General features: G+C 36.9%; 67 protein-coding genes (2 of these 67 running past the window's edge). 15 read left to right on the top strand and 52 right to left on the bottom strand.

Annotation, left to right across the window (positions count from 1 at the left end):
* The 10 genes from M3610_RS01870 to M3610_RS01915 form a co-directional block, all read right to left on the bottom strand.
* On the bottom strand, positions 1-319 hold the beginning of the coding sequence (locus tag M3610_RS01870) for a penicillin-binding protein (protein WP_098572671.1). Its footprint begins 1,928 nt before the window's first position; the window shows 319 of its 2,247 coding nt (coding positions 1-319); the start codon lies at positions 317-319; the stop codon falls past the left edge of the window.
* A gap of 2 nt (positions 320-321) precedes the next feature.
* On the bottom strand, positions 322-675 hold the full coding sequence (ftsL, locus tag M3610_RS01875) for a cell division protein FtsL (protein WP_098572670.1): 354 nt from the start codon (positions 673-675) through the stop codon (positions 322-324).
* A 61-nt stretch (positions 676-736) separates the two neighbouring features.
* Complete coding sequence (gene rsmH, locus M3610_RS01880; protein ID WP_098572669.1) at positions 737-1,669, bottom strand: 16S rRNA (cytosine(1402)-N(4))-methyltransferase RsmH; 933 nt, start codon at positions 1,667-1,669, stop codon at positions 737-739.
* 63 nt (positions 1,670-1,732) lie between these two features.
* A complete protein-coding gene (gene mraZ, locus M3610_RS01885; protein ID WP_098572668.1) occupies positions 1,733-2,164 on the bottom strand; it encodes a division/cell wall cluster transcriptional repressor MraZ in 432 nt (143 codons plus the stop codon).
* Between the two features lie 145 nt (positions 2,165-2,309).
* Positions 2,310-3,944 carry a bacillithiol biosynthesis cysteine-adding enzyme BshC gene (bshC, locus tag M3610_RS01890; RefSeq protein WP_251456181.1) on the bottom strand — a complete coding sequence of 545 codons (1,635 nt, stop codon included), beginning with the start codon at positions 3,942-3,944 and terminating at the stop codon, positions 2,310-2,312.
* A gap of 87 nt (positions 3,945-4,031) precedes the next feature.
* A complete protein-coding gene (locus M3610_RS01895; protein WP_098572666.1) occupies positions 4,032-4,427 on the bottom strand; it encodes a DUF3397 domain-containing protein in 396 nt (131 codons plus the stop codon).
* The gene (locus M3610_RS01900; protein WP_251456183.1) at positions 4,424-5,326 is read right to left on the bottom strand and encodes a 2-dehydropantoate 2-reductase; all 903 of its coding nucleotides are present in this window, start codon (positions 5,324-5,326) and stop codon (positions 4,424-4,426) included. The genes M3610_RS01895 and M3610_RS01900 overlap by 4 nt, the downstream gene beginning before the upstream one ends.
* 121 nt (positions 5,327-5,447) lie before the next feature.
* Positions 5,448-6,989 carry an acyl-CoA carboxylase subunit beta gene (locus tag M3610_RS01905; RefSeq protein WP_251456185.1) on the bottom strand — a complete coding sequence of 514 codons (1,542 nt, stop codon included), beginning with the start codon at positions 6,987-6,989 and terminating at the stop codon, positions 5,448-5,450.
* 19 nt (positions 6,990-7,008) lie between these two features.
* The gene (locus M3610_RS01910) at positions 7,009-7,221 is read right to left on the bottom strand and encodes a biotin/lipoyl-containing protein (RefSeq protein ID WP_251456187.1); all 213 of its coding nucleotides are present in this window, start codon (positions 7,219-7,221) and stop codon (positions 7,009-7,011) included.
* A 13-nt stretch (positions 7,222-7,234) separates the two neighbouring features.
* A complete protein-coding gene (locus M3610_RS01915; protein WP_251456188.1) occupies positions 7,235-8,572 on the bottom strand; it encodes an acetyl-CoA carboxylase biotin carboxylase subunit in 1,338 nt (445 codons plus the stop codon).
* Positions 8,573-8,808: 236 nt separating this feature from the next.
* Here M3610_RS01915 and M3610_RS01920 point away from each other — a divergent pair, with 236 nt between their 5' ends.
* A complete protein-coding gene (locus M3610_RS01920) occupies positions 8,809-9,288 on the top strand; it encodes an N-acetyltransferase (protein WP_098572661.1) in 480 nt (159 codons plus the stop codon).
* Between the two features lie 35 nt (positions 9,289-9,323).
* On the opposite strand, the gene M3610_RS01925 is transcribed toward M3610_RS01920, so the two are convergent.
* The 4 genes from M3610_RS01925 to M3610_RS01940 form a co-directional block, all read right to left on the bottom strand.
* Positions 9,324-9,953 carry an RsfA family transcriptional regulator gene (locus M3610_RS01925; RefSeq protein ID WP_251456189.1) on the bottom strand — a complete coding sequence of 210 codons (630 nt, stop codon included), beginning with the start codon at positions 9,951-9,953 and terminating at the stop codon, positions 9,324-9,326.
* 83 nt (positions 9,954-10,036) lie between these two features.
* Positions 10,037-10,798 carry an enoyl-CoA hydratase/isomerase family protein gene (locus M3610_RS01930; protein ID WP_251456190.1) on the bottom strand — a complete coding sequence of 254 codons (762 nt, stop codon included), beginning with the start codon at positions 10,796-10,798 and terminating at the stop codon, positions 10,037-10,039.
* 112 nt (positions 10,799-10,910) lie between these two features.
* Positions 10,911-11,084, bottom strand: coding sequence for a 50S ribosomal protein L32 (rpmF, locus tag M3610_RS01935; protein ID WP_026566356.1), 174 nt, complete (start codon positions 11,082-11,084; stop codon positions 10,911-10,913).
* An 89-nt stretch (positions 11,085-11,173) separates the two neighbouring features.
* Positions 11,174-11,695, bottom strand: a complete 522-nt coding sequence (locus M3610_RS01940) for a YceD family protein (protein ID WP_098572659.1) — start codon at positions 11,693-11,695, stop codon at positions 11,174-11,176.
* Between the two features lie 254 nt (positions 11,696-11,949).
* Here M3610_RS01940 and M3610_RS01945 point away from each other — a divergent pair, with 254 nt between their 5' ends.
* Positions 11,950-13,164 (top strand): nucleotidyltransferase, encoded by a 1,215-nt coding sequence (locus tag M3610_RS01945; RefSeq protein WP_251456191.1) that lies wholly within the window; start codon positions 11,950-11,952, stop codon positions 13,162-13,164.
* A 116-nt stretch (positions 13,165-13,280) separates the two neighbouring features.
* On the opposite strand, the gene M3610_RS01950 is transcribed toward M3610_RS01945, so the two are convergent.
* Positions 13,281-14,300 (bottom strand): SepM family pheromone-processing serine protease, encoded by a 1,020-nt coding sequence (locus M3610_RS01950; RefSeq protein WP_251456192.1) that lies wholly within the window; start codon positions 14,298-14,300, stop codon positions 13,281-13,283.
* A gap of 8 nt (positions 14,301-14,308) precedes the next feature.
* A complete protein-coding gene (locus tag M3610_RS01955; protein WP_251456193.1) occupies positions 14,309-15,088 on the bottom strand; it encodes a patatin-like phospholipase family protein in 780 nt (259 codons plus the stop codon).
* Between the two features lie 233 nt (positions 15,089-15,321).
* Here M3610_RS01955 and ylbJ point away from each other — a divergent pair, with 233 nt between their 5' ends.
* Entirely contained in the window at positions 15,322-16,536 is a 1,215-nt protein-coding gene (ylbJ, locus tag M3610_RS01960) for a sporulation integral membrane protein YlbJ (RefSeq protein ID WP_251456195.1), read from the top strand.
* 38 nt (positions 16,537-16,574) lie between these two features.
* Here ylbJ and coaD read toward each other — a convergent pair whose 3' ends face one another.
* Entirely contained in the window at positions 16,575-17,057 is a 483-nt protein-coding gene (gene coaD, locus M3610_RS01965; protein ID WP_098572654.1) for a pantetheine-phosphate adenylyltransferase, read from the bottom strand.
* A 12-nt stretch (positions 17,058-17,069) separates the two neighbouring features.
* A complete protein-coding gene (rsmD, locus tag M3610_RS01970; protein WP_098572653.1) occupies positions 17,070-17,630 on the bottom strand; it encodes a 16S rRNA (guanine(966)-N(2))-methyltransferase RsmD in 561 nt (186 codons plus the stop codon).
* A gap of 415 nt (positions 17,631-18,045) precedes the next feature.
* On the opposite strand from rsmD, the gene M3610_RS01975 reads away from it, so the two are divergent.
* Positions 18,046-18,435 carry a DUF7147 family protein gene (locus M3610_RS01975; RefSeq protein WP_251456197.1) on the top strand — a complete coding sequence of 130 codons (390 nt, stop codon included), beginning with the start codon at positions 18,046-18,048 and terminating at the stop codon, positions 18,433-18,435.
* Positions 18,436-18,471: 36 nt separating this feature from the next.
* Here M3610_RS01975 and M3610_RS01980 read toward each other — a convergent pair whose 3' ends face one another.
* From M3610_RS01980 to M3610_RS02000, 5 genes are all read right to left on the bottom strand, one after another.
* Positions 18,472-18,747 (bottom strand): YlbG family protein, encoded by a 276-nt coding sequence (locus tag M3610_RS01980; RefSeq protein ID WP_251456199.1) that lies wholly within the window; start codon positions 18,745-18,747, stop codon positions 18,472-18,474.
* A 159-nt stretch (positions 18,748-18,906) separates the two neighbouring features.
* A complete protein-coding gene (locus tag M3610_RS01985; protein WP_098572650.1) occupies positions 18,907-19,350 on the bottom strand; it encodes a YlbF/YmcA family competence regulator in 444 nt (147 codons plus the stop codon).
* A gap of 61 nt (positions 19,351-19,411) precedes the next feature.
* Positions 19,412-19,777: a hypothetical protein gene (locus M3610_RS01990; RefSeq protein WP_251456201.1), complete on the bottom strand. Its 366-nt coding sequence runs from the start codon at positions 19,775-19,777 to the stop codon at positions 19,412-19,414.
* Between the two features lie 108 nt (positions 19,778-19,885).
* Positions 19,886-20,125, bottom strand: coding sequence for a YlbE-like family protein (locus tag M3610_RS01995; RefSeq protein WP_098572648.1), 240 nt, complete (start codon positions 20,123-20,125; stop codon positions 19,886-19,888).
* A 19-nt stretch (positions 20,126-20,144) separates the two neighbouring features.
* Complete coding sequence (locus M3610_RS02000; RefSeq protein ID WP_098572647.1) at positions 20,145-20,552, bottom strand: YlbD family protein; 408 nt, start codon at positions 20,550-20,552, stop codon at positions 20,145-20,147.
* Between the two features lie 148 nt (positions 20,553-20,700).
* On the opposite strand from M3610_RS02000, the gene M3610_RS02005 reads away from it, so the two are divergent.
* Together M3610_RS02005 and M3610_RS02010 are read left to right on the top strand one after the other, a co-directional pair.
* Positions 20,701-21,186 (top strand): PaaI family thioesterase, encoded by a 486-nt coding sequence (locus tag M3610_RS02005; RefSeq protein ID WP_251456203.1) that lies wholly within the window; start codon positions 20,701-20,703, stop codon positions 21,184-21,186.
* Between the two features lie 20 nt (positions 21,187-21,206).
* Positions 21,207-21,566 carry a hypothetical protein gene (locus M3610_RS02010; protein ID WP_251456205.1) on the top strand — a complete coding sequence of 120 codons (360 nt, stop codon included), beginning with the start codon at positions 21,207-21,209 and terminating at the stop codon, positions 21,564-21,566.
* 16 nt (positions 21,567-21,582) lie between these two features.
* Here the strand turns inward: M3610_RS02010 and M3610_RS02015 are convergent, their stop codons facing one another.
* On the bottom strand, positions 21,583-22,665 hold the full coding sequence (locus M3610_RS02015; protein WP_251456207.1) for a CAP domain-containing protein: 1,083 nt from the start codon (positions 22,663-22,665) through the stop codon (positions 21,583-21,585).
* Positions 22,666-22,843: 178 nt separating this feature from the next.
* Positions 22,844-23,278, bottom strand: coding sequence for a CBS domain-containing protein (locus M3610_RS02020; protein ID WP_098572643.1), 435 nt, complete (start codon positions 23,276-23,278; stop codon positions 22,844-22,846).
* Positions 23,279-23,469: 191 nt separating this feature from the next.
* Here M3610_RS02020 and M3610_RS02025 point away from each other — a divergent pair, with 191 nt between their 5' ends.
* Entirely contained in the window at positions 23,470-23,829 is a 360-nt protein-coding gene (locus M3610_RS02025; protein ID WP_251456209.1) for a YugN family protein, read from the top strand.
* 70 nt (positions 23,830-23,899) lie between these two features.
* On the opposite strand, the gene M3610_RS02030 is transcribed toward M3610_RS02025, so the two are convergent.
* The 7 genes from M3610_RS02030 to cyoE form a co-directional block, all read right to left on the bottom strand.
* On the bottom strand, positions 23,900-24,364 hold the full coding sequence (locus M3610_RS02030; protein ID WP_098572641.1) for a DUF420 domain-containing protein: 465 nt from the start codon (positions 24,362-24,364) through the stop codon (positions 23,900-23,902).
* Positions 24,365-24,483: 119 nt separating this feature from the next.
* The gene (gene ctaG, locus M3610_RS02035; protein WP_251456211.1) at positions 24,484-25,389 is read right to left on the bottom strand and encodes a cytochrome c oxidase assembly factor CtaG; all 906 of its coding nucleotides are present in this window, start codon (positions 25,387-25,389) and stop codon (positions 24,484-24,486) included.
* A gap of 143 nt (positions 25,390-25,532) precedes the next feature.
* Complete coding sequence (gene ctaF / locus M3610_RS02040) at positions 25,533-25,868, bottom strand: cytochrome c oxidase subunit IVB (RefSeq protein ID WP_098572639.1); 336 nt, start codon at positions 25,866-25,868, stop codon at positions 25,533-25,535.
* 4 nt (positions 25,869-25,872) lie between these two features.
* Positions 25,873-26,499, bottom strand: a complete 627-nt coding sequence (locus M3610_RS02045) for a cytochrome (ubi)quinol oxidase subunit III (protein ID WP_026566335.1) — start codon at positions 26,497-26,499, stop codon at positions 25,873-25,875.
* Positions 26,499-28,370: a cytochrome c oxidase subunit I gene (gene ctaD, locus M3610_RS02050; RefSeq protein WP_251456213.1), complete on the bottom strand. Its 1,872-nt coding sequence runs from the start codon at positions 28,368-28,370 to the stop codon at positions 26,499-26,501. The genes M3610_RS02045 and ctaD overlap by 1 nt, the downstream gene beginning before the upstream one ends.
* A gap of 31 nt (positions 28,371-28,401) precedes the next feature.
* Positions 28,402-29,460, bottom strand: coding sequence for a cytochrome c oxidase subunit II (gene coxB / locus M3610_RS02055; RefSeq protein WP_251456215.1), 1,059 nt, complete (start codon positions 29,458-29,460; stop codon positions 28,402-28,404).
* Between the two features lie 112 nt (positions 29,461-29,572).
* A complete protein-coding gene (cyoE, locus tag M3610_RS02060) occupies positions 29,573-30,508 on the bottom strand; it encodes a heme o synthase (RefSeq protein ID WP_251456218.1) in 936 nt (311 codons plus the stop codon).
* 584 nt (positions 30,509-31,092) lie between these two features.
* Between cyoE and M3610_RS02065 the strand changes: the two genes are divergently transcribed.
* Positions 31,093-32,001, top strand: a complete 909-nt coding sequence (locus tag M3610_RS02065) for a COX15/CtaA family protein (protein ID WP_251456220.1) — start codon at positions 31,093-31,095, stop codon at positions 31,999-32,001.
* Positions 32,002-32,168: 167 nt separating this feature from the next.
* Here M3610_RS02065 and M3610_RS02070 read toward each other — a convergent pair whose 3' ends face one another.
* The 4 genes from M3610_RS02070 to M3610_RS02085 all read right to left on the bottom strand — a co-directional run bounded on the left by M3610_RS02070 (position 32,169) and on the right by M3610_RS02085 (position 37,547).
* Complete coding sequence (locus tag M3610_RS02070; RefSeq protein ID WP_251456222.1) at positions 32,169-32,345, bottom strand: hypothetical protein; 177 nt, start codon at positions 32,343-32,345, stop codon at positions 32,169-32,171.
* A gap of 10 nt (positions 32,346-32,355) precedes the next feature.
* Complete coding sequence (gene pyc, locus M3610_RS02075; RefSeq protein WP_251456224.1) at positions 32,356-35,799, bottom strand: pyruvate carboxylase; 3,444 nt, start codon at positions 35,797-35,799, stop codon at positions 32,356-32,358.
* Between the two features lie 67 nt (positions 35,800-35,866).
* Positions 35,867-37,072 (bottom strand): FtsW/RodA/SpoVE family cell cycle protein, encoded by a 1,206-nt coding sequence (locus M3610_RS02080; RefSeq protein WP_098572633.1) that lies wholly within the window; start codon positions 37,070-37,072, stop codon positions 35,867-35,869.
* 193 nt (positions 37,073-37,265) lie between these two features.
* A complete protein-coding gene (locus M3610_RS02085) occupies positions 37,266-37,547 on the bottom strand; it encodes an Fpa/YlaN family protein (protein ID WP_251456731.1) in 282 nt (93 codons plus the stop codon).
* A 217-nt stretch (positions 37,548-37,764) separates the two neighbouring features.
* Between M3610_RS02085 and M3610_RS02090 the strand changes: the two genes are divergently transcribed.
* The gene (locus M3610_RS02090) at positions 37,765-38,262 is read left to right on the top strand and encodes a peptidyl-prolyl cis-trans isomerase (RefSeq protein WP_251456225.1); all 498 of its coding nucleotides are present in this window, start codon (positions 37,765-37,767) and stop codon (positions 38,260-38,262) included.
* 40 nt (positions 38,263-38,302) lie between these two features.
* Here the strand turns inward: M3610_RS02090 and M3610_RS02095 are convergent, their stop codons facing one another.
* The gene (locus tag M3610_RS02095) at positions 38,303-39,631 is read right to left on the bottom strand and encodes a PhoH family protein (protein WP_098572738.1); all 1,329 of its coding nucleotides are present in this window, start codon (positions 39,629-39,631) and stop codon (positions 38,303-38,305) included.
* A gap of 203 nt (positions 39,632-39,834) precedes the next feature.
* Here M3610_RS02095 and M3610_RS02100 point away from each other — a divergent pair, with 203 nt between their 5' ends.
* On the top strand, positions 39,835-40,419 hold the full coding sequence (locus M3610_RS02100) for a YhcN/YlaJ family sporulation lipoprotein (RefSeq protein WP_251456226.1): 585 nt from the start codon (positions 39,835-39,837) through the stop codon (positions 40,417-40,419).
* 25 nt (positions 40,420-40,444) lie between these two features.
* On the opposite strand, the gene M3610_RS02105 is transcribed toward M3610_RS02100, so the two are convergent.
* Positions 40,445-40,900, bottom strand: a complete 456-nt coding sequence (locus tag M3610_RS02105) for a pyridoxamine 5'-phosphate oxidase family protein (RefSeq protein ID WP_251456227.1) — start codon at positions 40,898-40,900, stop codon at positions 40,445-40,447.
* Between the two features lie 171 nt (positions 40,901-41,071).
* Between M3610_RS02105 and M3610_RS02110 the strand changes: the two genes are divergently transcribed.
* Positions 41,072-41,272 carry a YlaI family protein gene (locus M3610_RS02110; RefSeq protein ID WP_251456228.1) on the top strand — a complete coding sequence of 67 codons (201 nt, stop codon included), beginning with the start codon at positions 41,072-41,074 and terminating at the stop codon, positions 41,270-41,272.
* Positions 41,273-41,352: 80 nt separating this feature from the next.
* On the opposite strand, the gene M3610_RS02115 is transcribed toward M3610_RS02110, so the two are convergent.
* Genes M3610_RS02115 through typA form a run of 3 tightly spaced genes read right to left on the bottom strand, consistent with a single transcriptional unit; the run spans position 41,353 to position 43,822 of the window.
* Positions 41,353-41,643, bottom strand: coding sequence for a hypothetical protein (locus M3610_RS02115; RefSeq protein WP_251456230.1), 291 nt, complete (start codon positions 41,641-41,643; stop codon positions 41,353-41,355).
* Positions 41,644-41,658: 15 nt separating this feature from the next.
* Positions 41,659-41,964: a YlaH-like family protein gene (locus tag M3610_RS02120; RefSeq protein WP_098572627.1), complete on the bottom strand. Its 306-nt coding sequence runs from the start codon at positions 41,962-41,964 to the stop codon at positions 41,659-41,661.
* A gap of 19 nt (positions 41,965-41,983) precedes the next feature.
* Positions 41,984-43,822: a translational GTPase TypA gene (gene typA / locus M3610_RS02125; protein ID WP_098572626.1), complete on the bottom strand. Its 1,839-nt coding sequence runs from the start codon at positions 43,820-43,822 to the stop codon at positions 41,984-41,986.
* Positions 43,823-43,984: 162 nt separating this feature from the next.
* Between typA and M3610_RS02130 the strand changes: the two genes are divergently transcribed.
* On the top strand, positions 43,985-44,170 hold the full coding sequence (locus M3610_RS02130; protein WP_098572625.1) for a YlaF family protein: 186 nt from the start codon (positions 43,985-43,987) through the stop codon (positions 44,168-44,170).
* A 30-nt stretch (positions 44,171-44,200) separates the two neighbouring features.
* Here M3610_RS02130 and M3610_RS02135 read toward each other — a convergent pair whose 3' ends face one another.
* Entirely contained in the window at positions 44,201-44,998 is a 798-nt protein-coding gene (locus tag M3610_RS02135; protein ID WP_251456232.1) for an inositol monophosphatase family protein, read from the bottom strand.
* Positions 44,999-45,266: 268 nt separating this feature from the next.
* The gene (locus M3610_RS02140; RefSeq protein WP_098572623.1) at positions 45,267-45,461 is read right to left on the bottom strand and encodes a hypothetical protein; all 195 of its coding nucleotides are present in this window, start codon (positions 45,459-45,461) and stop codon (positions 45,267-45,269) included.
* A gap of 177 nt (positions 45,462-45,638) precedes the next feature.
* On the opposite strand from M3610_RS02140, the gene M3610_RS02145 reads away from it, so the two are divergent.
* Entirely contained in the window at positions 45,639-46,271 is a 633-nt protein-coding gene (locus M3610_RS02145; protein WP_251456234.1) for a YktB family protein, read from the top strand.
* A gap of 45 nt (positions 46,272-46,316) precedes the next feature.
* On the opposite strand, the gene M3610_RS02150 is transcribed toward M3610_RS02145, so the two are convergent.
* Positions 46,317-46,589 carry a UPF0223 family protein gene (locus tag M3610_RS02150; protein ID WP_098572609.1) on the bottom strand — a complete coding sequence of 91 codons (273 nt, stop codon included), beginning with the start codon at positions 46,587-46,589 and terminating at the stop codon, positions 46,317-46,319.
* Positions 46,590-46,631: 42 nt separating this feature from the next.
* Entirely contained in the window at positions 46,632-47,591 is a 960-nt protein-coding gene (locus tag M3610_RS02155) for an NAD(P)H-dependent flavin oxidoreductase (RefSeq protein ID WP_098572608.1), read from the bottom strand.
* Between the two features lie 201 nt (positions 47,592-47,792).
* On the opposite strand from M3610_RS02155, the gene M3610_RS02160 reads away from it, so the two are divergent.
* On the top strand, positions 47,793-49,265 hold the full coding sequence (locus tag M3610_RS02160; protein WP_251456237.1) for an aminotransferase class I/II-fold pyridoxal phosphate-dependent enzyme: 1,473 nt from the start codon (positions 47,793-47,795) through the stop codon (positions 49,263-49,265).
* 51 nt (positions 49,266-49,316) lie between these two features.
* On the opposite strand, the gene M3610_RS02165 is transcribed toward M3610_RS02160, so the two are convergent.
* Together M3610_RS02165 and M3610_RS02170 are read right to left on the bottom strand one after the other, a co-directional pair.
* The gene (locus M3610_RS02165; RefSeq protein WP_098572606.1) at positions 49,317-49,439 is read right to left on the bottom strand and encodes a GapA-binding peptide SR1P; all 123 of its coding nucleotides are present in this window, start codon (positions 49,437-49,439) and stop codon (positions 49,317-49,319) included.
* Between the two features lie 165 nt (positions 49,440-49,604).
* Positions 49,605-49,904 carry a DUF3055 domain-containing protein gene (locus M3610_RS02170; RefSeq protein WP_251456239.1) on the bottom strand — a complete coding sequence of 100 codons (300 nt, stop codon included), beginning with the start codon at positions 49,902-49,904 and terminating at the stop codon, positions 49,605-49,607.
* Between the two features lie 168 nt (positions 49,905-50,072).
* On the opposite strand from M3610_RS02170, the gene M3610_RS02175 reads away from it, so the two are divergent.
* Positions 50,073-50,507, top strand: a complete 435-nt coding sequence (locus M3610_RS02175; protein ID WP_180230029.1) for a DUF1885 family protein — start codon at positions 50,073-50,075, stop codon at positions 50,505-50,507.
* Between the two features lie 459 nt (positions 50,508-50,966).
* Here the strand turns inward: M3610_RS02175 and lpdA are convergent, their stop codons facing one another.
* The 5 genes from lpdA to M3610_RS02205 form a co-directional block, all read right to left on the bottom strand.
* Positions 50,967-52,382, bottom strand: a complete 1,416-nt coding sequence (gene lpdA, locus M3610_RS02185; RefSeq protein ID WP_098572602.1) for a dihydrolipoyl dehydrogenase — start codon at positions 52,380-52,382, stop codon at positions 50,967-50,969.
* 4 nt (positions 52,383-52,386) lie between these two features.
* The gene (locus tag M3610_RS02190) at positions 52,387-53,715 is read right to left on the bottom strand and encodes a dihydrolipoamide acetyltransferase family protein (RefSeq protein ID WP_251456245.1); all 1,329 of its coding nucleotides are present in this window, start codon (positions 53,713-53,715) and stop codon (positions 52,387-52,389) included.
* A 79-nt stretch (positions 53,716-53,794) separates the two neighbouring features.
* Positions 53,795-54,772, bottom strand: a complete 978-nt coding sequence (locus M3610_RS02195; protein WP_251456246.1) for an alpha-ketoacid dehydrogenase subunit beta — start codon at positions 54,770-54,772, stop codon at positions 53,795-53,797.
* Between the two features lie 3 nt (positions 54,773-54,775).
* Positions 54,776-55,891, bottom strand: coding sequence for a pyruvate dehydrogenase (acetyl-transferring) E1 component subunit alpha (gene pdhA, locus M3610_RS02200; RefSeq protein ID WP_251456248.1), 1,116 nt, complete (start codon positions 55,889-55,891; stop codon positions 54,776-54,778).
* Between the two features lie 497 nt (positions 55,892-56,388).
* Positions 56,389-56,958, bottom strand: the 3' portion of a protein-coding gene (locus M3610_RS02205; RefSeq protein ID WP_251456250.1) for a YkyA family protein. The gene runs 93 nt beyond the window's last position; only the last 570 of its 663 coding nucleotides appear in the window; its start codon lies beyond the right edge, outside the window; its stop codon occupies positions 56,389-56,391.

The following is a 56,958-nucleotide window of genomic DNA, read 5'->3' on the forward strand; positions in this document are numbered from 1 at the left end:
CCGTTTTCTCCGGGTTTTTTACGTGTTGCGGCTTTTTTGAATTTGTTGTCATCTTTTTATCTAAAATAGCAATTAACGTGTAGGCATTTGTATCTTCAGCAATCACTTTACCATTCCGGTCTAAGATATCGCCCCTTAAGGCGGTCAAATTCCCTTCTCTGCTATATTTTTCTTGAGCCTTTGCAGCAAGAGGCTGTCCATCAACTTCACCAGTGATTTGAATTGAAAAATACCTGAAAAGTAAAACAAAAAAGAGCAAACCGAAAAATCCAAATAAAAGGGTTGCTCCTGCATTCATATATGGCTGTTTCTTGTTCATTTCTAATGCACTACCTTGACGTTATTTTCGTTTTTAATTAGGCCCATTTCCTTGGCCTTTTTATAAATTCGATCGTATGCACTTAATTCGCTTACTTGAACCTGCAAATCACTATTTACTTTCTGTTGTTCCGATACCTTAGCTTCCATAATTTGTATATCTTTGTTAACATCATAAATTTTTGCTTGATTTGAAATAATATGAACGGCACCAAAACATACAAATCCAGCAAAGACTATTCCAATAATTTTTTCCCCTGGAGTGAGCCAGGATTTTTTAATAATAACTTGTCTCTTTTGTTGGACTTTCTCCTCCGTGTGTTGCTGTTCCACATTCTTCCTGGCAAGATTACTCAAACTCTTCCCCTCCAGCTTATTATTTATTTTTAAATCTAGTTTTGAATTTCTGAATTTTTCCTTACAGCTTTTCGGCAACTCTTAGCTTAGCAGATCTAGCGCGATTATTTTGCTCTAATTCTTCATCAGATGGAAGGATCGGCTTCCGCGAAATTAACTTTAATATCGGTTTATACTCATCAGGAATGATTGGTAAACCAGGAGGTAAATTAGGAGTTTCACTTGCTTTCTTAAAGGCTGCTTTGCAAATTCTGTCCTCAAGAGAGTGGAAGGTTATAACGCTTATTCTTCCCTCAGGGTTTAACATGTCAATCGCTTGATTTATTGACTGTTCGAACACCGCTAATTCATCATTCACAGCAATTCTGACTGCTTGAAAAACTCGCTTAGCTGGATGTCCACCTTTTCTTCTTGCAGGGGCCGGAATCGCGTCCTTAATCAGTTCAACTAATTCTGCCGTCGTTTCAATTGGTTTTACCATCCTTGCTGCTTCTATTTTACGAGCTATTTGTTTAGAGAACTTCTCCTCACCATAACGAAAAAAGATGCGCACCAAGTCTTCATAGGCCCAATGATTAACCACATCGTAGGCAGAAATATCGGCTTCATTATCCATTCTCATATCTAGTGGTGCATCATGATGATAGCTAAAGCCTCTTTCAGGAGTATCCAATTGCGGAGAAGAAACTCCAAGGTCGTAAAGTACTCCATCCACTTTAACAATTCCTCTATTTTCAAGTTCTTCTTTCAAATACAAGAAATTGCTTTTAATGATTTCTAAACGATCCCCATATTCAGCCAACTTCTCTTTTGCGTGTTCAATTGCAGTTTCATCTTGGTCAAATGCAAATAGTTTACCGCGGGCTCCAAGTTTTGAAAGAATAAGCGAACTATGCCCCGCTCCACCCAAAGTACAATCAACATAAATTCCATCAGGCTTAATATTTAAGCCATTAACAGCTTCCTTTAACAACACAGTTGTATGTTCAAACATGTAGTAACCACCTTTTCCAATCGAACAATATATAACAGAAAATATATTAACATAATTTATCCATTATATATCAAAGCCAATCATATTTTCAGCAATTTCTGCAAAAGATTCTTCTGACTCGGTAAAATAGTCTTCCCAAATCTGTTTGCTCCAAATTTCAATTCGATTGGAAACACCTAAAATTACACATTCTTTTTCCAACTTTGCATATTGCAAAAGTGGTGCAGGGATATTAATTCTTCCTTGTTTATCAAGTTCACTCTCGGTTGCACCTGAAAAGAAGAATCTAGTAAAAGCCCGGGCATCTTTTTTTGTCAGAGGTAAGCCTTTTAATTTCTCTTCAATCAGCCCCCACTCTGATAACGGGTAACCAAACAAACATTGATCCAATCCACGTGTAATGATAAACATTTCACCAAGTTCATCGCGGAATTTGGAGGGCACGATCAGTCGGCCTTTATTATCAATGCTGTGATGGTATTCACCCATGAACATACCCATGACCCCCACTTTCTATTAAAAATGTACCACATTCCCCCACTTTCCACCACCTATTTTTAAACTATTCTTCTTAAAACCATGAAATCCTTTTTTATCCAGAAATTTCACAAAAAAAAAAACTTCACTGCTGTGAAGTTTTCTACATTTTTATTACCTTATGCCGACCATCAAATTCAAATGTACCTGACATTAAGTCCTGAATTAGATTCAACCCATATTGATTTAGGTAATAAAATATATTCCAAACCCTCTCTTGGGGAAAACCATCCGGTCTTAATGACAGATCCACACGATCATATTTTTTAAGGATATTGTCGTGTTTCAACTTTCCGGCCTCATATAATTTAGCTTCCATAAATCCGAGTTCTTTAAGTAAGTAACTTTCATTTTTCTTTAACAATGGTAATAGTCCGCGATCCAACTCAGCTGTCTTACCTTCTATTAATCGGTACTGATTTACTAATTGTTCTTTTGCAAGGGAAAATAGCGAAGCCACTTCTTTATCTTTTATTTTTTCAAGAAATTGAGTTCTCTCTTTTTCTGTTCCATTGCTTAATATTTCATTTAAGTTTAAACGTAGATCAGAAACGTCTGTTTCAACAGATCGATCAAGGATCGTAATGTTTAAACGAGGAACAATAGGGGGCATCTTGATTTGAAAATATTCAAACACTAGTTTTAGTTCTGCCCAGTAAGAAATTTCTCCCGGCCCCGCAATAAAAGCAATAGATGGGAAAAGCCATTCCTGCATTAACGGCCGCGTCACCACATTATTGCTTAAAGAGGCTGGATTCTCCTCAGCAAGCTCCACTAATTGTTCCCTTGAAAAGGTAAGAGCCCCATTTTTCCCCACAAAACAATCATTATCACAGTCATATTCAAGTAAAATCCGATCATTCATTTTCTGATCATAGTAGAAAAGGTTCGCATTCCTTTCACTTGCATCAATCGTTACCGGAAAATCCTTTTCATCAATACGCCTTTGTTGTTCAAGTAGCTTGTGTGTAATCATTTCATGGTTAAGGATTTGCTTTTTAAAAAGTTCTTTCTGCACCTTCCGAAAGTCATTGTTACCTGAGTCAACGATTAATAACCCATAATCCTTGAACAATTCCATAATAATATTTGCAAAAAAATCGACGAAGTTGGTTGAGATGGACACTTGTTTTACAGCAAAAGCTAAAAGTGTATTAGTATGTTCTGTCTCACCAAAATTCTCTATTAAGTTTTGTACCCAAGAAATGCAGACTTCTTTGTTTAACTGAATATCAGAAACCATTTTCTTTTGCTGGACTCTTTCTGGATATGTCCATTTATCAACCTTTTGATTCACAGGTACAAACACATGATTAACCTCTTGGTAATCATGGTCTTCTCCCGCAATCCAAAATACAGGAACCACTGGTACGCCGAGCTGTGCCTCTTTTTGCTCAGCCAATTTAATAATAGAAATTACCTTATGTATTGAATATAGCGGGCCTGTTAAAATACCTGCCTGCTGTCCCCCAATAACGACGAGGCTATTACTTGTTTTAAGTTTATCGATTGACTTTATAACAGCTTCAGACGATGGAAACCGCTTCATAAAGCTCTCAATATGTTCAGCAACCTCTAAGCGAGGAAATGATCGGTTACTAAGTTCAGCAACCCGTTTGGCATCATCGGTTCCATCATTAAACCGGTAATGAAAAAAAGGCTGGATTTCTGGAGATTGTTCCAAATAATTCGAAGCAAACCGATTGGCTGCTGGTAAAGAGAGATTTAAAATCTCCATTCTTGTACTTCCTTTCTGATCACCCAAATTCATTCTGTTAAGAGTATACCACTACCAACTTAATTTGAAAAAACTTTGGCTTATAATTCAGTTGGTAAAAGTAAAAATCAATGCTCGATGAATTAATCCATATAATGTTAAGGTGAGGTAAGCAAGAAGAAACAGGAGAAAATTAAAACGCCAAAAACCCTTTATCACTTTTTTTATGAGAATTTCTTCTTTTACTTTCCAATGAACCAACACAAAAATCATCGCTATTAAAATCATAATTAATATTATTACCCAAAAATATGATTTTTCCCATATAGTTACAATTAAAAAATGAACAGATATTATAAATAGAAATGTTGTAGAATCTAGTGATATATGCACTGCCTTTCGCGTGCTTTTTGTCACGAGTTTCGTGACTATAAAAACAAACAGGAATCCTAAAAATGGTATCGCAAAGAAAACAGAAATGAAATAGGATAGAAAAGTAATCAAGCGTATTCCTCCTTTATCATCTCTTTTCCTTTAATTAAGTAATATAGGTTAGCCACTTGAGGTGACTTCATCCCTTTATGTTCTGCCACTTCTAAAATATATCCCAATATTGCATCCACTTCTGTCATTCTGTGTGCTTCTATATCTTTAAGCATGGAGGAACGATTAGCAGAAGTATTATTACAAATAGTAATAATTTGCTGCAACTGTTCTTCAGTATTATCTAAATTTAAAATTGAAGATACCTCGGAATATAAATTCTTTAGGACCTGAAAATAGTATTCATTTTTTATTAATTTGCCATTTTCCACCTCGAGGATGGCGGTTAATGGATTAATAACGGCATTGACAACTAGTTTACTCTGCAGCATTGTAAAATAATCCTCCTTAAAAACAAGTGGAAATTCCAATGGTGCAAAAGAAATACAATCAAACAAAAATGTTGGGTTCCCTTTAAATACAGCCACTTTAGTCACAGCTTCACCATTATGGGAAACGGTATATGAATTTTCCTTCAGCGCTCCGTGCTCAACTGCACCAACAAAAATATTAGTGTTCGGGATGGTTTCAAGCTGTTTTAAATGGCCCATACCATTCTGTAAAAATAAGAGATTGTTAGGAAGAATGGGCAACTGATTAATTTTTTCAATAATTGGCCGAAGTTGATATTGCTTAACGGAAATGATGGTAAGATCCTCAATTCCCTTCCATTCGTTTATTGGCAATGCCTTCGTGTTGGAAATTGTTTGTTCCCCGTTTTTCTTCAGCACAATTCCATATTTAATTATCTCTGTTGCTTGTTCTGGTGTTCTAGTGTATACCGTAACATCTACTATCCTGCTAAAATACGCTGCGAATAGGAGGCCAATTGACCCAGCACCAATAATTCCAACCCTCATGGTAATCCCTCTTTTTTAGTCGTCTTTACCCATATTCTATCAGAAGCTGACGATAGTTTGTTACTAAGAATTAGAAAAAAATTAAGCCCTATTCGACAAACACCGAATAGGGCCAATAAAGTTAAACGGGGTATACCGGATGCTTACGTATGCTAAAATTAAAATCCTTGGTTTCATAATAAGCAAAGCGTTGAATCAAAACATTTCGTAATTCTGTTGGTGCGACAATTTCATCAACAATTAATTCCGATGCTAACTTATAAATGTCGATATGTTCTTTATATTCTTTATGCTTTTCTTGGACAAAAGCTATTTTTTCTTTCTGGTCTTCTATTTGATTAATTTTGTTCGAATAAACAGCATTGACTGCTGCTTCTGGACCCATAACTGCAATTTGTGCGGTCGGTAAAGCGATACAGCAATCCGGCTCAAAAGCTGGGCCAGCCATAGCATATAGACCAGCACCATAGGCTTTTCGAACAATGACAGAAATTTTCGGGACAGTGGCCGAACTCATCGCTGCAATTAACTTGGCCCCATGACGAATAATGCCCGCACGCTCCACCTTTGTTCCAATCATGAACCCAGGTACATCTGCCAAAAATAAAAGCGGAATATGAAAAGCATCACAGAGTTGAATGAATTTTGCTGCTTTATCTGCAGAATCTACAAATAAAACACCGCCTTTCACTTTCGGCTGATTAGCAATAATTCCAATCGGTCTTCCATCGATTCTTGCTAACCCCGTTATCAATTCAGGGGCAAACAATTTCTTAATTTCATAAAAACTTGAATTATCCACAAGTTTATCAATACATTCATACATATCAAACGGAGCGTTTTGGTTTTCTGGGATAATCGCTTCCAGCTCGCGGCCTTGTTTTGCTTCTACACCAGGTGTCATCTTTGGTTTTTCTTTAAAGCTTGCTGGGAAGTAGCTGATATATTTTTTGGCTGACTCGATTGCTTCCTCTTCGCTATAAGCGAGAATATCCCCACAGCCTGAGACTGAACAATGCATCCGCGCACCGCCCATTTCCTCAAGTGTAACCTTTTCACCGATTACTTTTTCAGCCATCCTTGGTGACCCCAAATACATAGAAGCATTTTGGTCAACCATGATGACGATATCACAAAAGGCAGGAATGTATGCTCCACCAGCCGCGGAAGGGCCAAACAAAATACAAACCTGGGGAATCATCCCGGAAAGTTTCACTTGATTGTAGAAGATTCTTCCTGCCCCGCGACGATTTGGAAACATCTCTAACTGATCTGTTATTCTAGCCCCGGCTGAATCAACAAGGTAGAATAATGGAACCTTTAGTTTTTCGGCAACTTCTTGAATACGAAGAATCTTTTCAACTGTCCTGGCTCCCCATGAACCAGCTTTAACGGTTGAATCATTCGCCATAACACAAACCGTTTGGCCATTAATTTTCCCAATCGCCGTGACAACACCATCTGCAGGAAGATCACCAGCTTGAAAATTGGCAAATTTACCATCTTCTTCGTATTTACCTTCATCGAACAATAAGGCAAGACGTTCACGAACAAACAACTTCTTTTGCTCTTTTGCCTTCTCATGATATTTTGGATGTCCACCAGCTTCAATTATTTTACGGTTCTCATTTAACTGCTCATTCAATGTATTGGTTACAGACATGATTTTCACCCCTCAAACTTTATTCTAGGACGATCAATACGTCGCCTTCATTAACGAAATCACCAATGCTTACTTTTACATCTAATACTAAACCTTCTGAAGTGCTTTCAATTGGAATTTCCATTTTCATAGATTCAAGCATCACGACTTCCTGACCAAGTTGTACTTGATTCCCTTTTGTTGTGAATATATTTAAAACAGTACCTGCCATACTTGCTGTTATTTCTTTCATTTTCATTCTCCCCCTAGTTCACTAATTTTTTGGTTAAAAAGCTTGTGGTGTACTTTCCCTTTTGAAAATCATTATCTGTTAGTACATTAAGGAAAAGTGGTGCATTAGTTTTAATCCCTTCAATTTTTAAGTCTTTAAAGAAGCGAACCGCTTCTTCTAATGCTTTTACACGTGTTTCATTGTGAATAATAACTTTCGCAATCATTGGATCATAGAACGGTGTAACCACACTTCCTTCATCATAACCTGAATCAATTCTTACTCCCGCCGAATGACTCCATTCAAGCCTGCTGATTTTACCTGGCGACGGAAAAAAACGAACAGGGTCTTCAGCATAAAGCCTAAATTCAATAGCGTGACCTGACAATGTGATTTCATCTTGGAGCAATGGTAACCGTTCACCTCGAGAGATGAGGATTTGCCATTTCACTAAATCGAGACCAGTTATCATTTCAGTTGCCGGATGTTCAACCTGAAGGCGAGTGTTCATTTCTAGAAAATAAAAATTTTCCTTTTCATCAACAATAAATTCAATAGTTCCTGCATTTGTATAATTAACAGCACTCGCCGCTTTTAAGGCTGTTTCAAACATCATATTTCGAGAATGGTCCGATAAACAAGGTGACGGAGATTCCTCAATTACTTTTTGATGTCTTCTTTGAACAGAACAGTTTCTTTCAAACAAATGAACAATATTTCCATGGCTGTCTCCAAACACCTGGACTTCGACATGTCTTGCATCTTTGATATACTTCTCGATAAAGACTTCGTCAGAGCCAAAATAGGCCATTGCTCTTGCTTTTGTCTGGGCAAAAGACTTAACGAGCGCTTGCTCATCTTCACAAAATACCATTCCTATCCCGCCGCCGCCGCCGCTTGCCTTCAGCATAACTGGGAAGCCGATTGTATCTGCAAGAACAATTGCTTCCTCAATAGCTTTTATACCGCAGCCACTGCCGGGAACCACCGGGACACCCGCCTTTTCCATCGTCTGACGAGAAATAATTTTGTCACCCATTAATTCAATAGTTGCCGGGTTCGGGCCGATAAAAATAATACCTTCCTCTAATGCTCGTTTAGCAAATGTAGCATTTTCAGATAAAAAGCCGTAACCAGGGTGAATTGCATCTACTTTCTCTCGTTTTGCTATTTCTAAAATTTTATCTACTTGTAGATAGGACTTGTTTACAGGAGGCTCCCCCACACAGAAAGCCATAGTTGCTGCTTTTACAAAGGGCATTTCCTTATCAGCCTCGGAATAAATAGCAATTGTTTCAATCCCCATCTCCTGACAGGTTCGAATAATCCGAAGGGCAATTTCTCCTCGATTAGCAATTAAAATTTTTTGCACGCTTTTTCCCCTTTCGTACCCTGTTTATTCCACCATTTATATGTTTCTACACGATTCTTTGAATTTCCTGCAAATTTTTGAAAACGCTTTCCGAACTTATTTGAAGAATTTTTTGAGTTTTTGTTATATAATTAGAGTGATTCATTTGAAAAATGCCAAAATTACTTCAGTTCATGTTATTCAAGAGCAAATGAATATATACAAGATTATGAGTAATCATATTTAGGAGGTTGACTATGGCAGTAAAAGTGGAAAGACTCAAAGTAAATTTTAAAACACTAGAAGAGTTTAAAAAATTCAAAGAATATGGGATTCAAGAATTATCAATGCTTGAAGATCTTGAAGCAAATATGGTTGATAATAATAGTGACTCACCTTTTTACGGAATTTATTTTGGAGACAAATTAGTAGCTCGAATGAGTCTATACCAAATTGATGCAAAGTTTGACCGCTATTTTTATCCGCCGCAAAATTACTTAGAGTTATGGAAACTTGAGGTATTACCGGATTATCAAGGTAAGGGTTATGGCAAGGCGCTTGTCGAATTTGCGAAAAGCAGCTTTGGTCTCCCGATTAAGACGAATCCAAGAGTACAATCAAGAGATTTTTGGGAAAAGATGGGCTTTGCGAATGTCGATTACGATATGGAGCGTGACCGCGGAGAAAATCCATTGGTTTGGTACCCTTCAGGCGTAGAGGCACAACAGCATAATTAATCCAAATAAAAAAGCGGACATTTGGTCCGCTTTTTCTACTTTTCTACTCTTTCGAGGTTACCATTTTTGTCCATCTGGAATTTTACTTTTTGTTGCCGGTCCTCATCTTGAAGAACTACCATTTTCCGAGCTCTTTCCATAATTTCAATTAACGAACGATAATCCTCTTCAATAGCCTTTAAATTTTTAGATAATCTTTCGTTTTCTGCTGCCAAGTAGTATGCCTTTTTTTCCAACTCTTTGATTTTTTCATTAGATTTCTTCCGTTCCGCTTCATTGTTGGATGAGGCTAGTGCTTTTTGTTGGAGTCCCTCTAAAAAATGGATCACCGTCGAAAATGTAATTGTGCTTCCTTGTTCATTTCCTGTTGGAGAGGGAACAGCTTCTACTTTAACTGGTTCTTCAAATGATTCTATTTCATTTGAAACTGGCTGTTTTTTTAACTCTTTACGCTGCTTTTTAGCCAACTCAATGCCCGATTTATATTGTTTTCTAACAAACGAATTCCAACGAAAGCCACAGGCTGCTGAAGTACGTGTGAGCTGCTTCCCTACTTCTTCGAATGCTTGCAGTTGCGTCCCGCCTTCCCGGATGTGTCGTAACACAACCTCAGCAAGCAACAAGTCTTCATCTTGGGACCATGCATCTTGTCGAGTCGGTGACATGAAATCATCCCTCCTAGTGTTTTTATAATACATATGCATCTACTAGAAAAGATAGACTTAATCAAGCCCTGTGTTTTTCATCTTTATTCATTGTTTTTTCGTATAAACGCATTTACATATTCATGATGAATTTCGCTTTCCCAAAGGATTGCACACTCTCTAATCTCTTCATCTATTCTTTCACGCAGTTTTGTTTCTTCCCACTTTCTAATCCAAATTCTTTTATAGGATTTTAGTACACTTATATCGTTAGATATCATCTGTCCAAGGTATCTATCACAAGCCTGGAGAGAGTCATCCGTGTACAGTGAGTTAATAAACCCAATTTTCTTTAAATATGAGGCAGTTTGGAGCTCTGCTTCCATTAAAAGCTTCATTGCAATAGAAGCAGGCAGCTTTTCTGCTAAAATTGAACCTCCGCCCCATCCCGTTGTTATCGCTTGCTTTCCTTGGATAAACCCTGCCAATATACCTTCTCGCGCAATACGATAATCGCAAGCAGCCGCAAGTTCACAACCACCGCCAACTGCTGTTCCATTAATGAGAGCAATAGTCGGAATAGGCAATGTAAGCAGCGAATAAAGGATATTCGCCATCTTTGAGAGCATCCTATAAGCTTCTTCCTTTGTACGAAGGGAATGAAAAACAGACAAGTCTCCCCCTGAACAAAAAGCAAGATCATCTTCTCCGGTAATAACTAGTGCCTTAATATCAGGGTGAAAAGATCTTTTTATTGCTTCAGCCAATCCTTCCATGACTTCAAAATTAATAGCATTTCTTTTTTCACTTCTAGTAATGGTAAATACCAAATAACCCTTATCACGTTTTTCAATCTTGTACGACAACCTATAACACAGCCCTTCTTTATTATTTCGCAAAAATGAGTATGTATAAATCCAAAGAAACGACGAAAGCACAAGGGAAATAAACCCTTGTGCTTTCTATCTTACCTTAAAATTAGTCGTTCACTACATCTTTTCCTTTGTATGTTCCGCAAGCTTTACATACACGGTGTGAAAGTTTCATTTCACCACAGTTTGGGCAGCTTACCATACCAGGTACGTTTAATTTAAAATGAGTACGACGTTTTCTTTTTGCAGTTTTAGAAGTCCTTCTAAAAGGTACAGCCATTCTTCCCACCTCCTTAAAGAGTATTAAGAAAGTAATGAAGGCCAGGAATGCTGGGTCTTCACTTTGCTTCTTAGATTTGTCGATTAAATTTACGAAGAAGAATTGTTTTCATCGAAAAACTTTGCGAGACCTGCTAGTCTCGGATCAATTTTTTTAGATTGATCTTCTCCATGAACAACTTCCCAATCCTTGCCAGATTGTGGAGCAGCATCTTCACGATTAACATCTTCGCAAAAAACTTGCATTGGTACCTCAAGTAAAAGAATCTCTCGAAGGATCGGCATCACATCAATCACTTCACCTTTCACTTGATATGCTTCCTCTTCAGTTTCATAAACTGAACCTTGCAAGAGAAACGTTTCAGTTGTTTCGACATTAATTGGAAGTTTAACATCCACTAAAGTACGAGAACATGGAAGTATTAAGTAACCTTCGATTTTTAAATGGAACGTTACTTTTGTTGAATCGATATCGCCCCGACCTGTAATATGCATCGGAGAAACTTCCCGGATGGTTGGATCATCTTGTTTGATCTCATCCACACGAACTATCTCATCAATAATAAATTCCTTGTTTCGATATTTTTGTAATTGACTTAATGTCCATTTCAATTGAATCACCCCAAGGCAACAAAGGTAATTATAGCCTTCGATAAATTTTTTGTCAATGTTTTTTCTTTACACCCCGTCAGATGATTAAAAAGCAAAATGCACCTATCTGTTTCCAATACTAGTTTAACCAAATTAGCCTTTTGCAAACATCCTTAATATCTTACCATATAATTTGATTGGTTTCCTTAAAATATTGCTATAATGTTAAGAAAAGCAAAAATCACACAGATTTTAAAGTTTTAAGGAGAAAACAAATGAGAGCTGTTGGATTAATCGTAGAGTACAACCCTTTTCATAATGGGCATGCCTATCATTTACAGGCATCTAAGGAAGCAGCAGAAGCTGATATTGTTATTGCAGTAATGAGCGGGAACTTTTTACAGCGCGGGGAACCTGCACTTGTGTCCAAATGGCAGCGAACCAAAATGGCATTGTTAAATGGAGTAGATATTGTTTTTGAACTACCTTATTGCTTCGCCACTCAAAAAGCAGAAACCTTCGCAAATGGTGCTGTTTCAATTTTGGATGCAGTGGGCACTCATTGCCTCTGTTTTGGAAGCGAGAGCGGAGACATATCCGATTTCTTTCGTACAATTGATCACTTAGAAGCGAAGCAACATCTATTTAATGAAAACATTAAACAGTTCCTAAGCACAGGTGTCAGTTATCCGAAAGCTTTATCCCTTGCATTTGGGCAATTGCCAGATTCGGATAAATATTTGGATTTAGCTAAGCCAAATAATATACTTGGACTCGAATACATAAAAGCTATAAAACAACAAAAGTCGAATGTCATCCCAATGACGATACCTCGAAAAAACGCTAACTACCATGATCAGGATTTTACCTCTGCAACGATTGCAAGTGCAACCAGTATCCGAAAAGCTATCTTTGCTGATAGCGATGGAAAATCTGCTATAGACCAATATGTACCAAAGGCTACCAAACAATTGCTAAATGAATATTTACAATTTTATCAAGTATTTCACCAATGGGAAAACTATTGGAGTTATCTTCAATTTCGTTTAATTCATTCGAGCCCTGAAGAGCTGAGGAATATTTATGAAATGGAAGAGGGGCTTGAAAATAGACTTCTCTCTGCGGCACGAGAGGCTGATACATATCTTGAGTTTATGCAAAAAATTAAAACGAAACGTTATACTTGGACAAGACTGCAAAGATTATGTGTTCATATATTAACTAATTCAAAAAAAGAGGACATGGCAATGATCTCAGAAAAAGCCTCTTATTTAAGACTTCTTGGTATGACCACCAAGGGCAAAGAATACCTAAATAAAAACAAGGCTCATCTTAGTCTCCCCCTAATATCGAAACTTTCTTCTTTTAAAGGAAAAGAGATTAACCTAGATATTAAAGCAGCAAGGGTTTTTTCACTTGGGCTCCCTATCCATTTAAAAAATAAAATGATCCATCAAGAATATCAGCAGCCACCGATTTATATAAAGTAAAAAGCTCTGTTAAACAGGGCCTGTTGATTTCCGCTCCAATCAACAGGATGCCAAAGTCAACAATATTTCTTAACTTAACCATAATAAAAAGATGATGCAGGCGCACCATCTTTTTATTATTTTTCCTTTAGCTTTTCTAAGTAGCTAACAGCTTCGTCAAATGTATCAATAGGAACAATTTTCATGTTGGTTTTTATCTCACGGGCCGTCTTTACAGCATCCCGGTAATTGGAACTCTTTATTCCTTTTTCATTCGGGGCTAAAAAGATTTCTGCGCCTGCTTTGTCCGCTGCAACTATTTTTTGTTCAATTCCCCCTATAGGACCAACCGTCCCATCCACTTCAATGGTCCCTGTACCTGCAATCTGATACCCTTTTGTCAGGTCACCGTCGGTCAACTGGTTATAGATTTCTAAAGAAAACATGAATCCTGCGGAAGGTCCACCAATTTCATCCGTCTTTACCTTAACTTTTGGATCAACCATTATTTCTTTATCATCAACGAGCGAAATCCCAATTCCAACCTTTCGAGGATCTTCTTTAAAAGCTTGGAGTTTTAATGTAACAGTCTTTGTACTTTTATTTCGTAAATAGGTTAATTCTACCTTGTCACCAGCATGTTTATTACTCACGTAATCAATGAATTTTTCCGAGGAAGGAAATTGCTTCCCATCCACTTTAAAAATCCGATCACCCGCGGAAAGTTTGCCATATGCAGGCATATCAGGAATCACTTGAACCACATAAATTCCCTTATATTTATATTTAACAGGCAGACCCGCTTTCCGGTAAGCTACCTCAATGGCATTTAATTTCGAACCCGCCATAAGATGGAGCTGTCGTACATTGTATTCTTCTTCGGTTTCTTTTTTATTTAATATCATATCAAGTGGATAAAGCTCCTCATATTTTCTAACTTTTGCTTCTATATAAGAGAAAACATTAGCTCTACCCATTCTAACCGTCGTAAGCATAAAATTTCCTTCATCCTTATCGCCGCCTTCAACACTGATGATTGGTCCCAGTTCCTTCGCCATTCCCGGTTTGGAAACATAGTAAGGCAATGAATAAAACATTCCCCAAACAAAGATAATCGTAATAACTAGTGCGGACCCTATATATATTTTTTTGCGCATCGCAATTTTTACCCCTTCCACTGTTCAATCACGGTTTTTATTTGCGTTAGATGTTTTTTCGCTTCAGCCTCGCCTATATTAATAATCTCTTCAATATTTGTAAAGGCTCGTGAACTATAAGTTTCGACAGGGGGACGAAGCATTACACTTGCAGCAATTTCCCGATTGTTAATTATCTCTGCTTGCATAATATCAATACTCTGCATGATGACATCATAGATAGAGGTAATTTCTGCGTTCCTCTTTACCCTTGAAACATCTACAGCGATAACGATATCTGCCCCCATCTCTTTAGCGACAGAAACAGGAACGCGATCAGATACGCCGCCATCTACAAGGATTCTGCCATTATATTTTTCGGGCACAAAAATTCCGGGTATCGAAATGCTTGCCCGGACTGCATCTGCAACTGGACCCTTTTTAAATACCACCTTTTCACCCGTCAATAAATCAGTAGCGACGATTCCAATTGGAATCGAGAGCTCCTCAATATTTTTACCGTGGGTAAATACCTTAATAAATTCCTTTACCTTTTTACCTGAAATAAAACCCATTTTTGGAACTGTAAAGTCCAAAAAGTACTTCCTCTTAAAGGCAGTGGATAATTTATATAACCGATCCATATCAATACCTGCACCGTAAAAACTTGCAACTAGTGCTCCCATACTGCTGCCAGCAATCAGATGAATCGGAATTCCAGCGTCTATTAATGCTTTAATGACACCTAAATGAGCAAACCCGCGTGCACCTCCTGAACCAAGCGCCAAGCCAATTTTTGGGTGCTCCATAATTATAGACCTCCTATCAATACCTAATCAAAATAATTGATTTCTTAATTGACGGACTTTACGAATTCCTTCCATGTAAAAGTGAAATCTCGTTCAATCTTATGGTCTAAATAAACGTTCTATGAGTATATTTGAGTTATATGAGGACAAGTCAGGATGGAATATTTCTTTATTTTACCATTCATTTAATCGATTGCACAGTTCAACGATTTCCTCGGGAGGAGGTCTCTTCATTGTTTCGGTCCAAATTAAAAACAATTTTTTTATCCATATCCGTCACCATTCTAGCTGGCTCGCTAATATTTTATCCACAAGAGTCCTTGGATGCATCTATCCGTGGCCTAAATATGTGGTGGGAAATAGTTTTTCCATCCTTATTACCATTTTTTATTGTTTCTGAAATGTTAATTGGCTTCGGGGTTGTAAAATTTATTGGTGTATTATTGGAACCACTAATGAGACCTCTTTTCAAGGTTCCTGGTGTGGGCGGATTTGTTTGGGCTATGGGGATGGCTTCTGGATTTCCTGCTGGAGCAAAGTTCACAGCAAGATTAAGAGAAGAAGGCCAGTTAACACGAATTGAAGCGGAAAGACTTGTTTCTTTCACAAATTCATCAAATCCATTATTTATTTTCGGGGCTGTTTCGGTAGGATTTTTCTATAATCCACATTTAGGGGTAATCCTTGCACTATCTCATTATTTAGGAAATATTTGTGTTGGGTTAATCATGCGCTTTTATGGAAAAGAATCACCTGATGAAATCCCTACGAAAAGAAAAAAGTTTAAAATCCGTTCAGCTTTATCAGCCTTGCATCAAACGAGACTAAAAGATAATCGACCAATTGGAAAACTACTTGGGGATGCCGTTAATTCTTCTATTCAAACCTTATTAATGGTTGGCGGGTTTATCATTCTTTTCTCTGTGATAAACAAAATACTTTATCATTTACATATTACGGCCACATTAGCAAAATCTATTGAGGTGCTGCTATCTGCGCTGTCCTTCCCTGAAATGTTAAGTATTCCGTTTATTTCAGGTTTATTTGAGATCACTTTAGGCAGTCAATTAACGAGTCAAACTCCAGATGCAACACTTTTACAAAAAGCGATGATTACCAGCTTTATCTTAGCCTTCAGTGGTTTTAGTGTCCAAGCCCAAGTTGCTAGTATCCTGGCACAAACAGATATTAGATTTAAACCATTTTTTATGGCGAGAATCCTTCAAGGTATTTTCGCAAGTTTGTTTGCATTGATCTTATGGAAGCCCGTTTATTTGCGTTTTAATGGGAATGAACAGCCTTCAAATGCCTTGCCAGTCAGCTTTTTCGAGAATGGCTCATGGGCAGACCCTCTATTTCATAAAATGATTGTCATTGGGCCGATTATCACCATCATCTCACTCATAGTTTATGTGCTTATTTTGTTTTCCCGATTGAAAAAACAATAATAAAAGAGCTGGCATGCATAGCCTGGCTCTTTTTTCATTTACCCTTTAAACTTCTTTTGTAATTCTTTTTCAACAATTGGCGGGACTAGGGACGAAATATCCCCATTATATTTCGCCACTTCTTTAACAATACTTGAGCTTAAGAAGGAATATTGATTATTCGTCATGATAAAAAAGGTTTCAATCTCATCATTTAGCACTCTATTCATCGAAGTAATTTGCATTTCGTACTCAAAGTCCGAAACTGCCCGCAATCCACGGATGATGGCATTAGCATTAACTGCCTTTGCATAATCAACCAGTAAGCCTGAATGAACATCTACTTTAACATTCGGAAGATCTTTTGTTACAGCCTTGATGAGATTCATTCGCTCTTCAACAGTAAATAATGGATTTTTAGATGAATTATTTAAAACGCTAACATAAACGGTATCAAATACTTTGGCACCTCTTCTAATAATATCTAAGTGACCAAATGTAATTGGATCAAAGCTTCCTGGACAAACGGCTATTTTCGTCAAATTGATTCCCCCTTACTCAATATCTGTTCGAATATAAATCGTTACGGCAATCATCCCATACTTTTCATGTTTAATTTGGCTAAATCGTCCTACTGCTTTCGGTAATTCAACATCAAAGCCATGCTCACATACAACGATTCCATCCTTGTTGACTACATTCTGATTATCCATCTTTTCCATTAAATTGACCAGTTGCTGTTTTTTGTATGGCGGATCTAAAAATATGTAATCAAAGCAAATCTCTCTTTTAATGAGAGCCTTAAGTGCTCTGTCAGCATCATTACGGTAAACCTCTGTCTGGTCCTCAAATTTACAGGCTTTTATGTTTTCTTGAATCACTTGAATGGCTTTTGGCTCTCGATCAATAAATATAATTTTATCCAATCCTCTGCTAAGTGCCTCCAAACCTAATCCACCACTGCCAGCAAACAGGTCTAACCCAATCCCTCCATCAAAATAAGGACCAATCATATTAAATATAGCTTCTTTGACCTTATCCGTTGTCGGCCTCGTCGTATTTCCGGGAACTGCTTTCAGCGGTCTTCCTTTACAACTGCCTGAAACCACTCTCACTTACCAATCACCACACATTTTTTCAGAAATAATTTCTTAATTCATCCTACCATAGTTTATTAAAACTAGACAATTTCTGTGGATGATATCTTAATTATTTTGTCGAAGCACAACAAAGATTGTTATATCTCGAAATTTTATCATAAAACACGTATAAGCTTTTGGGTTGTGGAAATAATGTAATTAACAACATCAATTCGAGGATGTTGTTGCCAACCGCGGAGAAGACTTACGTTTCCCCATAAGTTCTTCCTCCGGTTTCTCCTCTCCCTTTGCCTTCTATCCTTTATGAGGATGTGGAAGGACCCTGCAGAAAGTTCTGCAGGTTTTTTTTGTTTTTTATTCAAAAAATCCTTTTTAAGTGATAAAGTATTGATGTATTGAAGTATTGATTCATTCTAAAGGAGCGTTTTAATTGATCCAGCGTTTTATTGAATTAGGTGAGGGCTATTCAGATTTATATGAATTACTAGAACTTATTAATGCCAATCAGCACCGTCTTCAACATCTGCTTGCACTTCACACAAAATTAGATGGCAGAGAACTAACTTCCTTGGTCGTTATTTTAAAACCTACTGACCCAGGAAAGTTCCAACCACTTTATGTTTGTCGTGAGGGCATTCCGAATCCAAATTATTCTCCTAATAAAAGGTATGAACTTTTTGCCCAAACCGCTGCCGTGTATAATAAACAAATTCACGAACTATCGGTAAAGCCATCTTCCATCTTTTATGAAAAGGAACTTTATTTCCAATACCTAATTGGGATTCTCAGGCTTAATCATTATTTATTACCACTACAATAGGAAAAGGTGAGGGACTATATATATTCCCTCACCTTTTTAAATACCCATTTTATAATCATATTCTTTTGCTTTATCGGGTGCTGAATTTTCATACTCCATTCTTAAGAATGGTTTATATGAAGGTTCTACTTTTTTTACAAACGAAAAAGAATTCAACTTTTCCATAATCTCATTTACTTCTTGTTGATTACAATACAGTACAACATATTTTAGCTTTTTTGAAACATAATGTACATTTCCGAAGCGTCTAAGCATTTTAGCTTGTTTTAATGAGTAAAGCCAAACCACCAATCCTTGTCTTTGAACAAACATACTATTTCCCCTTCAACAGAACCATCATTTTAACTAAGTCTAGCATATAAAAACGCTTCATTTCAATTCAAACTTTAATTCTTATCCATATTATATGGTAGTAAAAAAATATTTACTGTACTCTAGAGAAAAAAAATCAGCTAACATTAGCTGATTTTCTCATCCACACCCACAACTTCCTCCACCGCCACAGCCGCTCCTATGGTTGGAATTTGTTTCGAAAAACTGGTTGCCGGTTGGGACTTTTATATGTTCTGAAACAGCACCACCTACGATGATGCTGATTGCATCTAGAAGGTCTTGCAGGTCATTTTCTGCCAATTTAAACTCCGCTACTAATGGATCCAAATCCATTTCTCTTTTACTTTCGCGGATTTGGGTCATTACTTTTTTATAATCAGGATGGTATTTTCCAAAGCGTTGAACCTCATCATATAATTCCTTTAGACTAACAAAACGCTTTATTTTACGCTGTGACTCCCTATTACTTTGCAATTTATATAAACAAATTTGATATTGTTCTGCAATTTCGGATTCCAGAACCATTTTTGCTAGTTGTTCAGCCTGTTCCAATAATTCAACTCTTTCTAATGTAGCAAGCACGATTACGCCCACCTCCAATGATATTTTAACATGAAAGTGTTAGTAATGCGAAAAATACAGTTTATCTAGTGATATTTACCATAAATTCTTTTTCCATTCCATACGGTTGATTATTTAAATCCACAACTTCAAGTTTAACCCTGTGGCTGCCCGGCGAAAGCCCTTTAATGATAAATGCTGCCGCTTTAACTTCTGATTTTTTCTTACCATCAATCCATATCACAAGCTTTCCTAAATTCTTCTTTGAATGATCGGTTTCGCGAAAACTAATTCCTGAAACAACACAATTAATTAATACTGTTTCTCCTTTTATTTGGTGGTGGACAAATAATGAAGGTATTTCGGTCCTTGGCTTAATATGATTAAATCCGGAAAGCATTCCAATCAAAAAAATAATAAGGACTACCTGCGGAAGCTGTTTTTTCATTTTGATTCACTCCTTCTTTGATTGTATTGTTCGCCTCCATTTCATTTTTTAGTCTTAATCCTCTTGTTAACACACAAAAAAAGCCACAAAATAAACATGTGGACTTAGTTAATTTTGATTTTTCATTGCTTGAAACATATGATACATCATGGACGCCATTTGTACACTATTTGAAAATTTATTCACTTGATCTGGAATGGTCTTTTTATAATAGTGTAAGGACTCAATTTCAAGTGCTTGTAAATCATATGGATTTCTTGATAACTTTCGATACCAGATTGGTTGTTCGCGGATAAACTGCTTTAAATCCTTCTGACTTTCAATATATTCAAGGACATCTCTTCTCATAAATTAAAGCCCCTTCCTATCAGTCTTTTCTAAACAAAAAGGGATGTTTTGGTCCTTCAGGTGGTTTTGCTGCACCCCCCGCTGCATTGTTTCCTTGAAATTGCGAAAGGACACTTTGGACTGCTCCGAGGGCCTGACTTAAGTTATTAATATGGTTTTGCATCTGATTCGGATCCATTTTCTTAACCATCCCCATAATTGTCGAAATCCAATCACCTTTTGATTCTGTGCTTGCTTCTTCAGCAGCTGATTCATCACTAGTTCCAATCGTTTCCCACCGAGTATCCTCTTCCCCTAACAAATACCACTCTTCATATAACTCCTGCCAGGTTGCCTTCCCCCTCCGTACTTCCTGGACAAGTTTAGGATTGCTTTTAACAAATTCTTTAAATTGTATAACGGTAGGGTGTAATTGTTTTTGTGTCATTTTTCTCACCTCAACCCATATTACTGCCAATAATACATTATGAAAGATCATTCAAAATGTGAAAGGACCACGCAGGATAAATATATTTAATATTTTTTCTGTAAATGATAAGATGGCAGAAGAATAAGGATTGAAAGAGGTATCTAGAATGAAAGATGAATTACGACAATTATTAGAAACATGTATCGAAAATGGTTCAGAAGCAGATCTCAGTTCACTTACCTTCCTCTTAGAAGGGATAAAACAAAAAATTAATCAAAACCGCATTACCTATATTGACGGGATTCTTCAAATGGACAGGAAATTTGTAGAGAATACTTGCGAAATTACCATTCCCATTCATCCAATAATAAATAATAATCTAGACATCGTCCATGGCGGAATTACTGCTACTGTTCTTGATACTACGATGGGTAGTTTAGCTAATTACTATTTGCCAAAAGGATTTGGGGCTGTTACTAATCAATTAAATATCCATTACATAGCACCAGGTATTGGAGAAACGATTCGTTGTAAAGCGGAGATAGTGCATAAGGGCAGCAAAACAATGGTAATATCAGGAGAAGCCTACCGGAGCGATGGAAAAAAAATGGCCTATGCGACAGGTACATTCTTTATTATTAACAAATCATGACCAGGGGAGTTTGAAACATAATGGTCACCGCCATCGTCATTCCAATTATTTGCCTTTACTTTTATTGGCTTACAAAAAAAGAGATGAAGGAAAATGATTCAAAGTGGGCTAGTGCTGGTCACGTCCAGCACGAAGCAATTTTAATTGGGGAAATTAAAAGCATCATAGAGGAGAAACAACGGTTTTATTATCACCGTTATATTCATGTTCAATCATTAAGATTGCAAACAGAAACAAAATTAATTACAGTTCAAAAGATTACGCCCATTACTAAAGGCTTTCAGAAAGTTTCCTTTAAAGTAGGGGATACCATTAAAGTATATGGAATGTGGAAGGATAATAAATTTGTATTTAACGAATATGTTATTGAAAAAAGGTGACCTTAACGTCACCTTTTTATTGTTCTATTTTTTGAATGAAATTTTGTGTATAGTATTTTTCATAAACTCCTACTCCAAGATGTGAATACTCCTTATTTAATAGTGCCTCCCGATGACCTTTACTATTGAGCCAACCTTCCACCACAGCAGGGCCATCGGTATAGTTTGCCGCGATATTCTCACCTGCAGACTTATAAACCACTTCAGCAGTTTTTAATCTTTTGTCGAGGTCTCCAAATTTCTTAGATGTATGTGAGAAATCATTGTTTTCTGACATGTCCTTACTGTGTTGAAACGCTGCTTTAGCCGTATTTTCATCCCACTTTAAAACCTTTAATTTGTTTCTTTCTCTTAAGACATTGGTAATGTCAAATATCTGTTGTTCGGTGTCTTCTTCAATCTTGCGCTGCCTTTCCTCGCTAAGCTCAGGAGCCTGAATTAAGACTCCATTATAAACCAGTTCATAGGGACGCTGTTTGATTAGTGTAGACGCATCTAAGAAACGAACACTTGAAAGGTTTCCTGTGAACTTATCTATATATAGTTGAACAAAAATATCACCCAATTGTACCATCGGCCGAAGATTTAAATCAGTATCGTTTAGTTCAAAGCGATAAGAATTTCCCTTAAATTCGAGATTAACATTCGTATCAATATAGTGTGTATTAAAAATTTCCTCAACTGGTTGTCCAATTTCAAATGGTGCTACATCTAAATTCTGACCAATGGCAAAAATCGTAACAATACGCTTATTTTCTACACCCACTTGTAAATAGCCTTTAGAATTTTGATTATAAATATACCACTGATAGCCATACATAGATTCATCAATCCGTAATGGTCTACCAAGTTCCTTTACTAAATCCTCATCATTTTTTCCAATTAATAAAGCCAAACCTTCTTTTGGTTTCTCTGAGATAATTTTTTTACTAGGTTTATTCACTGGGTTTTGGCTTATATTTTGTTCTTTTACTTCTGATGTATTATTTTCTTTAATTAAAATAGTATCTTCATTATTTTCATTTATACTGACATAAAAACCAATGGTTAAAAAAACAGCTGAAAGGATTAAAATTTTTGACAGTATACGCAGAGGCATTCACCCTCTCTGGAACTTTTTCTATCATTATATGTATAGATAAAATTATTATATCATCTATAGCTTGAATAATAATAGTGATTATCATAAATATCAGATAAATGAACTGATTAAAAGAAAACAGGTACACTGAGTACCTGTTTTCTTTTAATCGACTATTTTTTTTATATAATAATTCTTAGTGTTGTACATTATTAAAGTTTTGTTCAGATATTTCTGTTAAGGCGACCTTTGCCTGATCATCAGTTAATTCTCTGATGGCGAAGTCACCTAATGAAACAATTCCAACTAATTTATCTCCTTCGACCACAGGTAAACGGCGGATTTGATGTTCTGCCATTATTTTTGCCGCTTCCTTGCTTGAAGCATCAGGTGTGACTGTAATCAGTTGATTACTCATGATATCTTCTACCTTGGTAGACCCAGGATGTTTTTCTGCCACACCTCTTACGACAATATCACGGTCTGTTATCATGCCCACAAGCTTGTCCTGGTCAAGAATCGGGATAGCACCTACATTTAACTCTTTCATTTTTAAAGCCACTTCATATACATTATCCAATAAAGTACAACTTTCAACGTCTTCCGTCATAATATCCCTGATATTTTCCATTTTCTTACCCCCATGGTATAATTATTACAGCTTATCATTATTCTAGGTTTTCCATCCAATAATGTTTTATTCGCCTGAATCTATTCATTGCAAGTTGCTTGATTTTCAACTATTATTAAAATTGAATAATAATTGCTTTACTGATAAAAGAAACATTGGGGTAATGGTATCGTTTTTAGGAGGGATTATTTATGAAATTCGAGAATACTGAGATTGAAAAGTTAAAGGCTGACTTAAACCGACTAGATGAAGTCATGTTAGACCACGGTTTAGTGCGCGAGGGGCAATGGGACTATGAACGTGTTACATATGACCGCAAGTTTGAATTAAAAGAAGGGGTATTTTATCTGCGCGTTCGCGGACATGCGATAGAAGGCGATATTGGGGCTGATAAAGCAACAATTCAATTAATGACCCCGCTATTAGGTAAACATTACTATCCGCATGGTGTGGAATATGGTGAAGGTGAAAACTTCCCTGCCTCACTTGTGAACCAATGTAAAAAAATCCTTGATGCTGTGAAAGCCGAAGTAAGTAAATTTGCTCTATAAAATAAAATATAATAAAAAAGACGCATGGAGTCATGCGTCTTTTTTATTTTGAAGTTGCAAGGACCTTATTCTACAGTCCTAGGATTGCTTTAATCATCGAAGTGGTCTCTCCGCCATGATAAAATACATAAAGCAATAGATATACAGCAACTCCAGTGATTGCTGTAAAAAACCATATAACACTTGTTATTGGGCCAAGTTTGCGATGGATAGAAAGTTTATTTTTGTATCCGGTAAGAATAGACACAACACCGAACACAGCTCCAATTGTCGCAAGTGTAATATGAAAGATTAAAAATATGGTGTAATAAATTTTAATATTTTCTGGCCCACCGAACGACGTGTTTCCAATAAAGATTGTCCGGGAAGCATAAATGATAAAAAATATCACAGCAAAAATAGCAGCCAAAACCATTGTTTTTTTATGAGATTCAATCTTCCTGTGCGCAATTTGCCACCATCCAATGGCAACGGTAATAGCACTTAATACGATAAATGAAGTACTGATCGTGGGTAAAATCGGTAAGGAGTTCATTCCATTTCCTCTCTTTTCTTTTATTCTACAATAATAGTAGTTCAACTACCTTTACAATTCAACGGATAAACATGAAATTTCCTCTAAACAGTAAAAAAATCTCCCAAGAGTATGGGAGATTATTTTATAAGGAGAGGATTTAGCTGCTGCTTCATTTCTTGTTCAGTATCGTCTTGATCTTTTCGATACCATTCAAAGAAAACATGTCCAAGAATTACTCCGTAAATGATTTCTTGAATAATTTTCATTAATACTCCACCAAGCTGCTGATCATGAAGCAGTGACATCGAACTAAAAAGCTCGGGACCACTTAAATTCAAGCTATCAAAGTTCGCAGAACCGACACATAAACTCATTACTTGTCCCCAAACCTGTGGGTCAGAATAGGTCGCATACATTGGAGTATCTGCAAAGATAATTAAGGCACAAGCAGGTGTTAACAGAATTCCATCTGCAAAAATATAACCTACCTTTTTTAGTCCACTTAATGTCTCATGTTCTGGCAATTGATTAAGTAACGGCCACCACATGAAAGTTGCAACAACAAATAATAGGATAGAATAAATAGCATGCAGCCAACCATTTTGCATGACATGGTCAAAAATTATTGGTACGTGATAAAAGGAAAATAAGCCATTAAAAACAATCAAGGCAATTAGCGGCTTTGTTAAAACTGTAAAGATAGAATTGACTGCGTTAATGCTAAAAATTTTCCTCCACACCCAATTTGGGATACTAATAATTAATATAGGTGGTACCACCAATACTAAAGCAGCCATTTGAATCATATGAACCCAAAACATAAGATGGGCTAATAAATCGACTGGCGATCCCTTAATGATATACAGAAGGATTATTGATAAAAGAAACAAACTACCTTGTGTTTTCGTTAAGGGCTCACTATTTGGAAACCAGGTTCTATATTTTGTTGTAAGTACAAAGTATCCTGCAGTAACTACAATTAAGATTAATAAAAAGTACGGGCTCCAAAGTGCTTTAAAACCAAAAATATCTAAAGTAAGCACCCAAATCACCTCTTTTTGAATTAAAAGAATTATTGACTCTATTATACCCTTGGTCAAAACGATAAGCAAAGAAATGGAAGCTTCCATTTCTTGCTCTTAAAAAAGAAAATCGGCTAGTAGCCGATTTTCTTTTTTTGAACCTATTACCACCAAATAATTGTTGAAAAGGCAAGTATAGTTATTGCTCCAACCAACACACCTGAGTATAAAAAGAGTGATGGAGCTTCATGCCCTTTATGGCTCATATGCATGAAATAATATAGTTGGAAAATAACTTGAACCACTGCTAATAAAATAATAAACGGTACAGTAAACCATGAAGTAAACCCTTTAATATATACAGCTGCAAAAGCAATTAATGTTAAGAAAATCATTAGGGCAAAAGAAACTAACTGATATTTCATTTCTTCTGCATTTTTCCTGCGACGATATTCAATGTCTACTCTTGGGTTACCTGAATTTAATTGTTGATTAGCCATCAGTTTATCCCACCATTCCCATTAAATATACTACTGTAAAGATAAATACCCAAACAACGTCAATAAAATGCCAGTATAAACTAAACACATAGAATTTTGGAGCGTTGTAAAGGTCTAAGCCACGTTTAGAATTTCTAAACATCAATGTTAAACACCAAAGTAAACCAAAAGCAACGTGGCCCCCGTGGAAACCAACTAGTGTATAGAAGGCAGATCCGAAAGCACTGCTTGTAAATGTATGCCCTTCATGGACATAATGGGTAAATTCGTAAACCTCTAGTCCTAAGAACCCTGCACCTAATAGAGCTGTAAGACCAAGCCAAACCATCATTTTTTTGAAGGCAAAATTCTTCATATGATACATTGCGTACACACTTGTTAATGAGCTGGTTAAGAGCAGCATTGTCGCAACAAATGTTAACGGTAATTCAAATAAATCCTTTGCTAAAGGATGACTTGAACTTGGAACTTTATCCTTTAAAGCAAGGTATGTGGCAAAGAGGGAGGCAAAAAGAACTGTCTCTCCCCCTAGGAAAAACCAAAAACCTAAAAATTTATTTTTTGATTCAAGGGTTGATTTTTCCGGCGCAGCAGGCCATGTTTCATAAGTAAATTTTTCATCAGCGTGCATTATGCCTTTACCCCCTTATCATCGTCATCCATTAAGTCCTCTTTGTGAATATGGAATCCATGATCATCTTTTACTGAACGTAAGAACATGGAACCAAACGTTACTAACAATCCAATAATCATTACTGGTAAAGACCAAGCCTTATCATTTACATGATACATTGCTCCAAAAGCTGCAATGAATAATCCTAAAGCCATCATAAACGGTAAGAAAGATGAATTAGGCATATGAATGTCACCAAGCGGCTCAGCCGGAGTCATTCCTTTTTTACCATCCATTTTTTCTAACCAGTATGCATCTAACCCACGAACAAGTGGAAGTTGTTTAAAGTTATAGAACGGTGGTGGTGAAGGGATTGCCCATTCTAAGGTTCTTCCATCTCCCCATGGATCATTACCGACTTTAACATTTTTCACAGATGTTACGATGATGTTATATAACATGACAATAACACCTAAGCCCATAAAGGCAGCTCCTATTGAACTAACCATGTTGGCACTGTCAAATCCTTGACCAGGAAGGTATGTGAATACGCGTCGCGGCATTCCCCATAAACCTAAGAAATGTTGGATAAAGAAGGTTAAATGGAACCCGATAAAGAACAACCAGAAAGTAATTTTACCTAACGTTTCATTCAACATTGTTCCAAACATTTTTGGCCAATAAAGATGTGTGCCTGCAAATACTGCAAATACTACACCACCAACAATAACGTAATGGAAGTGCGCAACAACGAAATAAGTATCATGGTATTGATAATCTGCTGCTGCGGAGGCAAGCATTACCCCTGTTACTCCACCCGCAAGAAATGATGGAATAAATGCCATTGCCCAATGCATAGGAGTGGTAAATTTAACACTTCCTCCCCACATTGTTAAAAGCCAGTTAAATATTTTAATTCCTGTCGGTACACCAATTGCCATAGTAGCTACTGCAAAAATGGCATTAGCTACAGGTCCTAAACCAGTTGTAAACATATGGTGAGCCCATACCATGAAGCCTAGGAAACCAATTAATACCGTTGCAAAAACCATGGAAGAGTAACCAAATAAACGTTTTCTTGAGAAAATTGGGAAAATCTCCGAAAATATACCGAATGCCGGAAGTATTAATATATATACTTCTGGGTGACCGAAGATCCAGAATAGATGTTCCCAAATTACGGTATTTCCACCTAATGTAACATCAAAGAAATTCGCACCAAACAATCGGTCGAACATCATTAGAACTAAACCAACCGTTAATGGAGGAAATGCAAACAAAATCAGTGCAGAAGTAACAAATGTAGTCCAAGTAAACAAAGGCATTCTCATATATGTCATACCCGGAGCACGCATGTTAATGATGGTAACTAGGAAGTTAATACCACCAATCAAGGTTCCAATACCAGATATCTGTAAACCTAAGATATAAAAGTCTACACCGTGGCCTTTTGAGTGAAGTGCAAGTGACGCATAAGATGTCCAACCTGCATCAGGAGCTCCACCTAAGAACCATGAAAGGTTTAAAAATATTCCACCAAAGAAGAATAACCAAAATCCTAGAGCATTTACAAATGGAAACGCAACGTCGCGTGCTCCAATTTGTAATGGCATTACCGCATTCATAAATGCAAATACAAGCGGCATTGCAGCAAGGAAAATCATTGTTGTTCCATGCATTGTGATAATTTCATTAAATAATCCGGCACTAACAAAGTCATTATTAGGCACTGCAAGTTGGATGCGGATAAATATTGCCTCAAGTCCGCCCACTAAGAAGAAAAATCCACCTGCAATGAGATATAGGATAGCGATCTTTTTATGGTCAACAGTTGTTAAAAAGTCCCATAAAGTTGCCCCAAATCCCTTTTTTTGAGCATAGGTACTCACAATTTTACCTCCCTTTCAACCAATTCCCCTTTTATTTCTGAACCTTTAATCCCATTAAATACTCTGATAAGGCATTAAGCTGTTCTTCAGACATTTCAGGGTATTTACCTGTCATCATGTTTCCAGGTTTGTATGTTTCCGGGTTACGGATCCAATTTTTTAACTCTTCTTTATTATGATCCAAAACACCTGCTACACGAGTGCGATTACCAAAATCTGATAAATTTGGTGCAAGACGTGCTGTCTCAGGCATTTTATTTGATGGTGTTACGGCATGACAACCGATACAGCTTTGATTGAAAATTTCTTGACCCTGTGCAGCAACAGTGCCTTGGGCTTTAGCTGGCTCTTTCACATTCTGCATCGAAGCAACCCAATCATCAAATTTATCTCTGCTGATTGCTTTTACTTTAAAGTCCATTAATGCATGGGATGGTCCACAAAGTTCTGCACATTTCCCATAGAAAAGATTTCCGGCTTCGTTGGCTTGTTTATCATCAAACTCTAACCAGAATTTATTGATATTATCAGTGTTAGTATCAAGTTTTCCACCAACAGCTGGTATCCAGAATGAATGTTTAACATCAGTAGACTTTAAATTAAAGTACACTTTTTCATTTGTAGGTACAACTAAATCCTGACTTGTTACAATCTTCTGTCCAGGATATTCAAAATCCCACCAGTATAAATGTGAGCGCACATTAATAACAATCGCTTTTGTATTTTTCTTGTCCATTGGTGATACATCTGCAAGCTTAAAGGTTGCAGCTACTGTCGGAACGGCAAGAATCAATAGTAAAAGAATTGGTACAACAGTCCAAATAATTTCTAATTTGTGACTTCCTTCTACTTGTTTTGGGATTCTGTCATCCTTTCGTTTAAAACGAACCAAGATCAAAATGAAAATGATCGCGACAACAATAATAACCCCAACCATGATTAAAGTACTTAACTTCATTAAATCATATTGCATTTTCGCAACTTCACCGGCAGGCTTTAACGTGGAAAGGTACGGTTCGCCACATCCGGAGAGTACAAGCGCTAAAATCGAAAATAACGAAATCAAACGCCACTTTGCAAGCCTTTTCATAGCTTAATCAAACCCCTCTTTCACTAATAAATTATAAAACATTTGGTGGATCAAAGAAGTATGTAGGATGACTGTTTCCTCAAATTTCATTTAGAAACAATCAATTGCAAAACTAAATCAATGTAACGATAACCATTGCTACAAAAATAATAGTTAAGTATTGCAAAGAGTAAACAAACATTAGTTTTGCCCACTTTATGTCATCTTTGATTCTATATCCATAAATCCCTAATGCCAGCCACCCGATATTTAATAAGATAGCAAGTACTAGAAATGGGATTCCTAACTTGGTTAGAAAAAACGGAATCGGTTGAAGTGCAGCAACCCAGAGAACGATGTGAATTTTGGTGGTTTTAAACCCCTTCACTACCGGCAGCATTGGAATACCAGCTGCTTTATATTCTTTAACTCTTCTCATCGCCAATGCATAAAAATGTGGTGGCTGCCAAGCAAACATTAAAACAAACAATGACCATGCCATAATATCAAGATTGGCATCGACCGCTGCCCACCCAATAAGCGGAGGTACGGCTCCTGAAATGCTCCCGATAATTGTATTGGAAACCAATTGCCTCTTAGACCACAGGGTATAGAGGAAAACATAGCTAAAAACTCCAAGCAGTCCAATTACTGTTGCAGTCATCGTAGTAAAGAATAAAGACAGTGTTCCCAGTCCAATGAGTAAAATACCTAATGAAAGAACTTTTACCGGCCCTATTTTCCCAGTTACAGTTGGTCGCGCCTTCGTCCTTTCCATTAAATGGTCTATATCGCGATCAACATAATTATTGATTGCACAGGACCCAGCGATAATTAATGAAGAACCAACTACGGTAAAAAAGACAATATCTAAATTATTTAGAAAGCTTTGCCCAGTAAAATGCAGTGCTAACCATAAACCAGTAAAAGTAGTAATAAGGTTGGAATTTACAATCCCTATTTTTATTAGGGCCATAAGGTCTTTCCAAGCTGTGGTTTGTAAAGTGGTATTCAGGCCCGCAGCGCCATTATCAATAGCAGCATCTCCGTAAGCCTTAGAGTCAGACATTTGTTTCTCCTCCTAAACCTAAATAACAAAACATTCATCATTTAAGTACGTAATATTGATACTTCATTATTTATGCCCTCATTTGTAATAAAAAGGAATGCTCATCAGAAAAAATCAATAAATTTTTTTCGACTTGAATAATAATTATCAAAAAAGAATAGTGATTTTTAAAACACTTTCTCTGTATATTAAATCACACTTTCCGATATTTTTGTGAACTTTTTTTGAATAATTTTATACAAAATTGTAACAGAATTCATTATTTCATGACTAATGTATGAATTTTATGGTTAGGACCTTTTATTTTTATATATGAATCATTCTATAATATATACCCTTATCTATTACTAACAGACTAAAATCAAAGTTTCAACTGTTTCCACTATAATAATAGTGTTAATCATTTGTTATTCAGGACCTTTTTATTACTAAAAGTTATTTAATAATCTATACTTAATTTCTGTTCTTTTTCGACATTATTCGGTATTATTAATAGGGATTTTAAAAATCTTGTTCTTTTCCATTTATTATACTGTCAGGTTTATCCAATGACAAATTATTGAACTTTTTAAGAGGTGACTTATTTGCGACGATCTTTGAAGTGGTTAGCGGTTGCCACTACCATCGGAATGATTTTTATTCTAATCGGCGGTGCATTAGTGACAAAGACCGGTTCTGGAATGGGCTGCGGGAGGTCTTGGCCACTTTGTCATGGTAAATTCCTTCCGTTGGCTATAACACCAGAATTAGCTATTGAACTTGCCCACAGGCTTGTTTCCGGATTAGGTGGAATTATGGTTCTCATTCTATCTGTTTGGTCATGGAAGGCGATAGGGCATATAAGAGAAACGAAATTTCTTTCATTCCTTTCCTTTTTCTTTTTATTATTACAAGCATTAATCGGGGCAGCTGCAGTAAAATGGGGACAATCAAGTTTTGTCCTAGCCTTACATTTCGGTATTTCTCTTATCTCCTTTTCATCGGTGTTATTGTTAACACTTTTAATTTTTGAAATTGATAAGAAATTTAATGCAGAAAAACTTTATATTGATAAGAGAATGGGGTTCCATATTGTCGGTGTTTCCATTTATAGTTATCTTGTAATCTACACTGGTGCACTTGTTCGTCATACTAAGTCTAGCCTTGTTTGTCGAGACTGGCCTTTATGTTTAAATGACTCCCCAGGTTTCCCCTCTAACTTGTACGAATGGGTGCAAATGGGGCACCGGGCAGCCGCTGGTCTGATCTTTATTTGGATTACCTATATCCTTATTTTGACAGTCCGCAAATATAAAGAGCAAAGAGTTCTTTATTGGGGTTGGATTATTTCCTTCATCCTTGTTACCTTGCAAGTGATTGCTGGGGCCTTGATTATTTTCACTCGTTTAAATCTCTATATTGCGCTTTTACATGCATTCTTTATTACTTGCTTGTTTGGGGTTTTAAGTTATTTTCTTTTGTTATATTCTAGGTCTAAGAAAAATTATCATTAAAAAAGTTGCTAGGGAATAAGATCCCTAGCAACTTTTTTTGTTTTTGGCTGCCTTAAACTTGTCTGTTGATTTCCTTTCCAGGCACTTCGCTTTCCGCGGGCGTGCCGGGGAGCCTGTCTAGCTACAGCGCCTAGCCCCTCGAGGTCACTTCGGTCCTGCCGCTGAAGTCAAAGAACGACTTCAACGTCAGGCCCTCCAGCGCTTTTCGGGGCTGAACAAGGCGCTTCCGCATTTCTTTCTCCTCGTCGCTTTGCTCCTGCGGGGTCTCCCCTGCCCCGTACTCCCGCAGGAGTCTTCGTGCCTTCCATTCCAATCAACAGAGTGCAAAAAATCAACATTAACATTTAACACAGCCTAGTTTTTCGTTAAGTCAATTAAAAGGTCTCCCGTTAGTATTGCATCACCGCTTGAAACATAAATATCCTTAACGATTCCTGAAAACGGTGCTTGAACGGTTGTTTCCATTTTCATCGCTTCGGTAATCATTAAATGATCACCGCGCTCTACTTTTTCACCTTTTTCGACGATCACCTTTACCACGGTTCCCGGCATTGTCGCAGCTAGTTGATTTTCATTTTTCGGATCAGCCTTTAACCTAGAAACTACCGTAGATTTAATACTTTCATCCTTTATGGAGACTTCACGCGGCTGACCATTTAATTCAAAGTAAACTACCCTCGTACCATCTGCTTGAGGATGACCGATAGAGACAAGTTTAACAATCAGTGTTTTCCCTGTTTCAATTTCCACTTCAATTTCCTCACCCAGTCGCATTCCATAAAGGAATGTTGGGGTATCAAGTACTGAGATATCGCCGTACTGCTCATCTATTTTCATGTAATCCATAAATACCTTAGGATATAAAGCATAAGAAATAACCTCAAAATCCGTTACTTGTCTGCCAAGTTCTTTAAACAATTTTTCTTTAATTTTCTTTAAATCCACTGAATTAAGCAATTCACCTGGGCGAACTTCCAATGGTTTTTTTCCTTTTAAGATTACTTGTTGTAAGTCTTCTGGAAAACCACCATATGGCTGACCAAGCGATCCTTCAAATAGTTCAACAACTGAGTCCGGAAAATCCAGCGTAGCTCCCTTTATTAGTACATCTTCCTCAGTTAAATCATTTTGAACCATAAATAATGCCATATCACCAACAACTTTTGATGAAGGCGTCACTTTAACAATATCCCCAAACATATGATTTACACGTGAATACATTTCCTTTATTTCATCCCAACGGTCACCTAGGCTAACCGCTCTGGCTTGTTGTTGGAGGTTACTATATTGACCTCCTGGCATCTCATGTTGATATATTTCAGTATGAGGCGAAACCATACCACTTTCAAAATCTTGATAATATTTGCGGACATCTTCCCAATAATATGACAATTTTTCTAATGCATTGATGTTTACTTTCGGTTGCCTTGATGTCCCTTCAAGAGCATAAAATAATGAATTAGCACTAGGCTGCGATGTTAGGCCCGCCATTGTTCCTAATGCCGTGTCAACAATATCGACTCCTCCCTCTATTGCTCGAGCATACGTAAAAAGACCATTTCCGCTGGTATCATGTGTATGAAGATGGATAGGAATATCAATTGTTTCTTTTAGCTCTGAAATAAGAATGTACGCTGCCTCAGGCTTTAATAATCCAGCCATATCCTTAATTCCTAGTATATGAGCCCCTTGAAGTTCCAACTCTTTAGCCAAGTGTTTATAATATTGAAGATTGTATTTCGTCCTTGCCTGATCCAAAATGTCCCCTGTATAACAAATGGATGCTTCAGCAATTTTACCAGTTTGACGAACCGCATCAATCGCAACTTCCATTCCCTTTACCCAATTTAAACTATCGAAAATTCGAAAAACATCAATTCCGCCCAAAGCAGATTGATCCACAAATTCACGGATTAGATTATCAGGATAGTTTTTGTATCCTACCGCGTTCGCTCCACGTATCAACATTTGGAATAAAACATTAGGAATTTTCTTACGTAGTGAAATTAATCGGTCCCATGGATCTTCTTTTAAGAAGCGGTATGCCACATCAAAAGTTGCGCCTCCCCACATTTCAAAAGAAAATAAATCGGGCAAAAGTTTTGCAGAAGGCTCAGCGATATGAAGAATATCATTTGTACGCATACGGGTAGCTAAAAGTGACTGGTGTGCATCACGAAAGGTCGTATCCGTTAATAAGACTTCTTTTTGATTCTTTACCCACTCAACAAGGCCCTCTGCACCGTACTTATCAAGGATTTGCTTAGTGCCCTCTTGATAAGGCAAATCATAAGGTAAATGAGGAATTCTTGGCTTCGAAAAAACTGGTCTTTTCTTCTTCTCAATTCCCGGGAAACCATTTACAGTGACTGTACCAATGTAGGATAACATTTTTGTCCCACGGTCTTTACGAAACGGGAAAATAAACAATTCCGGAGTCGTATCGATAAATGAGGTATCATATTCGCCGTTCCTAAACTTTTCATGCTTCACGACATTTTCTAAAAACGGTATATTCGTTTTAATTCCTCTAATCCTGAATTCCTGCAAATTACGAACCATTTTTGAGGCTGCTTGTTCAAAGGTCAGCGCCCAAGTTGATAGTTTTACTAATAACGAGTCATAATACGGTGTAATGACAGCACCTTGGAAGCCATTTCCTGCATCCAAACGTACTCCAAAACCTCCACCTGAACGATATGCCATAATTTTTCCTGTATCGGGCATAAAATTATTTAGCGGGTCTTCCGTTGTTACCCTTGACTGAATTGCAAATCCGTTAATTTGTATTTCTTCTTGTAAAGGTATACCAACTATCGGACCATGTATTTCATGTCCCTCGGCAATCAATATTTGCGTTTGAACGATATCGATACCCGTTACCATTTCTGTGACTGTGTGCTCTACTTGAACCCTTGGATTTACTTCAATAAAATAAAAATCATTTCCTGAAACAAGAAATTCTACTGTACCTGCATTCAAGTAATTTATATTTTTCATCAATTGGACAGCAGCTTCGCATATTCTTTTTCGTAATTCATCAGATATGGATACGCTTGGAGCAACCTCTACAACCTTTTGATGGCGCCTTTGGACGGAACAATCGCGGTCAAAAAGGTGAACAATATTCCCATGCTTATCACCAATAATTTGAACTTCTATATGCTTTGGATTTTCAATTAATTTTTCCAGATATACTTCGTCATTACCAAAAGCAGCCTTTGCTTCTGACTTAGCCCTTTCAAATGCTTCACGGATTTCATCTAGGTGTTTCACAATTCTCATCCCGCGGCCGCCCCCGCCAAGAGAGGCCTTAATGATAATTGGCAGCTTGTGTTCCTCCACAAAATCTTCTACCTCAGTTACATCTCTTACCGGACCTGGGCTTCCTGGAATGACTGGTATTCCAGCAAGCTCAGCTTGATGCCTTGCTTTAACCTTATCCCCGAACATATCTAGTTGTGTTATTTGAGGTCCAATAAAAATAATTCCTTCTTCTTCACAACGCTTAGCAAAATGAATATTTTCAGACAAAAAACCATAACCTGGATGAATGGCATTCGCACCGCTTTTTTTGGCGATTGCAATAATGCCGTCTATGTCTAAATAGGCATCAATCGGTTTTTTCCCTTCCCCTACGAGATAAGCCTCATCAGCTTTGTAACGATGGTAGGCTCCAGAATCTTCTTTAGAATAAATTGCAACAGTTCGAATATTCAGTTCTGTACAAGCACGAAAAACCCTTATGGCAATTTCTCCTCGGTTGGCGACCAATACTTTATTAATTTGTCTAGTCACAAAAAAGCACCTTCTATTCTATGTATTTTTAAAAACGCGAAGAGCTTAAATGTTCTTCGCGTTTTGACTAAATATAAAAAACCTTACCATCGCTTTGTTTAACTCGATTATCCATTTGTTCCTGGTTATTTTTATATTTCTTTTCATATTTATTGAACATTGCAACATTAACAAGTATTCCTGTTGCCGCTGCAAGCATTAAGAGAGAGGATCCCCCATAGCTTATAAATGGCAGTGGTACACCAGTAAGAGGAATTAACCCAGATACACCAGCTAGATTGATAAACGTCTGGATACCAATCATGCTGGAGATACCAAAAGCAAGGAGACTCCCAAAAGGGTCTTTACATTGTAATCCGACATATATTCCTCTCAATACAATATAAAAGAGAAGTATAATAACGAATCCCACACCCCAAATCCCTAATTCTTCGGCAATTACCGCCATGATGAAATCTGTATGTGATTCTGGAAGATAGCCAAGCTTTTGAATACTCTTCCCTAGGCCTAATCCATTAATCCCGCCCGAACCAATTGCAATGTAGGAGTTAGCTAAGTGAAATCCTTCATTATTTACGTACTTATCAGCAAACGGATTGTTTAATACGGCAAAACGACTTTGTTGTTCGTCAGAAAAAAACTTTCCCCAGGAGACCAAAACAAGCGGCAAAAGAACGATCATTACAATAATAAGTAATTTGCCGATACTTTTAAAACTCAGCCCAGAACACAAAATCATCGTACTTGCGATGGCCATAATAATCGCAGCAGTACCAAAGTCAGGTTGAATGATAATAAGTGAACATATAATAAAAAGATAAACTAAAGGTGGGAGAACACCTTTGTTAAATTGATTGATATAGGCTTGCTTTTTCGCATAGACGGCTGCCAAATAAATGATAGCTGCCAACTTCACAAACTCCGATGGCTGGAATAAGAAACTCCCAATTGAGTACCAGCTTTGCGCATTATTTTTTTCTACCCCAAATACAAATAAACCTAACAAAGATAAAAGAGAAGCTAGCACAATTAATACCAGAACTTTTTTGAACATCATGATCTTATATGGAAGAATTGCAGTGAAAAGGAAGATTACAGTAAAAATCATCAACCATACTTTTTGTTTTTGATAAAAGTAATCAGGTGGATAACCATACCTTTGAACTGCGGAAGCCATACTGGCACTGTATATCATAACAAGTCCAAAAGTACACAAAAGGATAGTAGCAATAATTAACGTATAATCATATGATTTCAATATTTTTTTTAGCATTTATTGGTCCTCATTTTCAATATTGATTTATATCATTCTATTATAATAGAAAATATACATTATTTCTTGAGGAAAGGTTAATTTGTTACAACAAATTAATATTGGAGTAGGCCCAATAATAAATGAAATCACCTGCTCATAATTAACAAAAAAACCCAAACAATGAACAGTAATTGTTTGAGTTCCTATGCAACTATTTCCTTAATGAAGCATCATGAAGCATTGATAACTCTTTCTCTAATGTATCGAGGATTGCTTTACCATCTTTACTATCTATTAAACCTAATCGAACAGCAAAATCTATCTCTCTTGATAGGCCAAACATTTGCGTATCCAGCACCTCTTCATAAAGAGGGCATTGGGGCATTGTGAGATTGTCCATTTGTACTTTGATTAGCCTTAATATTTTTTCTGCGTCAGCCTGTAATAAGGCAAATGCTTTTTCTTGGTGATTCACGATCATTTCAGAGGCCAACATAAATCCCCCCATTTCAGAGCGATAATTCAACTTATCTATAAATTTTACCGTTTACAACGGAAAATTGCAAGAACAATGAAGTCGATTAAAGTAGCAAGTTGAGACTATTTTTCATCAAAAATGATTTATCTTATCGCGGACCTGATTTTACTATTATGACATTTTGCCAAAAAGAAGTTATACTAATTATGCAAAGGTTTAGGGGGAATAAACTATGGAAAATATCATTATCATTTCAGGAAACGTGAAGTATACAATTACACTTGATCCAGGTGTGTGGATTTTTGACGACCGACGTATTGATTTAACCACCTATTTTACAACAAAACTAGAGAATACTGAATCATTGGAAGAGTATACGAAAGCAGTATCCAAACATTGGGACCGTGAAATTATCGAGGGTGCGATTTACCCGCCCACATTGAAAACTGAAAAGAAATTTGAAAAAGAAAAGGTATTGACTGGGACCTTTGGTATACCACTAAAACCCTTTCTAAAAAATTCAGAACCTTCTAGTGATGCAAATACATTTGTTATACATTGTATTGACAGTGAATATGAATACCCTCTAGAAAAGGCCAATGATTTTATCTTAGGATTTTCCAATAATGGAAAGCCACTTACAGGAGACGGTCCAATCCATGTCTATTTTGGTGATGGCTCAAATCTTACAAGTCCGATTAAAAACGTAAAGAGCTTTACCATAAAATAAGACGGGTGCCTTTGGCGCCCGTTTTATTTTTTTATATAATTTAGAGTAAATCTGCAGCTAATAGAGCTAATCCCGACCTTTCCCCTTTCATTAATTTAACATGACCTGAAATAGACTGATCCTTAAATTTTTCTACAACATACGTTAAGCCGTTGTTATATGCATCTAGATAAGGATGATCAATCTGTTCAGGGTCTCCCATTAACACAATTTTACTACCTTCTCCAACACGCGTAAGAATCGTTTTCACCTCATGCTTCGTTAAATTTTGTGCTTCATCTATTATGATGAATTGCTTCGGTAAACTTCTGCCACGAATATACGTTAATGCCTCCACCTCAATTGATCCAAGTCCTGCTAAAATCGCATCAAGTTCACCAGGCTTTTTGGTGTTGAATAGAAATTCTAGATTATCAAAAATGGGCTGCATCCATGGTCGAAGCTTTTCCTGTTTCTCTCCCGGTAAAAAACCTAAGTCCTTCCCTACCGGCACTATCGGCCTTGCCACTAAAAGTTTTTTATATTCCCGGAAATCTTCCGTTTGCATTAAACCAGAAGCAAGTGCTAACAGCGTCTTCCCTGTTCCTGCTTTCCCAGTTAATGTAACTAAGTGAATATCTTTTCGTAATAACAATTCAATTGCCATTGTCTGTTGAACATTCCTAGAATGGATGCCCCAAACATGCTCTTGATTTAAAGCTAATTTTTTTACCTTCTTACTGGTTTTATCTACCATTCCTATGGCAGAGGCAGAACTGCCCAATGCATCTTTCATTACTAAAAATTGATTGGGATAAAATGGGTGATTTGCTATCTCCGAGAGATTCAGTTCACCTTTTTCATAAAAACGACCCAATAATTCGATGGGAATCAACACTTCAAAAAAGCCTGTGTAGATATGATCAATTTCAACCACTCGATCATTCAAAAAATCTTCGGCATCTAAACCAATTGCATCTGCTTTGACCCTGACAAGAGCATCCTTACTTACTAGAATAACCGGCTTTCCATTTTCTTTGGTTTGTTCTTCTAAAAATAAATTTTTCGCCACTGCCAAAATTCGATTATCATTTGTTTTTTCAACAAATATATCCTGAAGTTCATGAAAGGTACGATGATTCAACTCAATTCGGATGGTCCCTCCGTTTTCAAGAGGAATTTTTTCATGGAGTTTTCCTGAAGCTCTAAAACCATCAATTAACCTTGATACTTGTCTTGCATTTCTCCCTACTTCATCCATGTACCTTTTCTTTGAGTCCACTTCTTCAAGAACCACTGCAGGAATTACAACCTCATTATCTTCAAAGGAGAAGAGTGAATACGGGTCTTGCAACAAGACATTCGTATCTAACACGTATATCTTACTCAAAGCAACGCCTCCTGCTTTACTTGTTGTTTGGATTGCATCTTGCAAACAACCCTTCTGCTAGATTGGACTTTGGTAAAATATATGTTTATTGGAATAAAGATAGAAGGATTTCCGCACAATAAATGTTAGTGAGACATTCAATTAAGATAAATGATTTTGACTTTATCTCAATTATTTATAAAGCTTGCGGAGGTGGAATAAAAATGAAGAAAACCTTAATCATAGCTGCATTATTGCTCATCCTAGCGGGCTGCAGTACAAAGAAGGAGCTCTCAAACAATGTAAATGATTCATCCGTTAAAGTAAAAAATAGTTATATTGAAAATGTTGATCGAAAAACAGGGCAAGAAATCTCGAAACGATTGGTAAAACTTGCAACAAGTATTCCAAATGTTAAAGATGCAACTGCTGTCGTTTTAGGAAGATATGCGATTGTCGGAATTGATGTAAACGCAAAAATTGATCGTTCACAAGTAGGGTCCATTAAGTATTCAGTGGCTGAAAGTTTAAAAAAGGATCCGTATGGTGCCAAATCAGTAGTCGTAGCTGATGCGGATACAACACAGCGTTTGCGAGAGATTCAAGAGGATATTAATAAGGGAAGGCCAATCCAAGGGATTATGGAAGAACTTGCCGATGTAGCGGGTCGATTAATGCCCGAAATCCCTGGAGATATACTTACGCCAAGCCCTAAAAATGCCCCTGAAAAGCCAGATAAGAAGCTAAATTCTAACAATCAAAAGAAGCTGGAAAAAGAACAAGAAGACCAATCTAATCACTACAAATAGAAAAGCAAAAAGCTTAGGGTAATTCCTAAGCTTTTCTTATTGCATCCATTACTTGATTGTCTAACTTTTGGGCAGCATTTTTATCATAGGTTTTATCATATTGAACCTCTGTGACTATTTTTGAACCATAAAACATTACATCCCTTACAGCAGTAATGTCCACCTGGATTAGAGCAAGTTTTAGTGGAACATCCTGCAGTCTTTCCTCTTTTACCTGAGCGTTCCCGTGAATAGCATATGTAGATTCGTTCGCAATCAAATTAATAACCACTTGATTGTTTTTATGAATATTTTCGATGATCCTAGAGCGATTATCAACTGCAAAATAGATGGTACTTTCATCCTTTGCAAGCACCCAGGAAATCGAGCTGACATTAGGACCCCCTGTTTCATAATCAACTGTTGCCAATGTCACGAACCGCTCTTTTTGCAGTTCATCATATAAAGGCTTAATTAGCACTGGTTCTACTTGATTTGCCATTTTTCTACATCCCCTTAAATTAGTCCTTTGCTCTGTTTAAAGAAACAGATATCCTCATATTACTACTATCCCATTCTTTCATCAAATTTAACCAATTGATTACTTACAAACATTCTGCCATGATATACTAGAGGAAACATCGGTTATTAGAAATAGTTAAAGAGGTGTCTTATGAGAGTTAAATGTGTAATTTGCGATAAAATTGAAGCAATCGAGGATGAATCGTTTGTTGCTAAACGACTTCGCAATCGTCCCATCCATACATATATGTGTAAAGAGTGCAATTCAAGAATAACGGAAAAAACGAATGCCAGATTTGAAACAGGAAATTTTCGATTATTTCGTACTAAAACAGAGGAAGACGATTGGTAAAACGAAAAATTCCAGACCCTATGAGGTGAGTAAAAAAACCATCAGGCCAATTCCAACTGGAATGACTTGATGGTTTTTTATTATTCTTCGATAGGGTAGTTCTCATATTTTTCTGGTTCATGATTAATCTGCTGCAGCATGACTTCAATCAATTCCCGCGGAAAACGAGTTTTTTTCGTTTCTTCTCCTTGTTGATAGGAAACATAATACATGACTACATCTGTTGTTACCTCAATGTTTGAGAGGTTAAGATCCGCAAGCATTTCCTCAAAAAGGTGTAATGTATCTCGAGCTGCTGTATCATCAGGCCTTGCGTCGCATACAACCTTAATTGTAAGCCAATTATATAGTGTATCCTGTACGGATTTCATTTACCAAAACCCCCGTTATTTCGCTTCTGCCTGATGCTTTTTCGTCTGATGTAAGCGTATTTTATAGATAATTAATAACACGGCCGCACCTGCGAGTCCTTCAGCGATTGGCAATGCATAAGAAAAAATCAGCATCACAAAGCATCCAATCAAGAGACAAATATAAATAACAATGTTTTTCAAAAGAGGCAATTTTTTTGCAAAGCCTAACTTATAGACAATGGCCGCTAAAATAACAATATATACATACTGTAACCACACAGCGGTTTTTACATCTGTTAGTTCAATGAAAAATCTAAGGCTGGGAGAGAATCCTTCCATCTTCTTGCACCCCTTTTACTTAACTCTGTTCAGCATATTTTTTCTTTTTAGCAGCTCTTTCACGTTCATTTTTATCAAGAATTTTCTTACGAAGACGAATTGATTCCGGTGTAACCTCACAATATTCGTCATCATTTAAATATTCTAATGACTCTTCTAAGGTCATAATGCGCGGCTTTTTAATCACTGATGTTTGATCTTTGTTAGCTGAACGCACATTTGTTGCTTGTTTCATTTTAGTAATATTAACGGTGATGTCATTTTCACGGGTATTTTCACCCACGATCATCCCCTCGTAAATTTCAGTACCTGGTTCAACAAAAATAGTTCCACGGTCTTCCACTTGCATGATACCATATGTCGAAGCTTTTCCAGATTCCATTGAGACAAGCACACCTTGGTGTCGTCCACCAACTTGGCCTGGTAACATCGGCTGGTAGCTATCAAAGGTATGATTAATAATTCCATAACCACGAGTCATAGTTAAGAATTCGGTAGTGTAACCAATTAATCCACGTGCTGGCACATTAAAGATTAAACGAACTTGGCCGGTACCATTATTGATCATATCCAGCATTTCGCCTTTGCGGGCACCAATTGATTCCATTACAGAACCAGTATGCTCTTCAGGTACATCGATTTGGACTCTTTCCACTGGTTCACAACGTACACCATCAATTTCTTTAACAATAACTTCCGGTTTAGAAACTTGAAGTTCATAGCCTTCACGACGCATGTTTTCAATTAAGATTGATAAATGAAGTTCACCACGGCCAGAAACGATCCATGCATCAGGTGAATCTGTGTTATCCACTCGTAAACTTACATCTGTTTGCAATTGAGCACGTAATCTTTCTTCAATTTTCCTTGCAGTTAAATACTTACCTTCTCTACCTGCAAATGGACTGTTGTTAACAACAAATGTCATTTGTAATGTTGGTTCATCTATTCTTAGGATTGGCAGTGCTTCTTGATGTTCAACCGGGCAAACTGTTTCACCAACGTTGATATCTTCCATACCTGATACTGCAATTAAATCTCCCGCTACTGCTTCTTGGATTTCTTGACGCTTTAATCCAAAGAAACCGAAAATCTTGGTCACACGGAATTGTTTCACTGAACCATCTAATTTCATTAAGGCAACTTGTTGCCCCACCTTCATCGTACCGCGGAAAACACGGCCGATCCCGATTCTGCCAACATAATCGTTGTAATCAAGAAGTGCAACTTGAAATTGTAATGGTTCTTCACGATTATCAACTGGAGCAGGTATATATTCAACAATTGCATCATACAAGGATTGCATATTTTCATCTTGCTTCTCAGGGTTAGTACTTGCTGTACCATTAATCGCTGAAGCATAAATAACTGGGAATTCAAGTTGATCCTCATTTGCTTCAAGTTCAATAAATAAATCGATAACTTCATCGATTACTTCTGCAGGTCTTGCAAAGTCACGGTCAATTTTATTAACAACAACAATTGGAGTTAAATTCTGCTCTAATGCCTTTTTAAGAACAAAACGAGTTTGTGGCATACAGCCTTCATAGGCATCAACTACTAGCAATACCCCATCAACCATTTTCATAATCCGTTCCACTTCTCCGCCAAAGTCAGCGTGTCCTGGAGTATCCAAAATATTGATACGAGTATCTTTGTATTGAATCGCCGTGTTCTTCGCGAGGATGGTGATTCCACGCTCTCTTTCTAAGTCATTCGAATCCATAGCACGTTCTTCAACATGCTCGTTAGAACGAAATGTTCCAGATTGTTTCAACAATTGGTCTACCAATGTTGTTTTCCCGTGGTCAACGTGGGCAATGATCGCAATATTACGTATATCATTTCTTATATTCAAAAAATTCCACTCCTATATTCTAAAAATAAGTCTATTTGTAGTTTCCCATTCACAACTAAAACATTATACCACAATTAAAGTGGAAACCCCTAACCATTTTATTGTAGAATTAAAATTATACTAAAGCACTCAATTTTTGAACTAAAAAAGGGGTATCAAAAAATGAAAAACGTGAAGTGGTCATTACTCGTTTATGCCATCCTTGCAGCCGCGAGTATAATGGGGATTGGCATTGCAATTAGCGAAAAAAGCATAATCGGTGCACTTGGCTGTATCATTGCAATTATCGTAATTATGGGGATGGGCTTTAAAACAAAAAGAAAAATGCGTGAAAATGGAGAATTATAAAAAGAAGAAGCCTGCATTGGCTTCTTCTTTTTACCATCTTCCCTCTTTTAAGTAGTCCTTCAAAATTGATTGGTGCAATCCATGATTTGCAGTAAATAATGAATCCTGTGCAAGAAAATTCAGTTTTTCTCCCCTTAGATTTGTAACCACCCCGCCTAGTTCTTCAATAATTACTGCTCCTGCAGCAACATCCCAAGGCGATAAGCGCATCGAGAGGTATGCGTCAACCCTTCTTGTCGCAACAAACACCATTTCAAGGGCTGCCGAACCATATGACCTTGTTCCCCGTGAATCTTTCACTAGAGGTATCATTAAATTATGATCAATACGGTGATTTTCCATTACCCATGTTGCATTTAGTGCAATGATGGATTCCTTAACCAGTGTATCCTTGAGTGGTACCAGATTCTTTTGATTTAAATAGGCTCCATTTCCCTTTTTGGCATGATACAGTTCATCATGGACCACATCGTAAATGAGTCCAATTTTACCAATCCCATTCTCATATATCCCAAGAGAAATAGCAAAATTTCTTTGTTGGTGTATAAAATTCATCGTTCCATCGATTGGATCAATCATCCAAACCACACCATCAAGACTTTCAAGTGTGTCTCCAAACCCTTCTTCCCCCAATATTTTATGATCGGGATATACCGCTCTGATTTTACTAATAAAAAATTGCTCAATTTCTTTATCCATATTTGTAACCAAATCATTAGCATTTGACTTCGTTTGAATATTCAATGTTTCATCAAAAGATAATCTAATTCTAGCTCCAGCGTCATTAACCCATTCCTTTGCATGAGAATAAATTTGATCCCAGTTCATAACACTCCTCCAAACACATCTAATTAATTTCCTGTCTAGATTTCAATGTATGTAGTATGATGCATGATAAATTAAATAATGTACCTTTAGCTTAATCAAATTGTTAGAACACATCAACTTTTAAGAGGTACACGTACCACATCAAAAAGGACAATAATAAACGAACCCCCTTCATTTTTGCTGGAGTTCGTTTTGATAAGTTCAGAGTATATTCTATTTCTCTCCATCCTGCTTTATTTCTCCTTGGATAAAAAACATCATTAATTTATCAAAGTGCTTTTAATCGTAATAATTCTTGGCGGATTTTTTCTAATTTTTGTTTGCATTCTTTCATTTTTTTCTCATTCTTTTCTTCAATCGCTTCGAATAATGTAGCTAATTCATAATCCATTTCCAATCTTAATACTGCAGTCCTTTCCTTTTCGCTTGCTTTTTTTAGTGAGGTATTCATCAATTGTTTCACGTTTCTCCTCCCCTTCCTGGATTTGATTCATTTTTCAGATTATTTTTTTACTGTATAATATGAGTCAGGGAGATATGTTGCAACAAATATGTGCTCTAACCTAGAAAGCATCAAACTATAGGTCTCTCTGATTGTTATGCTACAATTAGAAACAAATGTTTATTTGGAGGTTTATATATGGGTTTTACAGGATTTACAAACGAAGATTTTGATGTTTTTTTAATAGATGGTTTAGAGGCAAGGATGGAGGCTTTGAAGGAAACGGTCCGACCTAAATTGGAAGAATTAGGAGATTATTTCGCCCCATTTATTTCTTCACATACGGATGATGAAATGTTTGTTCACGTGGCAAAACATGCCAGAAGGACCATTAATCCGCCTAAAGATACTTGGGTTGCATTCTCAAATAATCCTCGAGGTTATAAGATGCTTCCCCATTTTCAAATCGGCATGTGGAATACCCATTTGTTTATATGGTTTGCTGTTATTTATGAAGCACCTCAAAAAGAATTAATTGCTGAAAGATTTTCAAAAAAAATAGCAAAAATTTACAAAGATACACCAAAGGACTATGTTTGGTCAGTGGATCATACAAAGCCAGAAACCATTGCCCACAGTCATTTATCAAAGGAAGAACTTCGTTCGCTTTTTGACCGCCTGCATAACGTAAAAAAAGCAGAATTATTATGTGGTTATACAATTGAAAGAGAAAGAGTCATTCAATTAGGTTCTGATCAATTAATTCAGCAAATTGAGGGTGTTTTTGAGAAAGTTGCCACTTTATATCGAATTTCACAAAATAGAAAGTAAGAAAAAAATCAGATCCTGCACAATAGGTGCAGGATCTGATTTTTTCTATTTCATTTTAATTCTATCCCCGGAGGCTGCATCTTTTACTTTTTTTATAGTTCGATAAGAAGAATAGCCACTCATTTCTTCAAATTCATTACAAATTGTCTTTTCTTCGGCTTTGCTGGGAACGATTTCTTTAAAGCGGCGATATGCCTTCAATACCACATCGCGGTCAATTCCCTGTTCATATGCCTTTTCAATTGTTTCAAAAAATGCAATTACATCCACAATTTCTTCTGTACTCCAATGATGGTCAATAGGATATTGGTATTCCATAATTTCACCTTCTTACTAATTCAACTAAACAGAATCATATACTTATTTTCCCCATTTTGCACGAATTTGTTCAGCATCATGTATCATTCGATGAAATAATTCTTCAACTGTAGGGACATCTTTTATTAAACCCATCACTTGCCCTGCCCATGCAAAACCATTATCAGGTACACCATCATAAATATAGCGTTGGTTTGCAGTTCCACTAATGTAATCTTTTAAATCATCATATCCCCCATTGTTTTTTTCAATTTCTAGAATTTTTTCTGTCCAACTATTAGCTAATGCTCTAGCCGGAGCACCGATAGTCCTTTTAATCACCACTGTGCCAGTTTCATTGCCTTCCACTAAGGTATTCTTATATAGTTCATTGGCATGAACACATTCTTTTGTTGCAATGAATCTTGTACCCATTTCAATACCCTCTGCACCTAAACTAAGGGCAGCCATTAGTCCACGTCCATCACCTATTCCCCCTGAAGCAATAACAGGTATAGAAACAGCATCTACCACTTGAGGCACTAGTACCATTGTACCTACATCATCTCGGCCAAGGTGGCCCCCACCTTCCTGCCCCACAACCATAACAGCATCTGCACCAAGTTCCTCTGCCTTAACTGCCTGTCTTCTGGCCGCAACAAGGACAAGTGTTTTTATCTGTGTACCATTTAATTGCTCAAATATGGGTGCAGGATTTCCTCCTGTCATTGAAACAACCGGAACCTTTTCATCAATAGCCACTTGTAGAAAATCGGCAAATGGTCTGCCATGCTGTCCAATCGCAAAGTTCACCCCAAAAGGATTGTTTGTTAGTTGTCTTACTTTACGTATTTCCGCTCGAAGTTGTTCAGGTTCAGCTAATGACATGGCAGTGATCTGCCCAAGACCACCTGCGTTAGAAACAGCTGAAGCTAATTCAGAATAGGCTAAATAGGCTAAACCCCCTTGAATTATCGGATAACGTATGTTTAATAATTGAGTCACACGTGTTTTCCATTCCAATTTAAACCCTCCTAAAAACTTTCTACTTGTTATTTCGTTACTTTAGGGTAATTTTCCTGTGTTAAAGGGAAACTATCGTAAACTGGATAAGGAATAACATAAATTTCTTTGCAATGAATGGGAATAATGCTATAATTCCTTTGTTTATTATTGAAATTCGACATAATTAGAGTATTTTTTACAAAGAGGTGTGTTTATAAATTGTCTCAAAATCAAACACCGTTATTTAGCGGTTTATTAGAACATGCAAAGAAGAATCCAATTCAGTTTCATATTCCTGGTCATAAAAAAGGCGCTGGGATTGACCCTGAATTTCGTAACTTTATCGGGGATAACGCCCTGTCTATCGACTTAATAAATATTGGTCCGCTAGACGATTTACATCAGCCAAAAGGGATTATCAAACAAGCGCAAGATTTAGCAGCCGAAGCCTTTGGTGCAGATAGAACATTCTTTTCTGTACAAGGCACAAGCGGAGCGATAATTGCGATGATTATGGCTGTTTGTGGTCCAGATGATAAAATTATCGTACCTAGAAATGTTCATAAATCTATCATGTCTGCGATTGTTTTCTCAGGCGCTATTCCAGTGTTTATCCAGCCCGAAATTGATAAGGAACTAGGTATATCTCATGGAATCACTCCCGATGCCGTGGCAAGAGCTCTTAAACAGCATCCAGATGCGAAAGCAGTATTAGTTATCAACCCAACTTATTTTGGTATTTCCGGGGATTTGAAAAAGATTGTTGAAATTGCACACTCTTATGATATCCCTGTCTTAGTTGATGAAGCCCATGGGGTGCATATTCATTTTCATGAAGAACTTCCACTCTCTGCAATGCAGGCAGGTGCAGATATGGCAGCTACCAGCGTTCATAAACTAGGTGGTTCGATGACTCAAAGTTCGATTCTCAATGTAAAAGAAGGCCTCGTTTCTGCCAAACATGTCCAATCCATATTAAGTATGCTTACTACCACCTCTACCTCGTATTTATTGCTTGCTTCACTCGATGTTGCACGTAAGCAATTAGCTACTAAGGGAAGGGACTTAATTAATAATACAATTAAAGTAGCACAATCGATTCGAATAAGAGTTAATGAAATCGAAAATCTACATTGTATTGGTGAAGAAATCTTAGGATCAAAAGCTACCTTTGATTACGATCCAACTAAATTAATTATTTCAGTAAAAGAATTAGGATTAACTGGTTATGATGTAGAAAAATGGCTAAGAGAAAAACATAATATTGAAGTGGAACTTTCCGATTTATATAATATTCTTTGTATTATCACACTTGGAGACACAGAAACTGAAGCTGACTTACTAGTAAATGCTCTCAAGGAATTAGCGGACATATGCCAGCACAGTACCGATAGAATTGAGCCTGTAGAAGTTCTACTACCTGAAATCCCAGTGCTTGCATTAACACCTAGAGATGCATTTTATGCGGAAACAGAAGTTATTCCTTTTGAAGAATCAGAAGGAAGAATTATTGCAGAATTTGTGATGGTTTATCCACCAGGTATCCCAATTTTTATCCCAGGTGAAATTATTACAAAGGAAAACCTCCATTACATCCGGAAAAACCTCGAAGCGGGCCTTCCTGTACAAGGACCGGAGGATGATGAGCTCAAATCACTTCTTGTGATTAAAGAGTATAAAGCAATAAAATAGAACAAAAATACAGGATTCCATTTAGGAATCCTGTTTTATTTTTATTAGCTATTATTTATCTTCCTCTGTATGATGAGCCTCGCAACAATTGCACTTAGAATAAAGCACCGTTACTTTTTCATCTTCAAAATGATCAATAGTAGAATTACATGTTTGGCATACTAAAGTACCCATTTGCTCAATCCCCTTTTCATTAATGAATGTCATTAAAGCGAATTATTTATATATCCTTAAACACATAATAATATATCACATTATAAATTTCAAACCTAAATTGTATATCACATTTAAAAAATGTTCATAAAAAAAAGGCCTAAACAGGCCTTCCTTTTTGAATTATTACTCATATTGGGTGATAAATGGGATGGATGGGAGTGTTTCTCTGAAGAAGTCAGCTAAATCTTCGGCCTGCTGTTGGTCTGGTATACGGAATATAGTTTGAAGGTAATCAATATCTTCAATATCTTTGGGGTCAAGGAGAGTGGATCGGCCTGTTTGCATGCAAACAACTAACGGCTTCCCAAAAAACATGTTGGTATAAATAATTCCAAAATCATAACGAGTACTTTCCGTGGTAAATCCAATAAATCTCACTTTTGAATATTCATGCTCATCATAGAGCTTCTCAAAAATTCCCATAAGTTCCTCCTTCTTTTAGAATTTAATATTTAGAATATTATTATAATTCAAATTTTAACAAGAAACAAGAAACTTGTACAATTATTTCATGCGGCAGTTGTCATAAGATTTTATTCAGTGCTAGAATAGAGATGGTTAATATTAACTGACTAGTGGGGGGGAATGATGATGGCTGTTAACGCATACATTAAGCTAGTGCCTTCATCTGCTAAACAAAATGTAACTATTGAGGAAGTAAAAGATTTATTTCACGAGTATAAAAAAAATACAACAAAAACAGGAAACCAAATAGGATGGGAATACGGAGAGTCAGCCTTCCCATATGAAATGAAAGAAACAACAGAGGCCAAAGGAAAATGGTTCTATTTACGCTCAAATGATGAACGCTACTATGCTATTTTAGTTGGAATTGATCAGGAAACGATTCGTAATGAAGACGGTCAGGAATTTGAACAAACATACATACAAGTCACTTTACCTGATCAATCTACTTACGGTGATAAAGGAAAAGCCAATGAATTTTGTAAGTACCTTGCGAAAAAACTGCAAGGGGAACTCCATCTATTCAATGAACGTATCATGTATTATTATCCACGAAAATAAAAAAGCTCCTTGAGGGGCTTTTTTATTGCATAAACATTTCCATGGTATAGTGAATCGAAGTGTATATAACGAGACTTAAGGTAGTGATAAATAGAGTTTTACGCGCTGATTTGGTTACATGATTTCCAATTAAAAAGGCTAGATAAAAAAACACAAAAAACATGATGACTTTATATATAAGTTGGTCATGCTTTGACAACCATTCAATAAATGTATAACCGCTCCAAATGATAAATTGTAATATCACGACAATATAGACCCTCATATTTATCACCACTCTTAATACATTCAAAATTGATATTAGAATGCTGTTTCTTTTAAGTATATGTTCTAAAAACGAGAGATATATTTTGTTTTTATGATACCAGAGATATTTTTACACCTCAGTACAAATCAATTCATCTTAAATAGAAAAAGCCCTTTCCGCTATTTAGCGAAAAGGACTTTTTTGTTTCTAAATTATTTCATAATATGGATTGGGCTTCCTAATGCAACTTCTGCCGCTTCCATTGTGATTTCTCCAAGTGTTGGATGTGCATGGATGGTCATAGCAAGATCTTCAGCAGTCATTCCTGCTTCAATCGCTAGGCCTAATTCTGCAATCATATCTGATGCGCTTGTTCCAGCAATCTGTGCCCCAATTACAAGTCCATCTTCTTTCCGAGTAATTAGTTTCAAGAATCCATCACCACTGTCTAATGATAACGCACGACCATTAGCAGCAAATGGGAACTTAGCTGCATTCACAGCAAGTCCTTCTTCTTTTGCTTGCGCTTCAGTATAACCAACAGATGCTAATTCAGGTTCAGAGAATACAACAGCAGGAATACCTAAATAATCAATTTCAGACGTGTGACCAGCAATTGCCTCAGCAGCAATTTTCGCTTCATATGATGCTTTATGTGCCAATTGAGGACCAGCAACAACATCACCAATAGCATAGATATTGCTAAGGTTCGTGCGACATTGTTTGTCAATCTCAATCAAACCACGGTCAGATAACTTAACACCCACTTGTTCTAATCCCATTTCATCAGTGTTAGGGCGTCTTCCAACCATTACAAACACATAATCTGCTTCGATTTTCTTTTCTTCGCCTTTTGTTTCGAACGTTACAACAACGCCGTTTTCAGTTTCTTCAACGCCCTTAGCAAATGCTTTTGTAAAGAATTCTGCACCTTTTTTCTTCATGCTTTTCTTTACAAGAGCAGCCATTTGCTTGTCAAAAACACCAAGACCGAGTATTTCTTCCGCACCTTCTAAAATGGTAACCTGGCTGCCAAAGTTTGCATAAGCACCACCTAGTTCAATTCCGATTACTCCACCGCCGATAACAACGATTTTTTCAGGGATTTCATTTAAGTTAAGTGCACCTGTAGAATTCAGAACACGTTTTGAATATTTAAAGGCTGGGAGCTCGATAGGACGAGAACCAGTTGCAATAATTGCATTTTTAAAGGTATAAGTCTGTGCTGAATCTTCATTGATTACACGTAATGTATTGGCATCAACAAAATAGGCCTCACCACGAGCAATGTTTACTTTATTACCTTTTAATAAACCTTCGACACCACCTGTTAACTTTTTAACGATGCCTGCCTTAAATTCTTGAACTTTTGTAAAATCCACTTTTACATTTTCTGCGGTAATTCCAAAAGTATCCGAATGCATGGCTGTTTCGTAACGGTGTCCTGCCGAAATTAACGCTTTCGATGGAATACAACCGACATTTAAACAAACGCCGCCTACATATTCTTTTTCAACAATTGTCACCTTTTGTCCAAGCTGTGCTGCACGAATAGCTGCAACATATCCTCCTGGACCAGCTCCGATGACTATAGTATCTGTTTCAATTGGGAAATCTCCAACGACCATTATATTACGCCTCCATTAACAATAGTTCTGGATCGTTCAACAAACGTTTAATATGATTTAATGCATTTTGTGCTGTTGCTCCATCGATCATACGGTGGTCAAAGCTTAAAGATAAAGCTAATACTGGTGCCGCAACAATTTCACCATTTTTAACGATTGGTTTTTCTGCAATACGGCCAACACCCAAGATGGCAACTTCAGGGTGATTAATTACTGGAGTAAACCATTGACCGCCCGCTGAACCAATGTTGGAAATCGTACATGAAGCACCTTTCATTTCATTAGGAGCAAGTTTTCCGTCCCGTGCTTTTCCAGCTAATTCATTGATTTCGTTAGAAATTGTGAAAACTGACTTACGGTCTGCATCTTTTACAACTGGTACAAGTAAGCCTTTTTCTGTGTCAGCTGCAATTCCAATATTATAATAATGCTTATGAATAATTTCACTTGTTGCATCATCTAGTGATGTGTTTAATGCAGGGAATTCACGTAATGCACTTGTTAATGCTTTAACGATGTATGGTAAGAATGTAAGCTTAATGCCTTTGGCTGCAGCTACCTCTTTAAACTTCTTACGGTGTGAAACAAGTTTAGTTACATCCACTTCATCCATAAGTGTTACGTGTGGTGCAGTGTGCTTAGAGTTAACCATGGCCTTAGCAATTGCCTTCCGAATACCACTCATCTTCTCGCGTGTTTCTGGGTATTCACCTTGTGGAATAGCAGCGGCTGCTTTTGGTGCTTCCACTTCAGCTGTTTCAGTTACCGCAGCTGCATTAGTAGCTGCCTGTGGCGAAGGTGCTGCTCCACCGCTGACAAAAGCATCGATATCAGTCTTTAAAATTCGGCCAAGATTTCCTGTACCAGGAACTAACTGGATATTTATTCCTTTTTCACGAGCGTATTTACGAACAGACGGCATTGCTACAATTCGACGATTTGGATCTACTTCAACTTGCGGTGCCACTGCTACTGCTGCTGGTTGTGGTGCTGCATCTTGTTTAACCTCTGGCGCAGGGGCTGCTGCCGCTGGCTTCTCTTCTTGTTTCGGTTCATCAGCATGTTCATCGCCTTTAAATTGAAGGTTTTCGTAACCAGGAGCATCAAAGGTTACTAAAACTTGTCCAACTGTTGCGACAGTTCCTTCGCCAACTAATACATCAACTACTGTTCCTTCAACAGGGGAAGGGATTTCTACTACAGCTTTATCATTTTGAATCTCACAAAGTACATCATCTTCTTGAACTTTGTCACCTGGTTTTACGAACCATTTAACAATTTCGCCTTCATGTATACCTTCACCGATGTCAGGCATTTTAAATTGAAATGACACTAGGATTCATCCTCCTAAATTACATGTTTTTTTGAGCAACATAACTATAGAAATATTAGTGTACGATTAAATAAGTTAATTAAAAGGTTAAAACTTTTTTAGCTGTTGCAATGACATCTTTATAATTCGGAAGCCAAACAGCTTCTGCTTGTGGGAAAGGAAAAACTGTATCTGGAGCAGCCACACGTAAAACTGGTGCTTCCAAACTTAAAATTGCACGGTCATTTATTTCAGCAACAACATTTGCTGCAATACCAGCTTGTTTTTGTGCTTCTTGAACAACAATCGCACGGCCTGTTTTTTCAACGGATGCAATAATTGTCTCAATATCAATCGGGCTTACAGTCCGTAAGTCAATTACTTCCGCAGAAAAACCTTCTTTTTCTAACTCTTCTGCAGCTTTCAAAGACTCATGTACCATTGCACCATAGGTAACAATTGTAACATCTGTACCTTCATGTTTAACTTCAGCTTTTCCTAGTGGAATTGTATATGACTCTTCAGGAACTTCTTGACGGAAAGAACGGTATAACTTCATATGCTCAAGGAAAACAACTGTATCATTGTCACGGATAGATGAAATGAGCAGCCCCTTAGCATCATACGGAGTTGACGGAATAACAACCTTTACTCCTGGTGTCTGAGCCATAAGTCCTTCTAAACTGTCAGCGTGCATATCAGGAGTATGTACCCCTCCACCAAATGGCGAACGGAACGTTACTGGCGCACTAGTCTTTCCACCTGAACGAAAACGTTGGCGGGCTAACTGACCAGCAATGGAATCCATTACCTCAAATACGAATCCAAAGAATTGAATTTCGGGAACTGGGCGGAATCCTTGTAAACTTAGACCTACTGCTAAGCCGCCGATTCCTGATTCAGCGAGTGGAGTATCAAATACACGATCTTCGCCAAATTCCTGTTGCAACCCTTCGGTTGCACGGAATACACCACCGTTTACACCAACGTCTTCACCGAATACTAAAACATTGGGATCGTTGCGTAATTCCGAACGTAATGCATCTGTAATTGCTTGAATCATTGTCATTTGAGCCATGGCTTACTTCGACTCCTTTTCTTTATATATTTCATATTGTTCTTTTAAGTTTTGAGGCATTTCTTCATACATAATAGACATTAAGTCAGTAACCTTTTGTTTAGGTGCAGCATCAGCTAATTTAATTGCTTCTTTAATGTCTTCTTTCGCTTGTTCGATTACTTCATTTTCCTTTTCTTCTGACCAAAGACCTTTGTTCTCAAGGAATTTACGGAAACGAACTAATGGATCTTTCTTTTCCCATTCATTGTCAAGATCTGCTGTACGATAACGAGTTGGATCATCACCAGCCATAGTATGTGGACCATATCTGTATGTTAAAGTTTCAATGAATGTTGGACCTTCACCATTAATTGCTCGCTCGCGTGCTTCACGGACAGCAGCATAAACAGCAAGTGGATCCATACCATCAACTTGAATTCCTGGAATTCCAGCTGCAACAGCTTTTTGAGCAAGAGTTTTGGCAGCAGATTGCTTTTCAACAGGAGTTGAAATAGCGAATCGGTTATTTTGAGCAATGAAGATGGCTGGGGCTTTATAGGCACCTGCAAAGTTCATTCCTTCATAGAAATCCCCTTGTGATGTACCTCCATCACCGGTATAAGTAATGGCTACTGCCTTTGTTCCACGCTTTTTAAAACCAAGAGCAACACCGGCAGTTTGGACATATTGGGCACCAATGATTATTTGAGGATGAAGAACATTTACTCCGTCCGGAATTTGCATACCTTGGAAATGTCCTCTTGACCATAAAAATGCTTGAGATAACGGTAAGCCATGCCAAACAATTTGAGGAACATCACGATATCCAGGTAAAATAAAATCTTCTTTTTCTAATGCAAACTGTGAAGCTAATTGAGAAGCTTCTTGCCCTGCAGTTGGAGCATAGAAACCTAATCTTCCTTGACGATTTAAAGAAATAGAACGCTGGTCAAGAATTCGTGTATAGACCATGCGACGCATTAATTCTTGTAGTTGTTCATCGCTTAAGTCTGGCATCGCCGCTTCGTTAACGACTTCACCAGATTCATTTAGAATTTGAAGTGTTTGAAATTGTTCTTCAACAACTTCTAGTGTTTTCTTCGCATCAAGCTTAGCGTTTTGAGTTTTAGAAACCATTTAGGTCACCTCTTCCTTTCAATTCAGGAGCTAAATTTTTGAAAATATTATCCACTAAGTTAGATTACCCAAAACCTAAAGAATAAAAGCAGATAATAAGTCCTATCCATTTTATACTTTGTATTGGATAAACCCGTGATATTACATAGAATTTTGGTTATCTTAGTTCTTCACATACTAATAAATAGTTTTTCACAGAAAAGATAAGATAAAACAAATTTTCTTTTACCTCACAATTATTTTATTCTGTACCACTATTTTATGTAACATCATTGATACAATTAATGAACTCCTTTACAAGTTTACCTCATTAGTTTTTACACGTCAAATAGTATGTATTAATATTTTTCAACACTAACATGTTGCTAATTAATTGTTTATTATTCCTTCTGTATCATTAGATTTCAAAATCTGTTATATATATATTTTCTTTTTTTGCAGTTGTTATAATATAAAAAAATCGGCATGATTTGCCGATTATTTTTATTAAATACTATTTAGTTACTTGAATTAAGTCCTGCCTGCTTATAAAATGACAACTTTTTGTCATTGTATTGTTCTGTCAGCATATTAAATTTTTCATTTGCATTAGAAATCCTTTTATATGTTTCATTGAGTTTATTTACTTGGGCTTCAAGATCATCAAGTGGGAGGTTTTTATTTTTAAACATTTCGTATAATGCTTTATCATTTTTAAGGGCTTCATTATATTCAGTGAATAACTCTTCATGCGCTTCATATCTTTTCATCATCGTCTTATACATTTCATTAGCTAATTTCGTAAGGCTTGGATCTTCAAATTTATCCTTTATTTTTTCAGCTTTTGAAAATTCCTTTTCTGAGAGCTTGATACTGTTTGTTTCCTTATCCATAAGTTCTTTTCTTTGATCTGCTAATAAAAGGGCTTCATCTGAAAGCTTAACGATTTGATCATATTCTTTCATGCCAAGTTCAATAATTTGGTCATAAATCGCTTTTTCCTTTTTTTCAAGTTCAAAAAGCGGATTCTGTTGTTCCTCGAATACCTTTTCTGCCGTTACGACTTTTTCTAACACGGTATACATTTT

The organism is Neobacillus sp. MER 74 (genome assembly GCF_023714155.1).

What these genes read in the sequence shown, in the direction of transcription:
- rsmH (WP_098572669.1), bottom strand. Translation starts at nt 1,669, where the DNA reads ATGTTTGAACATACAACTGTGTTGTTAAAGGAAGCTGTTAATGGCTTA.
- mraZ (WP_098572668.1), bottom strand. Translation starts at nt 2,164, where the DNA reads ATGTTCATGGGTGAATACCATCACAGCATTGATAATAAAGGCCGACTG.
- bshC (WP_251456181.1), bottom strand. Translation starts at nt 3,944, where the DNA reads ATGGAGATTTTAAATCTCTCTTTACCAGCAGCCAATCGGTTTGCTTCG.
- M3610_RS01900 (WP_251456183.1), bottom strand. Translation starts at nt 5,326, where the DNA reads ATGAGGGTTGGAATTATTGGTGCTGGGTCAATTGGCCTCCTATTCGCA.
- M3610_RS01905 (WP_251456185.1), bottom strand. Translation starts at nt 6,989, where the DNA reads ATGTCTGTAACCAATACATTGAATGAGCAGTTAAATGAGAACCGTAAA.
- M3610_RS01910 (WP_251456187.1), bottom strand. Translation starts at nt 7,221, where the DNA reads ATGAAAGAAATAACAGCAAGTATGGCAGGTACTGTTTTAAATATATTC.
- M3610_RS01920 (WP_098572661.1), top strand. Translation starts at nt 8,809, where the DNA reads ATGGCAGTAAAAGTGGAAAGACTCAAAGTAAATTTTAAAACACTAGAA.
- M3610_RS01925 (WP_251456189.1), bottom strand. Translation starts at nt 9,953, where the DNA reads ATGTCACCGACTCGACAAGATGCATGGTCCCAAGATGAAGACTTGTTG.
- rpmF (WP_026566356.1), bottom strand. Translation starts at nt 11,084, where the DNA reads ATGGCTGTACCTTTTAGAAGGACTTCTAAAACTGCAAAAAGAAAACGT.
- M3610_RS01945 (WP_251456191.1), top strand. Translation starts at nt 11,950, where the DNA reads ATGAGAGCTGTTGGATTAATCGTAGAGTACAACCCTTTTCATAATGGG.
- M3610_RS01950 (WP_251456192.1), bottom strand. Translation starts at nt 14,300, where the DNA reads ATGCGCAAAAAAATATATATAGGGTCCGCACTAGTTATTACGATTATC.
- M3610_RS01955 (WP_251456193.1), bottom strand. Translation starts at nt 15,088, where the DNA reads ATGGAGCACCCAAAAATTGGCTTGGCGCTTGGTTCAGGAGGTGCACGC.
- M3610_RS01980 (WP_251456199.1), bottom strand. Translation starts at nt 18,747, where the DNA reads ATGTTTGTTCAAAGACAAGGATTGGTGGTTTGGCTTTACTCATTAAAA.
- M3610_RS01990 (WP_251456201.1), bottom strand. Translation starts at nt 19,777, where the DNA reads ATGAAAAAACAGCTTCCGCAGGTAGTCCTTATTATTTTTTTGATTGGA.
- M3610_RS01995 (WP_098572648.1), bottom strand. Translation starts at nt 20,125, where the DNA reads ATGAGAAGAGATGTCCTTGAATATATTGAAAGTCAGAAGGATTTAAAG.
- M3610_RS02000 (WP_098572647.1), bottom strand. Translation starts at nt 20,552, where the DNA reads ATGACACAAAAACAATTACACCCTACCGTTATACAATTTAAAGAATTT.
- M3610_RS02005 (WP_251456203.1), top strand. Translation starts at nt 20,701, where the DNA reads ATGAAAGATGAATTACGACAATTATTAGAAACATGTATCGAAAATGGT.
- M3610_RS02010 (WP_251456205.1), top strand. Translation starts at nt 21,207, where the DNA reads ATGGTCACCGCCATCGTCATTCCAATTATTTGCCTTTACTTTTATTGG.
- M3610_RS02015 (WP_251456207.1), bottom strand. Translation starts at nt 22,665, where the DNA reads ATGCCTCTGCGTATACTGTCAAAAATTTTAATCCTTTCAGCTGTTTTT.
- M3610_RS02020 (WP_098572643.1), bottom strand. Translation starts at nt 23,278, where the DNA reads ATGGAAAATATCAGGGATATTATGACGGAAGACGTTGAAAGTTGTACT.
- M3610_RS02025 (WP_251456209.1), top strand. Translation starts at nt 23,470, where the DNA reads ATGAAATTCGAGAATACTGAGATTGAAAAGTTAAAGGCTGACTTAAAC.
- M3610_RS02030 (WP_098572641.1), bottom strand. Translation starts at nt 24,364, where the DNA reads ATGAACTCCTTACCGATTTTACCCACGATCAGTACTTCATTTATCGTA.
- ctaF (WP_098572639.1), bottom strand. Translation starts at nt 25,868, where the DNA reads ATGGCTAATCAACAATTAAATTCAGGTAACCCAAGAGTAGACATTGAA.
- M3610_RS02045 (WP_026566335.1), bottom strand. Translation starts at nt 26,499, where the DNA reads ATGCACGCTGATGAAAAATTTACTTATGAAACATGGCCTGCTGCGCCG.
- coxB (WP_251456215.1), bottom strand. Translation starts at nt 29,460, where the DNA reads ATGAAAAGGCTTGCAAAGTGGCGTTTGATTTCGTTATTTTCGATTTTA.
- cyoE (WP_251456218.1), bottom strand. Translation starts at nt 30,508, where the DNA reads ATGTCTGACTCTAAGGCTTACGGAGATGCTGCTATTGATAATGGCGCT.
- M3610_RS02070 (WP_251456222.1), bottom strand. Translation starts at nt 32,345, where the DNA reads ATGTTAATGTTGATTTTTTGCACTCTGTTGATTGGAATGGAAGGCACG.
- M3610_RS02080 (WP_098572633.1), bottom strand. Translation starts at nt 37,072, where the DNA reads ATGCTAAAAAAAATATTGAAATCATATGATTATACGTTAATTATTGCT.
- M3610_RS02090 (WP_251456225.1), top strand. Translation starts at nt 37,765, where the DNA reads ATGGAAAATATCATTATCATTTCAGGAAACGTGAAGTATACAATTACA.
- M3610_RS02100 (WP_251456226.1), top strand. Translation starts at nt 39,835, where the DNA reads ATGAAGAAAACCTTAATCATAGCTGCATTATTGCTCATCCTAGCGGGC.
- M3610_RS02105 (WP_251456227.1), bottom strand. Translation starts at nt 40,900, where the DNA reads ATGGCAAATCAAGTAGAACCAGTGCTAATTAAGCCTTTATATGATGAA.
- M3610_RS02110 (WP_251456228.1), top strand. Translation starts at nt 41,072, where the DNA reads ATGAGAGTTAAATGTGTAATTTGCGATAAAATTGAAGCAATCGAGGAT.
- M3610_RS02115 (WP_251456230.1), bottom strand. Translation starts at nt 41,643, where the DNA reads ATGAAATCCGTACAGGATACACTATATAATTGGCTTACAATTAAGGTT.
- M3610_RS02120 (WP_098572627.1), bottom strand. Translation starts at nt 41,964, where the DNA reads ATGGAAGGATTCTCTCCCAGCCTTAGATTTTTCATTGAACTAACAGAT.
- M3610_RS02130 (WP_098572625.1), top strand. Translation starts at nt 43,985, where the DNA reads ATGAAAAACGTGAAGTGGTCATTACTCGTTTATGCCATCCTTGCAGCC.
- M3610_RS02135 (WP_251456232.1), bottom strand. Translation starts at nt 44,998, where the DNA reads ATGAACTGGGATCAAATTTATTCTCATGCAAAGGAATGGGTTAATGAC.
- M3610_RS02145 (WP_251456234.1), top strand. Translation starts at nt 45,639, where the DNA reads ATGGGTTTTACAGGATTTACAAACGAAGATTTTGATGTTTTTTTAATA.
- M3610_RS02150 (WP_098572609.1), bottom strand. Translation starts at nt 46,589, where the DNA reads ATGGAATACCAATATCCTATTGACCATCATTGGAGTACAGAAGAAATT.
- M3610_RS02165 (WP_098572606.1), bottom strand. Translation starts at nt 49,439, where the DNA reads ATGGGTACTTTAGTATGCCAAACATGTAATTCTACTATTGATCATTTT.
- M3610_RS02170 (WP_251456239.1), bottom strand. Translation starts at nt 49,904, where the DNA reads ATGGGAATTTTTGAGAAGCTCTATGATGAGCATGAATATTCAAAAGTG.
- M3610_RS02175 (WP_180230029.1), top strand. Translation starts at nt 50,073, where the DNA reads ATGGCTGTTAACGCATACATTAAGCTAGTGCCTTCATCTGCTAAACAA.
- lpdA (WP_098572602.1), bottom strand. Translation starts at nt 52,382, where the DNA reads ATGGTCGTTGGAGATTTCCCAATTGAAACAGATACTATAGTCATCGGA.
- M3610_RS02195 (WP_251456246.1), bottom strand. Translation starts at nt 54,772, where the DNA reads ATGGCTCAAATGACAATGATTCAAGCAATTACAGATGCATTACGTTCG.
- pdhA (WP_251456248.1), bottom strand. Translation starts at nt 55,891, where the DNA reads ATGGTTTCTAAAACTCAAAACGCTAAGCTTGATGCGAAGAAAACACTA.